Annotated in this window: 58 protein-coding genes (1 of these 58 running past the window's edge); 42 read left to right on the forward strand and 16 right to left on the reverse strand. The window is 47.1% G+C overall.

The features are described from left to right. Positions 1–80: 80 nt before the first annotated feature. The 4 genes from C7R73_RS08950 to C7R73_RS08965 all read right to left on the reverse strand — a co-directional run bounded on the left by C7R73_RS08950 (position 81) and on the right by C7R73_RS08965 (position 4,374). Positions 81–815, reverse strand: a complete 735-nt coding sequence (locus tag C7R73_RS08950; protein WP_106450183.1) for an amino acid ABC transporter ATP-binding protein — start codon at positions 813–815, stop codon at positions 81–83. Next, positions 808–2,961 (reverse strand): amino acid ABC transporter substrate-binding protein/permease, encoded by a 2,154-nt coding sequence (locus C7R73_RS08955; RefSeq protein ID WP_192875253.1) that lies wholly within the window; start codon positions 2,959–2,961, stop codon positions 808–810. The genes C7R73_RS08950 and C7R73_RS08955 overlap by 8 nt, the downstream gene beginning before the upstream one ends. Before the next feature lie 312 nt (positions 2,962–3,273). Then, on the reverse strand, positions 3,274–3,426 hold the full coding sequence (locus C7R73_RS08960) for a YvrJ family protein (RefSeq protein ID WP_084253768.1): 153 nt from the start codon (positions 3,424–3,426) through the stop codon (positions 3,274–3,276). A 78-nt stretch (positions 3,427–3,504) separates the two neighbouring features. Beyond that, a complete protein-coding gene (locus tag C7R73_RS08965) occupies positions 3,505–4,374 on the reverse strand; it encodes a Cof-type HAD-IIB family hydrolase (RefSeq protein WP_106450184.1) in 870 nt (289 codons plus the stop codon). Between the two features lie 196 nt (positions 4,375–4,570). Between C7R73_RS08965 and C7R73_RS08970 the strand changes: the two genes are divergently transcribed. From C7R73_RS08970 to nrdF, 5 genes are all read left to right on the forward strand, one after another. Then, on the forward strand, positions 4,571–5,245 hold the full coding sequence (locus C7R73_RS08970; RefSeq protein ID WP_106450185.1) for a uracil-DNA glycosylase: 675 nt from the start codon (positions 4,571–4,573) through the stop codon (positions 5,243–5,245). Between the two features lie 24 nt (positions 5,246–5,269). Further along, a complete protein-coding gene (locus tag C7R73_RS08975; RefSeq protein WP_161525912.1) occupies positions 5,270–5,980 on the forward strand; it encodes an alpha/beta fold hydrolase in 711 nt (236 codons plus the stop codon). A 243-nt stretch (positions 5,981–6,223) separates the two neighbouring features. Then, on the forward strand, positions 6,224–6,589 hold the full coding sequence (gene nrdI / locus C7R73_RS08980) for a class Ib ribonucleoside-diphosphate reductase assembly flavoprotein NrdI (protein WP_106450187.1): 366 nt from the start codon (positions 6,224–6,226) through the stop codon (positions 6,587–6,589). Continuing rightward, the gene (nrdE, locus tag C7R73_RS08985) at positions 6,582–8,759 is read left to right on the forward strand and encodes a class 1b ribonucleoside-diphosphate reductase subunit alpha (RefSeq protein WP_106450188.1); all 2,178 of its coding nucleotides are present in this window, start codon (positions 6,582–6,584) and stop codon (positions 8,757–8,759) included. The genes nrdI and nrdE overlap by 8 nt, the downstream gene beginning before the upstream one ends. Before the next feature lie 66 nt (positions 8,760–8,825). Next, positions 8,826–9,791, forward strand: coding sequence for a class 1b ribonucleoside-diphosphate reductase subunit beta (nrdF, locus tag C7R73_RS08990; protein ID WP_106450189.1), 966 nt, complete (start codon positions 8,826–8,828; stop codon positions 9,789–9,791). Positions 9,792–9,956: 165 nt separating this feature from the next. Here nrdF and C7R73_RS08995 read toward each other — a convergent pair whose 3' ends face one another. Beyond that, entirely contained in the window at positions 9,957–11,048 is a 1,092-nt protein-coding gene (locus C7R73_RS08995) for a chromate transporter (RefSeq protein ID WP_106450190.1), read from the reverse strand. Positions 11,049–11,251: 203 nt separating this feature from the next. On the opposite strand from C7R73_RS08995, the gene C7R73_RS09000 reads away from it, so the two are divergent. Next, positions 11,252–12,751, forward strand: coding sequence for a gluconokinase (locus C7R73_RS09000; RefSeq protein WP_106450191.1), 1,500 nt, complete (start codon positions 11,252–11,254; stop codon positions 12,749–12,751). Positions 12,752–12,809: 58 nt separating this feature from the next. Here C7R73_RS09000 and C7R73_RS09005 read toward each other — a convergent pair whose 3' ends face one another. Beyond that, a complete protein-coding gene (locus tag C7R73_RS09005; RefSeq protein WP_106450192.1) occupies positions 12,810–13,295 on the reverse strand; it encodes a glutathione peroxidase in 486 nt (161 codons plus the stop codon). A gap of 224 nt (positions 13,296–13,519) precedes the next feature. On the opposite strand from C7R73_RS09005, the gene pta reads away from it, so the two are divergent. The 6 genes from pta (at position 13,520) to C7R73_RS09035 (ending at position 18,757) form a co-directional block, all read left to right on the forward strand. Beyond that, a complete protein-coding gene (pta, locus tag C7R73_RS09010; RefSeq protein WP_106450193.1) occupies positions 13,520–14,494 on the forward strand; it encodes a phosphate acetyltransferase in 975 nt (324 codons plus the stop codon). 154 nt (positions 14,495–14,648) lie between these two features. Beyond that, positions 14,649–15,131, forward strand: a complete 483-nt coding sequence (gene tsaE / locus C7R73_RS09015; RefSeq protein WP_106450194.1) for a tRNA (adenosine(37)-N6)-threonylcarbamoyltransferase complex ATPase subunit type 1 TsaE — start codon at positions 14,649–14,651, stop codon at positions 15,129–15,131. A gap of 1 nt (position 15,132) precedes the next feature. Continuing rightward, the gene (locus C7R73_RS09020; protein ID WP_106450195.1) at positions 15,133–15,663 is read left to right on the forward strand and encodes a GNAT family N-acetyltransferase; all 531 of its coding nucleotides are present in this window, start codon (positions 15,133–15,135) and stop codon (positions 15,661–15,663) included. Between the two features lie 676 nt (positions 15,664–16,339). Then, positions 16,340–17,308: a metal ABC transporter substrate-binding protein gene (locus tag C7R73_RS09025; RefSeq protein ID WP_205076498.1), complete on the forward strand. Its 969-nt coding sequence runs from the start codon at positions 16,340–16,342 to the stop codon at positions 17,306–17,308. A 158-nt stretch (positions 17,309–17,466) separates the two neighbouring features. After that, positions 17,467–18,120, forward strand: coding sequence for a phosphoribosyltransferase (locus tag C7R73_RS09030; RefSeq protein ID WP_106450196.1), 654 nt, complete (start codon positions 17,467–17,469; stop codon positions 18,118–18,120). Then, the gene (locus C7R73_RS09035; protein WP_106450197.1) at positions 18,113–18,757 is read left to right on the forward strand and encodes a dienelactone hydrolase family protein; all 645 of its coding nucleotides are present in this window, start codon (positions 18,113–18,115) and stop codon (positions 18,755–18,757) included. Before C7R73_RS09030 ends, C7R73_RS09035 begins: the two co-directional genes overlap by 8 nt. A 98-nt stretch (positions 18,758–18,855) precedes the next feature. Here C7R73_RS09035 and C7R73_RS09040 read toward each other — a convergent pair whose 3' ends face one another. Genes C7R73_RS09040 through C7R73_RS09050 form a run of 3 tightly spaced genes read right to left on the reverse strand, consistent with a single transcriptional unit; the run spans position 18,856 to position 20,711 of the window. Continuing rightward, positions 18,856–19,641, reverse strand: coding sequence for an SDR family oxidoreductase (locus C7R73_RS09040; protein WP_106450198.1), 786 nt, complete (start codon positions 19,639–19,641; stop codon positions 18,856–18,858). A 43-nt stretch (positions 19,642–19,684) separates the two neighbouring features. Then, positions 19,685–20,446, reverse strand: coding sequence for an exodeoxyribonuclease III (locus C7R73_RS09045; protein ID WP_106450199.1), 762 nt, complete (start codon positions 20,444–20,446; stop codon positions 19,685–19,687). 16 nt (positions 20,447–20,462) lie between these two features. Then, on the reverse strand, positions 20,463–20,711 hold the full coding sequence (locus C7R73_RS09050) for a hypothetical protein (RefSeq protein ID WP_106450200.1): 249 nt from the start codon (positions 20,709–20,711) through the stop codon (positions 20,463–20,465). A 336-nt stretch (positions 20,712–21,047) separates the two neighbouring features. Here C7R73_RS09050 and murB point away from each other — a divergent pair, with 336 nt between their 5' ends. From murB to C7R73_RS09090, 8 genes are all read left to right on the forward strand, one after another. Beyond that, positions 21,048–21,962: a UDP-N-acetylmuramate dehydrogenase gene (gene murB / locus C7R73_RS09055; RefSeq protein WP_106450201.1), complete on the forward strand. Its 915-nt coding sequence runs from the start codon at positions 21,048–21,050 to the stop codon at positions 21,960–21,962. A gap of 88 nt (positions 21,963–22,050) precedes the next feature. Then, the gene (locus tag C7R73_RS09060; RefSeq protein ID WP_106450202.1) at positions 22,051–23,754 is read left to right on the forward strand and encodes an ABC transporter ATP-binding protein; all 1,704 of its coding nucleotides are present in this window, start codon (positions 22,051–22,053) and stop codon (positions 23,752–23,754) included. A gap of 196 nt (positions 23,755–23,950) precedes the next feature. Continuing rightward, positions 23,951–25,039, forward strand: coding sequence for an ABC transporter ATP-binding protein (locus C7R73_RS09065; protein WP_106450203.1), 1,089 nt, complete (start codon positions 23,951–23,953; stop codon positions 25,037–25,039). 11 nt (positions 25,040–25,050) lie between these two features. Next, entirely contained in the window at positions 25,051–25,866 is an 816-nt protein-coding gene (locus C7R73_RS09070; RefSeq protein WP_106450204.1) for an ABC transporter permease, read from the forward strand. Continuing rightward, the gene (locus C7R73_RS09075) at positions 25,863–26,714 is read left to right on the forward strand and encodes an ABC transporter permease (RefSeq protein WP_106450205.1); all 852 of its coding nucleotides are present in this window, start codon (positions 25,863–25,865) and stop codon (positions 26,712–26,714) included. The genes C7R73_RS09070 and C7R73_RS09075 overlap by 4 nt, the downstream gene beginning before the upstream one ends. Then, positions 26,711–27,781: an ABC transporter substrate-binding protein gene (locus tag C7R73_RS09080; RefSeq protein ID WP_106450206.1), complete on the forward strand. Its 1,071-nt coding sequence runs from the start codon at positions 26,711–26,713 to the stop codon at positions 27,779–27,781. The genes C7R73_RS09075 and C7R73_RS09080 overlap by 4 nt, the downstream gene beginning before the upstream one ends. Positions 27,782–27,983: 202 nt before the next feature. Then, complete coding sequence (locus tag C7R73_RS09085) at positions 27,984–28,487, forward strand: cyclophilin-like fold protein (protein ID WP_153060381.1); 504 nt, start codon at positions 27,984–27,986, stop codon at positions 28,485–28,487. A 135-nt stretch (positions 28,488–28,622) separates the two neighbouring features. Next, entirely contained in the window at positions 28,623–29,000 is a 378-nt protein-coding gene (locus C7R73_RS09090) for a RidA family protein (protein WP_106450208.1), read from the forward strand. Between the two features lie 110 nt (positions 29,001–29,110). Here C7R73_RS09090 and sdaAA read toward each other — a convergent pair whose 3' ends face one another. After that, positions 29,111–30,049 (reverse strand): L-serine ammonia-lyase, iron-sulfur-dependent, subunit alpha, encoded by a 939-nt coding sequence (gene sdaAA, locus C7R73_RS09095; protein WP_106450209.1) that lies wholly within the window; start codon positions 30,047–30,049, stop codon positions 29,111–29,113. Positions 30,050–30,067: 18 nt separating this feature from the next. Then, a complete protein-coding gene (locus tag C7R73_RS09100) occupies positions 30,068–30,748 on the reverse strand; it encodes a serine dehydratase beta chain (RefSeq protein ID WP_106450210.1) in 681 nt (226 codons plus the stop codon). Between the two features lie 198 nt (positions 30,749–30,946). Here C7R73_RS09100 and rpiA point away from each other — a divergent pair, with 198 nt between their 5' ends. Together rpiA and C7R73_RS09110 are read left to right on the forward strand one after the other, a co-directional pair. Continuing rightward, positions 30,947–31,624, forward strand: a complete 678-nt coding sequence (rpiA, locus tag C7R73_RS09105) for a ribose-5-phosphate isomerase RpiA (RefSeq protein WP_106450211.1) — start codon at positions 30,947–30,949, stop codon at positions 31,622–31,624. A 78-nt stretch (positions 31,625–31,702) separates the two neighbouring features. Then, positions 31,703–33,004 carry a pyrimidine-nucleoside phosphorylase gene (locus tag C7R73_RS09110; protein WP_106450212.1) on the forward strand — a complete coding sequence of 434 codons (1,302 nt, stop codon included), beginning with the start codon at positions 31,703–31,705 and terminating at the stop codon, positions 33,002–33,004. A 55-nt stretch (positions 33,005–33,059) separates the two neighbouring features. Here C7R73_RS09110 and C7R73_RS09115 read toward each other — a convergent pair whose 3' ends face one another. After that, positions 33,060–33,764 (reverse strand): MgtC/SapB family protein, encoded by a 705-nt coding sequence (locus tag C7R73_RS09115; RefSeq protein WP_106450213.1) that lies wholly within the window; start codon positions 33,762–33,764, stop codon positions 33,060–33,062. A 168-nt stretch (positions 33,765–33,932) separates the two neighbouring features. Between C7R73_RS09115 and C7R73_RS09120 the strand changes: the two genes are divergently transcribed. From C7R73_RS09120 to trpX, 3 genes are all read left to right on the forward strand, one after another. After that, entirely contained in the window at positions 33,933–34,637 is a 705-nt protein-coding gene (locus C7R73_RS09120; protein WP_106450214.1) for an AzlC family ABC transporter permease, read from the forward strand. Further along, complete coding sequence (locus C7R73_RS09125) at positions 34,630–34,953, forward strand: AzlD domain-containing protein (protein WP_106450215.1); 324 nt, start codon at positions 34,630–34,632, stop codon at positions 34,951–34,953. Before C7R73_RS09120 ends, C7R73_RS09125 begins: the two co-directional genes overlap by 8 nt. Positions 34,954–35,339: 386 nt before the next feature. Continuing rightward, on the forward strand, positions 35,340–36,365 hold the full coding sequence (gene trpX, locus C7R73_RS09130) for a tryptophan ABC transporter substrate-binding protein (protein WP_161525913.1): 1,026 nt from the start codon (positions 35,340–35,342) through the stop codon (positions 36,363–36,365). 372 nt (positions 36,366–36,737) lie between these two features. Here the strand turns inward: trpX and fni are convergent, their stop codons facing one another. The 4 genes from fni to mvk are packed head-to-tail and all read right to left on the reverse strand — an operon-like array spanning position 36,738 to position 40,894. After that, positions 36,738–37,805, reverse strand: coding sequence for a type 2 isopentenyl-diphosphate Delta-isomerase (gene fni, locus C7R73_RS09135; protein ID WP_106450217.1), 1,068 nt, complete (start codon positions 37,803–37,805; stop codon positions 36,738–36,740). Next, positions 37,802–38,917, reverse strand: a complete 1,116-nt coding sequence (locus C7R73_RS09140; RefSeq protein ID WP_106450218.1) for a phosphomevalonate kinase — start codon at positions 38,915–38,917, stop codon at positions 37,802–37,804. The genes fni and C7R73_RS09140 overlap by 4 nt, the downstream gene beginning before the upstream one ends. A 23-nt stretch (positions 38,918–38,940) precedes the next feature. Next, entirely contained in the window at positions 38,941–39,948 is a 1,008-nt protein-coding gene (gene mvaD / locus C7R73_RS09145) for a diphosphomevalonate decarboxylase (protein ID WP_106450219.1), read from the reverse strand. Beyond that, positions 39,941–40,894 carry a mevalonate kinase gene (gene mvk / locus C7R73_RS09150; RefSeq protein WP_106450220.1) on the reverse strand — a complete coding sequence of 318 codons (954 nt, stop codon included), beginning with the start codon at positions 40,892–40,894 and terminating at the stop codon, positions 39,941–39,943. Before mvk ends, mvaD begins: the two co-directional genes overlap by 8 nt. Positions 40,895–41,287: 393 nt before the next feature. Here mvk and coaA point away from each other — a divergent pair, with 393 nt between their 5' ends. The 17 genes from coaA to C7R73_RS09225 all read left to right on the forward strand — a co-directional run. Further along, the gene (gene coaA, locus C7R73_RS09155) at positions 41,288–42,211 is read left to right on the forward strand and encodes a type I pantothenate kinase (RefSeq protein ID WP_106450221.1); all 924 of its coding nucleotides are present in this window, start codon (positions 41,288–41,290) and stop codon (positions 42,209–42,211) included. 21 nt (positions 42,212–42,232) lie between these two features. Then, entirely contained in the window at positions 42,233–43,786 is a 1,554-nt protein-coding gene (guaA, locus tag C7R73_RS09160) for a glutamine-hydrolyzing GMP synthase (RefSeq protein ID WP_106450222.1), read from the forward strand. Between the two features lie 218 nt (positions 43,787–44,004). Further along, positions 44,005–44,931, forward strand: a complete 927-nt coding sequence (locus tag C7R73_RS09165) for a tyrosine-type recombinase/integrase (protein WP_106450223.1) — start codon at positions 44,005–44,007, stop codon at positions 44,929–44,931. Positions 44,932–45,640: 709 nt separating this feature from the next. Next, positions 45,641–45,811 (forward strand): hypothetical protein, encoded by a 171-nt coding sequence (locus tag C7R73_RS13735; RefSeq protein ID WP_161525914.1) that lies wholly within the window; start codon positions 45,641–45,643, stop codon positions 45,809–45,811. Positions 45,812–46,047: 236 nt separating this feature from the next. Continuing rightward, positions 46,048–46,509, forward strand: coding sequence for a hypothetical protein (locus tag C7R73_RS09170; protein WP_106450224.1), 462 nt, complete (start codon positions 46,048–46,050; stop codon positions 46,507–46,509). A 231-nt stretch (positions 46,510–46,740) separates the two neighbouring features. Continuing rightward, the gene (locus C7R73_RS09175) at positions 46,741–47,652 is read left to right on the forward strand and encodes a hypothetical protein (protein ID WP_106450225.1); all 912 of its coding nucleotides are present in this window, start codon (positions 46,741–46,743) and stop codon (positions 47,650–47,652) included. A gap of 21 nt (positions 47,653–47,673) precedes the next feature. Continuing rightward, the gene (locus C7R73_RS09180) at positions 47,674–47,976 is read left to right on the forward strand and encodes a hypothetical protein (RefSeq protein ID WP_106450226.1); all 303 of its coding nucleotides are present in this window, start codon (positions 47,674–47,676) and stop codon (positions 47,974–47,976) included. 144 nt (positions 47,977–48,120) lie between these two features. Further along, a complete protein-coding gene (locus tag C7R73_RS09185; RefSeq protein WP_106450227.1) occupies positions 48,121–48,669 on the forward strand; it encodes a hypothetical protein in 549 nt (182 codons plus the stop codon). A 158-nt stretch (positions 48,670–48,827) separates the two neighbouring features. Beyond that, on the forward strand, positions 48,828–49,130 hold the full coding sequence (locus C7R73_RS09190) for a hypothetical protein (RefSeq protein ID WP_106450228.1): 303 nt from the start codon (positions 48,828–48,830) through the stop codon (positions 49,128–49,130). A gap of 651 nt (positions 49,131–49,781) precedes the next feature. Further along, a complete protein-coding gene (locus C7R73_RS09195; RefSeq protein ID WP_106450229.1) occupies positions 49,782–50,360 on the forward strand; it encodes a recombinase family protein in 579 nt (192 codons plus the stop codon). A 1,262-nt stretch (positions 50,361–51,622) separates the two neighbouring features. Beyond that, a complete protein-coding gene (locus tag C7R73_RS09200; protein WP_106450230.1) occupies positions 51,623–52,543 on the forward strand; it encodes a hypothetical protein in 921 nt (306 codons plus the stop codon). A gap of 149 nt (positions 52,544–52,692) precedes the next feature. Next, on the forward strand, positions 52,693–52,836 hold the full coding sequence (locus C7R73_RS13740) for a hypothetical protein (RefSeq protein WP_161525915.1): 144 nt from the start codon (positions 52,693–52,695) through the stop codon (positions 52,834–52,836). Then, on the forward strand, positions 52,836–53,468 hold the full coding sequence (locus tag C7R73_RS09205; protein ID WP_106450231.1) for a hypothetical protein: 633 nt from the start codon (positions 52,836–52,838) through the stop codon (positions 53,466–53,468). Before C7R73_RS13740 ends, C7R73_RS09205 begins: the two co-directional genes overlap by 1 nt. Then, positions 53,468–54,529 carry a hypothetical protein gene (locus C7R73_RS09210; protein ID WP_106450232.1) on the forward strand — a complete coding sequence of 354 codons (1,062 nt, stop codon included), beginning with the start codon at positions 53,468–53,470 and terminating at the stop codon, positions 54,527–54,529. The genes C7R73_RS09205 and C7R73_RS09210 overlap by 1 nt, the downstream gene beginning before the upstream one ends. Before the next feature lie 111 nt (positions 54,530–54,640). Next, a complete protein-coding gene (locus C7R73_RS09215; protein ID WP_106450233.1) occupies positions 54,641–55,567 on the forward strand; it encodes a hypothetical protein in 927 nt (308 codons plus the stop codon). Positions 55,568–56,221: 654 nt separating this feature from the next. Further along, complete coding sequence (locus tag C7R73_RS09220) at positions 56,222–56,971, forward strand: metal ABC transporter ATP-binding protein (protein ID WP_106450234.1); 750 nt, start codon at positions 56,222–56,224, stop codon at positions 56,969–56,971. Then, a protein-coding gene (locus C7R73_RS09225) for a metal ABC transporter permease (protein WP_106450235.1) crosses the window boundary here: on the forward strand, positions 56,961–57,671 show its 5' portion. The gene runs 147 nt beyond the window's last position; 711 of the gene's 858 nt are visible here — the first part of the coding sequence; its start codon is at positions 56,961–56,963; the stop codon falls past the right edge of the window. Before C7R73_RS09220 ends, C7R73_RS09225 begins: the two co-directional genes overlap by 11 nt.

Below are 57,671 nucleotides of genomic sequence, written 5' to 3' on the forward strand. Positions count from 1 at the left end.
CCTATATAAGACTTGAAGTAATTCATTGTCCTATATAGAGGGAGCATATCACTTTGGGGCAACCTTTGTTTTCTGTGCTGTTACAATACTTTGTTCAGGAAATCTTGTGTACGTGGATTTTGTGGGTTGCCGAATACTTCAGCAGGCGTGCCTTCTTCGACGATGTAGCCGCCATCCATGAAGATGACGCGATGTCCGACTTCTCTTGCGAAGCCCATTTCATGCGTAACCACAACCATGGTCATCCCTTGTTTTGCCAGTTTCTTCATGACTTCAAGAACGTCGCCGACCATTTCGGGATCAAGTGCGGATGTCGGTTCATCGAAAAGCATGATTTCCGGATTCATTGCCAACGCACGCGCGATAGCGACACGCTGTTTTTGACCGCCGGATAGCGAGCTTGGAAAAGCGTCAGCTTTTTCGGACAGGCCGACTGTTTCCAACAATTCCACTGCTTTTACTCTTGCGGCTTCTTTATTTTCCCGTTTCAGTTCAACCGGAGCCAATGTGATATTGTCCATTACCGAAAGGTGCGGGAAAAGATTGAAATGTTGGAAAACCATACCGATTTCTTCACGTACTTTATTGATGTCTGTAGTTTTTTCGGTGATGTCTTTTCCGTCGATCAGCACATGGCCATCGGTGACTTCTTCCAGCTTGTTCAGACAGCGCAGAAGGGTACTTTTTCCTGAACCGGAAGGGCCGATGATGCAGACCACTTCGCCTTCAGCTACTTCGAGGTTGATCCCTTTCAAAACCTCGTTGCTTCCGAAGCTTTTCTTCAGATTCGTGACATTTATTTTTGCGTTAGCCATTCTTTAATCTCCCTTCAAGTTTTTTGGAAATCTTCGTAAGGATCGTGATGACGATGATGTACATCAATCCGATGATCAACCACATATTGCCGGAAGCATAGGTTCTGGCGATGATGATTTTACCGGTCTGTGTCAATTCGACAAGTCCGATGATGGACAAAATGGATGTGTCCTTCAGGGTAATGACGAATTGGTTGATGAATGAAGGAATCATGATGCGGATTGCTTGCGGCAAAATGATTTTGTTCATCGTTGTTTGATAAGTCAAACCTAAGCTGCGTCCTGCTTCCATCTGCCCGACATCAACAGCTTTGATACCGCCGCGGAAAATTTCGGCCAGATAAGCTGCCGCATTCAAACTCAGCGTGATGATCCCTGCAACCGTCGAATTCATCCGGAGACCCATCAATTGCGGAATCGAGAAGTATACGAAGAATGCCAAGACAATCAATGGCACACCACGCATGATATCAACGTAGATTGTTGCGATCCAGTTCAATGCCTTGTTAGGGGAAACGCTGAACAAGCCGATTACGATGCCCAACGCCAAAGCAATCACGATGGATGCAAAAGTGATCAGGATCGTTCTTCCCAAACCTTGTAATAATGTTTTCCAGTTTTCTTGGATCAGTCCGAAGAAGGAAGTGTTGCTTGCTTCCGTGTCGGAGCCTAAATAGTCATTGACGATTTCTTCATAAGTACCGTTGGACTGCAAGTTTGCCAATCCTGTGTTGATCATGTTCAACAGTTCCGCGTTCGTGTCTTTTGCAACTGCGATTCCGTAAGATCCGCCTGCTTCTTTTTCGGTAGCCAGTTTTAATGCGATGCCTTGACCTTCGATGGCATAGGCCATAACCGGGTAATCTTCAAATGCCGCAACGGAATTTCCGGCGATGACATCTTGATACATGTTGGCTGAATCATCGAAAGTCGATAAAGTGAAGCCATATTCATCCTTGATGGATTCGGCAAAGGTTGCGCCTTCCGTTCCGGTTTTGACGGCCACGGTCATGCCTTCCAAGTCTTCATAGCTGTCGATATCGCTATCGGCAGCAACAGCCATAACCACACCGCTTTCGAAATACGGTTCAGAAAAATCAAAAGTCTGTTTGCGCTCGTCGGTGATGCTCATGCCGGCGATAACGGCATCCACTTGTTTAGCTTCCAATGCTTGAAGGGCTGCGTTGAATCCTAGTGGACGGATCTCGATTCCGAAACCTTGATCTTTAGCGATTGCACGGATCAGATCCATGTCGATACCCACATAGTTGCCGTTAGCGTCCTGGAATTCGAATGGGGCGAAAGTTGTGTCGGTTGCGATGATAAACGTTTTTCCGTTCTGTGCCGGGACATCCAAGCTCGTATCCGCGGAAGCACCGAGGTATTTCTCTTGGATGGCTTGGTAAGTGCCATTCTCTTTCAGATTAGCCAAACCGGCATTGAACATTGCCAGCAATTCAGGATTTGTATCTTTTGCTACTGCAAAACCGTATGAACCGCCGGCTTCTTTGTCGGTAGCCAGTTTCAGTGCCAGACCTTGGTCCTCGATGGCGTAGGCCATTACCGGATAGTCTTCGAATGCCGCTACGGAATTTCCGGACAGGACATCCTGATACATATTGGCGGAATCTTCAAAAACCGAGGTAGTGAAGCCATATTCATCCTTGATCGATTCGGCAAAAGTTGCACCTTCCGTTCCGGTTTTGACGGCTACGTTCTGACCTTCCAAATCTTCGTAGCTTGAAATGTCGCTGTCATCGGCAACTGCCATGACCACGCCGCTTTCAAAATACGGTTCCGAAAAGTCAAAGGTCTGTTTCCGTTCGTCCGTGATGCTCATGCCGGCGATGACGCCGTCGACTTGTTTAGCTTCCAAGGCCTGCAGCGCGGCATTGAATCCCAAAGGACGAATCTCCACTTCAAATCCTTGATCATCCGCAATTGCTTGGATGAGGTCCATATCGATGCCGACAAATTCGCCGTTCGCATCCTGGAATTCAAATGGTGCAAAAGTGGTGTCTGTCGCGATGACAAACTTTTGTGTTTCTGTTGCCTCAACTACTTCGTGCTGGGCTGACCCAAAAATAAAAAAGCCTAAAGCCATGAAGAGCATCGGCAACTTTAGTCGCAGTTTCTTGCTTAACATATTTTTTCCTCCTTATAATCAGCATTCCTTCTGAATAACCATGAGATTACGATGAAGCCTCTGCTTGAATATTCATATAATACCACATCGAGATTATATTTTAAATTGAGAGAAACCACAATCATTTAGCGACGCGTATATGTTAGAAAAACTGACACAAAACCCAAACTTTATAAAAACGCTAACATTGAAGTGTCAGCCGATTCGGTTTTTTGGTGAACGTTCGGAAAAACGCAGCAAAAAGCCCTGGCATGATGGCATAAAAGCTGTCATGTCAAGGCTTTTTTTAGGTCTGGTGAGGCAATGGTGTGATCATTTAAAGGCCCGGCTCAGGTCTTCGATCGCGCCGACCAGTGCATCCAGCTTTTTTTCCATCCGGTGCAGCAGGTACATCGCAATCACGATCGGAAAGCCGGTATTGCTGATCAGTTCCATATACGCCAGCACATCCACGTTCGCATCCATTCATTTTCCCTCCTTTCCTACATCTATAAAGACGTAGGAAGGGAGGGATGTGTAACTGTCAGCTTTTCGGTTTCGGGATCACAAATTTTCGTTGATGCAGCGCATGATGGCCTCGGCAACGCCGTTTTCTGAGTTTTTGGAAGTCAGGTACTTCGCGAATTCCTTGACCCCATCCTCGGCATTGGCGACTGCGAAACTGGCGCCTGCTACTTTCAGCATGGAGACGTCATTGAAGTTATCCCCGATGGCCATGACATTCTCCAAAGGAATCCCTCTTTTTTTGGCGAACTTCGCCAAAGCGATCCCTTTTTGTGCTTCCACATGGTTGATTTCGATATTATTTTTGAAGGAGGAGGTCACGACGACACGGCTGTCTTCGGCCAGTTTGGCGCGGATCGGCTCCAGTTCGCTTTGTCCGACATCGCTGAACACCAGGATCTTCAGGACTTGCTGGGCGTTGTCTTCCAGAACTTCTTTGAAGTTTTCAACGTAGTTTACGTGCATCACTTCCAAACGGGCGACAGCCAGAACAAGCGCCATTTTGAAAGTTGTGTCAGGGTTTGTCTCATGAAGCAAAGAAGTCAATGACTCGATCCGGCGCACTTTGTCATCCGAAAATATGCCTTTGGATGTCATGAGTTCGCAATAGAGTCCGTATTTTTTCACATCCTCCAAAATATGGCGGGTTGTTGTTTTATCGATCCCCAGGTTTTCGACCAGTTTTCCGTCTTCGTCAAATACTTGCCCGCCGTTCAGCGTGATCATGGGGCAATCGATGCCGACTTCCTGCAAGGCCGGAACGGCTTCGGTATACCCTCTGCCGGTAGCGACCATAAATTTGATGCCTAATCTATTTGCTTCATTGATGGCGCTCACGTTCGATGCGGAGACTTCCATCTTATCGTTCAATAATGTGCCGTCCATATCTGAGACGATCAGTTCTATCATACATTCATCCTCCTGTTCGGTAATTGCAGTATATTCACACTTATATTCTACCATGATTTTTCACTTTCACTGAAAATTTGTTCGGGGCTGACTTAAATAATCGCCCGGAAGGCGGATGGACTGAAAAAGCTACGCACATTATGTTAAGATAGTCGCAACCGGAAATGAAAAATTTGACAGATAGTGGTGTGAAAAAATGAAAGCAATTATCCATAACGAGTGGCAAGAAAAGTTGGAAAAGGAATTTGAAGCGCCGTACTATCAGCAACTGCGCGCATTCCTGAAAGAGGAGTATCTGAACGAGACGGTCTATCCCGGAATGCAGCATATCTGGGAAGCCTTCGAACTGACGCCTTACAAAAAGGTGAAAGTGGTCATATTGGGGCAGGACCCTTATCACGGACCCAACCAAGCGCACGGCTTGAGCTTTTCCGTGCAGAAAGGGGTCAAGCTGCCGCCTTCCCTGGTCAACATCTACAAGGAACTGCAGGATGACCTAGGCATTCCGATTGCGAAACACGGCGACTTGACATCTTGGGCGAAGCAGGGCGTTTTCCTGCTGAATACGGTCCTGACTGTCCGTAGCGGGGAAGCCAATTCCCATCGCGGAAAAGGCTGGGAGTTGTTGACCGATTCCGTCATCCGAGCGTTGAACGAGCGGGAAGAACCGGTTGTCTTCATTCTGTGGGGAAATGCATCGATAGCCAAAAAAGTGTTCATCGACACAACGAAGCATGTTGTGATCACCTCGCCGCATCCAAGCCCGTTATCTTCCTATAGAGGGTTCTTCGGGTCGAAGCCATTTTCCAAAACGAATGAAGCGCTCAAATCGTTCGGTATGGAGCCGATCGACTGGCGATTGCCAGAATAAATATAGAAGAAAGGGGCGCTGCCTGTGAGAGCGAAATCATTGAAGACAAGAAAAGGAAAACTTTATTATCAGGTAGGTGGTACCGGTGATGCGTTGCTATTGTTGCACGGAAACGGAGAGAGTTCGGACATCTTCGCGAAGCAGTTCCCCTTTTTCACAAAACGCTTCACGGTCTATGCACTTGATACGCGAGGCCATGGCCGATCGGATCTGGGAGTGGAACGGTTGACCTTTAAGCAGATTGCAGAGGACATCCTTGCGTTGCTCGAAAAGGAGCGGATTCAACGGGTCCATGTGCTCGGGTTCAGCGATGGAGGCAATCTTGGTTTGTATTTAGCTGCCCACTATCCGGATCGAATCGCTTCTTTGATCGCGATGGGGGCGAATTTCGAAGCGGACGGCCTGACCGACGCCTGCAATGAGGAGACGCTGGAACGATACGAGGAGCTGCTTGCTTTGCCGGATACCGATCCGGAAAAAATCCAGCGCCTCTGCATCCACAATCTGATGCTGGAGGAATTGGACCTTTCGGCTGAAGCCTTGCGCAGCATCCAAGCGCCAACACTGCTGCTGGCGGGGGAATTCGATCTGATCCGCGACGATCAAACGGAGGCGATGCATCGCCTGATTCCCGGATCGCAAAAATATATCGTACCCGGGGGAAGCCATGGCTTTTTCGCGGATGATCCGAAAGTGCTGGAACGTCTTGCAAAAAAATTCTACACAAGCTTGTGATTTCCGGAGCGTATCAGGAGGTGCTTCCGGGAAATTATGTTAGAATGAAATTCTGAAATGTCGCCGGTGGCAGTCATTCGCTGCCGCGCAACTTCTGGACGGATAAAGTGAAAATGCAAACAAAGACACAATATGTTGCGTATTTTATAAAAACGCATACTACATATTGTGTCTTTCTTATTGTAATTATATCCGCGCAACCGTATAATGGGTGAATAACAGTTGGGAAAAGGGTGAGGTAAAATGAAGGTAGTGTTTATGTCGTTGACCGGCCAAACGAGGAAGTTCGTAAACAAACTGAACCTTGAGACTATCGAATTGACGGCCGATAACGCCTTCCAACCGATTGATGAGCCGTTCATCATCGTGGCCCCGACCTACGATAAAGAGGTGACGGATATTCTGGTCGACTTGATCGAGACCGATCGGAACCGCTCCTATTTCAAAGGTGTGGCAGGTGGAGGGAACCTGAATTTCGGCAAGCTTTTCGGGTTTACCGCAAAAGACTTGGCACACGATTATGGTGTGCCGCTGCTGCACTTGTTTGAGTTTCAAGGAAACGAGAAAGACATTCAGATTTTGAAAGAGAAGGTGACGGAACTTGGATAGTCCAAAATTAGTAACCAAAACAGAAGATGTAACCTATTATAAATTGAACAATGAAATCAATCGTCCGATTGATAATGCCATCCCTCTGCATAAGGACAAGGAAGCGGTACGGGCGTATTTCCTGGAGCATGTGAATCCAAACACGGTGTTCTTCTATACTTTGGATGAAAAATTGAATTATTTGATCGAACAGGATTACATCGAAAAAGAGTTCTTGGAAAAATACCCGCTTGATTTCATCAAAAAGTTGATGCAGGATACGTACAACAAGAAATTCCGTTTCAAATCGTTCATGGCTGCCTACAAGTTCTATACCCAGTACGCGCTGAAGACGAACGACGGCAAGCGTTATTTGGAGCGTTACGAAGACCGGATCGTCTTCAATGCACTCTTTTTGGCTGACGGGGACCAGCAATTGGCTGTCGACTTGGCGGAAGAGATGATCCATCAACGCTACCAACCGGCGACGCCTACCTTTTTGAACGCCGGCAGAAAACGCCGCGGAGAATTGGTGTCTTGCTTCCTGATCCAAACGACGGATGACATGAACAGCATCGGCCGCACAATCAACAGTGCGCTGCAGTTGTCCCGCATCGGTGGAGGTGTCGGCGTTAACCTGTCGAACGTCCGGGCAGCCGGGGATCCGATCAAAAAAATCGAGAATGCGTCGAGCGGCGTCGTACCGATCATGAAGCTTCTCGAAGACAGCTTCAGCTATTCCAATCAGTTGGGCCAACGCAACGGAGCCGGTGCGGTGTATTTGAACGTTTTCCATCCGGACATCGTCGCTTTCCTTTCCACGAAAAAAGAGAATGCCGATGAAAAAATCCGCGTGAAAACCTTGTCGCTGGGTCTGGTCATTCCGGACAAATTCTACGAATTGGCGGCGAAGGACGATCAGATGTACCTGTTCAGCCCTTATGATGTGGAACGGATCTACGGCAAACCGTTCTCCTATGTCGATATCACCGCGGAATACGAAAATCTGGTAAATAATCCGGAAATCTCCAAATCGAAGATCCGTGCCCGTGACCTTGAGAACGAAATCAGCAAACTGCAGCAGGAATCCGGCTATCCGTACATCATCAACATCGATACGGCCAACCGCATGAATCCAGTTGACGGAACGATCGTCATGAGCAACCTGTGCTCGGAAATTCTGCAAGTGCAGCAACCATCCTTGTTGAATGACAAGCAGGAATACGAAGTTCTGGGGACGGACATCAGCTGCAACTTGGGTTCCACGAACATTCCGAACCTGATGAAGTCGCCTGATTTTGGCAAATCGGTCGAAACGATGGTCCGCGCCTTGACTTATGTAACCGACCATTCGAGCATCGATGCGGTCCCTACAATCAAAAACGGGAACGATCAAGCGCACACGATCGGTTTGGGCGGCATGGGCCTGCACACGATGTTCGCGACCAATCAGATGCATTACGGTTCGCCGGAATCCATCGAATTCACGGACATCTACTTTATGCTTTTGAATTTTTACACGTTGGCGGCCAGCAACAAAATCGCCAAGGAACGCGGGGAAGCATTCGTCAATTTCGACAAATCCACATACTATACAGGCGAATATTTTGATGCGTATACCAATTCCGATGTCGTCTTCCAATCCGAAAAAGTGAAACAAATTTTTGATGGCATCAAAGTCCCTACGAAGGAAGACTGGGTGCAGTTGAAGCAAGCAATCCATGAATCTGGCTTGTATCACCAAAACCGTTTGGCGATCGCGCCGACAGGTTCAATCAGTTACGTGAATGAAACGAGTGCGAGCCTGCACCCGATCACGCGTCTGATCGAAGAGCGGCAAGAGAAGAAAACCGGCAAAACTTATTATCCGGCTCCGCAGCTTTCCAACGAAACGATGCCTTATTATCGCTCAGCCTATGATATCGATATGCGTCGTGTCATCGATATTTATGTCGCTGCCCAAAAACACATCGATCAAGGCATGAGCCTGACGTTGTTCATGCGCTCCGAATTGCCTGAAGGTATGTACGAATGGAAAGAAGGGCGCACCAACAAAATGACGACACGTGACCTGAACATTCTGCGCAATTACGCCTGGAGAAAAGGCGCAAAATCGATTTATTATGTGCGTACATTTACGGAAAACAACGACGAAATCGGAGCGAACGCTTGCGAATCATGCACCATCTGATGATGCAGCGCACGCGACTTTGATACCGTCATTCACTAATCGGAAAGTCTAACGGAGGAATGAAGGATGGCAAACAAGCCTTATATAGCAATCAACTGGAACAGCATCGAAGATATGCTGGACAAGTTGACATGGGAGAAACTGACAGAGCAATTTTGGTTGGATACGCGGATCCCGTTGTCCAATGATTTGGACGACTGGCGCACCCTCAGCAAACCCGAACAGGATATGTTGGGAAAAGTGTTCGGCGGCTTGACGCTTCTGGATACGCTGCAATCGCAGGACGGCATCGCCGCCATGAAGGAAGATATGCGCACACAACACGAGGAAGCGGTATTGAACAACATCCAGTTCATGGAATCTGTGCACGCGAAAAGCTACTCATCGATCTTCAGCACGTTGAACACAAAGACTGAGATCGATGATATCTTCAACTGGACCAACAGCAATGAATTCATCCAGCGCAAAGCCAGCCTGATCAACGATATCTACAAGAGCGGGAACCAGCTGGAAAAGAAAGCGGCCAGCGTGCTGCTGGAATCTTTCCTTTTCTATTCGGGATTCTACGCACCGCTTTGGTATCTCGGCAACAACAAATTACCGAACGTGGCGGAGATCATCAAACTGATCCTACGCGACGAATCGGTCCACGGCACGTATATCGGGTATAAATTCCAGATTGCTTACAACCAACTGTCCGAAACGGAACAGGAAGAAATGAAGAATTGGGTCTACATGCTGACGTATGAACTGTACAACAATGAAGTGAAATACACGCAATACATCTACGACGAGCTGGGCTGGACGGAGCGCGTCAAAGTGTTCATCCGCTACAACGCCAACAAAGCGTTGCAGAATTTGGGCTTCGACCCGTTGTTCCCGGACACGGCCGACGATGTGAATCCGATCGTCATGAACGGCATATCGACCGGAACCAGCAACCACGATTTCTTCTCGCAAGTCGGCAACGGCTACCTGTTGGGTGCCGTCGAGGCGATGGAAGACGAAGATTACGTCAAGTGGATTGACTAAAACTAAAAGCAAGAAGAGCAGCGGATCCGCTGCTCTTCTTGCTTTTTTGCATTTGTGCCTCGACAATTTTATTGCTGTTTACTGAGGCAGGGGCCAAACCATGAATAAATTTGTGTTATTCATGGTTTTGACTGATATTAGGGTCTTTTTGTGTGTATGCTACGTTTAAAACATCGTGACCAGCCACCCGGTGAAGCCGCCCATGATGATCAGAAAGGAGGAGTTCACCTTGAATTTGATGAGGCCGAAGAAACTGACGGCAAAAATGAGGCCGCTGAACCACGAAACGAAGGTCGCTGTCCCCAATTGCCAGGATACCGATGCCATCAATGCCAGCGAAGCGACCGTAACCCCGTCCAAAATACCGGCGAAGACTTTGGAAGAACGCAGTTTGTTGAACAGCGGATGCAACAAAAGAATCAGCAGGAAGGAAGGCAAGAAGATGCCGACAGTCGCCAATAAGGCACCCGGTACGCCTTGGATCAGATAGCCCACGAAAGTCGCCGTCGTGAAGACCGGGCCGGGGGTGAACTGGCCGATTGCGACGGCATCCAGCAACTGGGTGCTGGTCAGCGCAGCGTAACGGTCGATGAATTCCGCCTGCAGAAAGGCCAGCAGCACGTAGCCGCTCCCATAAAGGACCGAACCGATCTTCAAAAAGGTCAGGAACAACAGCGTCAGCGACATGGGCTCGACGGCGAGATGATGCGAGCGCCATTTGGCTGACTGCTGAATCAGCAGCATCGTCAATCCGGTCAGAATCAGGATCGTGATTTCGCCGACGCCCATCAGCGACAGCAGATAGGCCGCCAAGAACAAAAGCAGCGATTTGGTGTCCTTGATGGTCGTCTGCCCCAGACGGAAAAGGGCCTGGATGATGACTGCAAGGATGACCGGTTTGATGCCAGTGAAGATCGCTTCGATGAGCGGCACTTCGCCGTACTCTTTATAGAACATGGCCAGCAGCAACACAATCGCCATGGCAGGGAAAATGAAGCAGATGCCCGCCAAGAAAAGCCCAAGCTTTCCACCACGTTTGTAGCCCAAGGTAATCGCCAGCTCCGTTGAATTCGGACCGGGAATCAGATTCGTGAATCCGAGCAGATCCATAAAATCCGATTTGGTGAGCCATTTGCGTTTCGTCACCAATTCGTCCTCCATCATGGCGATATGCGCGGCCGGGCCTCCGAAGGCAAACAGCCCCAGCTTGGCAAAAAAAAAGCAGATTTCCTTGTAGATTTCTTTAGGATAGGTCATGATGTTCCTCCTTGTGCGAAGATGTCATCAGTATAGCAGACAGCGATGGATATCCAGAAAAGATTGCGTTAAGAAAATGTAAACGATCGAAGCCAGAATATTAAACATTATCAAAAAATTTGCACCAATGCTTGTGGAATTTTGCTATAATGGTTAAGGTCGTGGAAAAATAAGATAAATTTTTTGGATTGGTGGTTTTTTATTTGGCAGCACGATATGTCATGGGAGTGGATGTCGGTACCACAAGCACAAAAGCCGTACTGTACGAAACGGACGGCTCAGCTTATGAATCAGCGTACGCGCATTATCCATTAATTAAAGAGAATCCCGAAATGGCGGAACAAGACTTGGATGAGATCTTTTCAGCCGTATTAAAAACAATAAAAGCAGTCATACAGAAAGCGGAACTTGGGCCGACGGATATTGCCGGCATCGGCTTTTCGAGCGCTATGCACAGCTTGATCCTCATGGACGCGGAAGGTACGCCGTTGACGAGGAGCATAACCTGGGCCGATAATCGTTCGAAAAAATACGCAAGCATGCTTAAGCATTCCGAAATGGGCCAGCGTTTTTACGAAAAAACAGGTACACCGCTGCACCCGATGTCCCCATTGAGCAAGATTCTCTGGCTGAAGGCGGAAAAGCCCGAAGTGTTCCAAGCAGCGCGTTGGTTCATCGGCATCAAGGAATACATTTTTTGGCGCCTGTTCGGAGAATTCGTCGTGGACTATTCGGTTGCCTCGGCTACCGGTTTGTTCAACATCAGGGAATTCCGCTGGGATGAGGAAATTCTGGAATTCTGCGGTATCACGAGTCAAATGCTGCCGTTGCCGGTAAATCCTGGTCACCAGATGAGCGGGTTCTCTGAGGAAGTTTCTGAGTTGCTGGGGCTGGCTGCGGATACACCCTTTATAGTTGGAGGGAATGACGGCTGCTTAGCCAACCTGGGTATGGGAGCGATTCGCGCGGGTACGGCAACAATCACAATCGGTACGAGTGGTGCGGTCCGTATGACGAGCGACAAACCTTATGTAAGCCCGGAAGGACGTACATTCAGTTATATCCTGGATGAAAACCATTATGTGAACGGCGGCGCCGTCAACAATGGCGGAAACATCTTTGATTGGGCCATCAAACAATTTTTGCCGGCGAACATTGCTGATGAAGATCTCTATGACAAAGCGATGGAGATGATCGCAAACGTTGCACCGGGAGCGGATGGATTGGTTTTCCATCCTTATCTGAATGGCGAACGGGCGCCTTTATGGAATGCGGATGCCAGAGGGAATTTCAGCGGCATCAACATGCTGCATACGAAAGAACATTTTTTGCGTTCCGTTTTGGAGGGCATCTGCCTGAATCTGAAGGATGTGCTGGCGTCGGTCATCTCGATGAACGGCGAACCGACAAAAATTATGGCCAGTGGGGGCTTTTCGCGCTCGCAGGCTTGGCGCCAGATCTTGACGGATATCATCGGCATGCCGATCGAATTTCCAGAAACTTTCGAAAGTTCCTGCACGGGTGCCGCTTTGATCACACTGAAGAGCTTGGGTTTGGTGGAATCCGTGGATGATGCGGAGGAAATGATGGGTGCATCGATCGAACATCAACCGAATGAAGACAGCAAGTCTGTCTACGCAGCGATGTTCCCTCGTTACCAAGAGATGAGCAAGTTGTTACAGGAGTTCTATACGGAAAAATGAAATTGAACCAAAAGAAAAGACATACTCACTAAAATTTAGTGGCTATGTCTTTTTTAGTCTACGCGTTACTGATTGGTTGCTCCAAGGCGCTTTCGATCAGCTTCGTCATTTTCTTTGGTGTGGTGATCGGCGCAAAACGCTTGATGATTTCGCCATCGCGGCCAATCAGGAATTTCGTGAAATTCCACTTGATGGCGCCTCCTCCAGTCTGTTCGACCAAATATTTGTAGAGCGGATCCGCATTGTCTCCGTTCACTTCGATTTTGTCGAATATCGGGAAAGTGACACCGTAATTGAGTCGGCAGAATTCAGCAGCCTCGGCTCCATTTAACGGTTCTTGGTTATTGAACTGGTTCGATGGAAATCCTAGAACGAGGAAATCCTTGTCTTTGTACTTCTCGTAAAGTTCCTCCAGTTCATCCAATTGACCCACTAAACCGCACTTTGAAGCTGTATTGACGATGCAGATGACTTTTCCTTTGTACTGTTCCAATGGTACAGATGACTGATCTGTTTTTCTTACATGATATTCATATATGGACATATCGAAGGACTCCTTTGGTTATGCTACTTATAGGTGTTAAAACATAGTATAAACAACAATGTAAAGGATTGCAAAAGAAAAGCCCCGGTAAAAATTGAAGGAGATATGACAGTTTGATGAGAAATGATGAAATTGTAACAGTAATTTCCATAAATGACTGTTTTTTTATTCTCGTTTGCTGTATGATAGTTGAGTATTATAAATCGAATCTGGAGGGATTTTTTTTGGACATGTTTGAAGGCTTAAGCCAAAAAATCGTAGGAAAAAAAATAAAAATCGTTTTCCCGGAAGGCTTAGAACCAAGAATTTTAGGGGCAGTCGTTCGTCTTAAAGCGGAAGATTTAGTGGAACCAATCGTTATCGGAAATGTGGATGCAGTCAAAGAAGCTGCAAAAGGCCGCGGATTCAGACTAAGTGGTATCCAAATCATCGACCCAGCTGATTATGCTGAACTCGATGAAATGGTTGCATCTTTCGTCGCTCGCCGTAACGGTAAAGTCACTGAAGAACAAGCTAGAAAATTGTTGTTGGATGAGAATTATTTCGGAACAATGATGGTACACATGGGCTTAGCCGATGGTCTGGTGAGCGGTGCTATTCACTCTACAGGTGATACTGTCCGTCCTGCGCTTCAAATCATCAAAACAAAACCGGGCGTAAGCCGCACAAGTGGTGCTTTCATCATGCTCCGTGGTACTGAAAGATTCCTGTTCGCTGACTGCGCAATCAACATCAATCCAAATGCACAAGAACTTGCTGAAATCGCAGTGGAAAGTGCTAAAACGGCTGAAATGTTCGAAATCCAACCAAACGTTGCTTTGATGAGCTTCTCAACAAAAGGCTCAGCAGCATCACCGGAAGTCGACAAAGTCGTGGAAGCTACAAGAATCGCAAAAGAATTAGCACCTCAATACAACATCGACGGCGAATTGCAATTCGATGCAGCTTTTTCTGAAGTAGTCGCTAAACAAAAAGCTCCTGGCTCAACTGTAGCTGGTCAAGCTAAAGTATTCATTTTCCCTGAAATCCAATCAGGAAATATCGGCTACAAGATCGCACAACGTTTCGGCGGGTTCGAAGCGGTAGGCCCAATCTTGCAAGGCTTGAACAAACCGATTTCCGATTTGTCACGCGGTTGTAACGAAGAAGATGTCTACAAAACAGCCATCATCACAGCAAACCAAACATTACTTGATTAATGAAAAAATGGAAAGCCTGGATCAAATCCGGCTTTCCATTTTTTGTTGTGCTCCAAAATGGGCCATCCGCAAAAAAAAGGTGCATTCCGGAGTGAATGTTCCTATAATAAGGAATGGAATAAAATAAATTGGTGAAGATGGGAGCAGATTCAGAATGTTCACCTTACAAGCAAAAAATGAAGAAGAAACGATGTGGATAGCCGCGCAATTGGCAAATCTATTGAAACCGAAAGATGTCATCCTCCTGGAGGGGAATTTGGGGGCCGGCAAAACCACTTTTACAAAAGGTCTGGCAAAGGGGTTGGGCATTGACACGGTTATAAAAAGCCCCACGTATACTTTGATCAGAGAGTACACAAAGGGTAGGCTGCCGCTATACCATATGGATGTCTATCGTTTGGAGGATGTCGGCGGCGATGAACTGGGCTTCGAAGAATACCTCTATGGGAATGGCGTTTGCGTAATCGAATGGGCAAAGTTCATCGAAGAGGAATTGCCGGATGCATATTTGACGATCCGCTTGGTTCCTACTGGGGAATTTTATGAAAACCGGGAAATCACTTTTCTGCCGACCGGCGAACGTTATGATGCTTTGGTTGAAACACTACAGGGAATACTCACGAAAGAAGGACAATAGCATGCGCAAAAGAGAGAAAGTCGAAATCATGATCCGGGAAGCCATCCCGGCCGATGCAAAGGACATCATTGCTTTCAGCAGAAAAACCGGCGCCGAAACGCCTTATTTGGCATATGGGGCTGAAGGTTTGGAATTGTCCGAAGCCTTCGAAGAATTATATCTGGAAGATTTGATGGAGAAAGACAACAACGTGATGCTGATTGCGACGATAAACAACAAGCAATTGATTGGCTTGGCATCCGTCGGGGCAGTGGATAAACCGAAGCTTAGGCACATAGGAGAAGTCGGTATTACCGTCGAGAAGGATTATTGGGGATTCGGAATCGGATCGGTTCTGATGGAAGAAATCGAAACCTGGGCAATCGAGAGTGGTGTCATCCGCCGCTTGGAATTGACGGTCCATGGAGAAAACGAACGAGCCATCCATCTCTATGAAAAAATGGGTTACCAGCAAGAAGCGGTGATGCCGCGTGCCATGCTGATCGATGGAGAATTTATCGATGGCGTATTGATGAGTCTGATGATAGACTGATATGCAGGAACGGAATGACGTTTTAGGCGAAAATATTTTGAATATTTTGTTTAAAACGTCATTTTCCGCTTGACATGTTAACGCTTACATGTTATTATAACTATACAAAGAGAGACATACTAAGTAAAACAAAGAAACACAAAAGAGTATGCGACTCTTTCAGGAAAATCCTTCAAAAAGATTTTCCGGTTAACAGCTTTTCAGTTAAGCTGTTAATGCAAAATCTTAGATGGTTCGGAATTTGTGTTCTAGATGCATTTCTAAGACATGAAAACTTGACCCATCCTAAGATTAATAAACAGTAGATTTCATTTAAGCAGCTAGAAGCGAAAGCTTATATGACTTGCCTGAAAGACAAGCATAACTAGTATTGAAAAGTTCGTAGATCGTTAAGATTGAACAATCAATGAAGCAAAGATGAGGCTACTGATTTAGGAGGAAGTGTTCCGATTGTTGGAGCACTTCCTTTTTATTTTGGTGTTTGGCAGCCATCGTATTTTGTTGTGTGCGAAATTTGCATAGAAATTTGCATATATGAAGAAATAAATTATTGGACACAAAATGCTTGCATCCGCTCACTCTTTACGCTATCCTTTAAAACGTAATCGTTACGATTTGTAACGAGCAATCATTATCTGACTTGGGATAGGCCATAAAGAGAAAACGGGGGAAAAAAATGAATCAAAAAAAGAATATGAAGTGGGCGTTCTCGCTATTGGGGACAGCTGTGCTCTTGGCTAGTTGCGGAGCAGCCGAGAGCACAACAGAAAATACGGAGTCGGACAAGCTGCAGGTTGTCACGACCTTTTATCCGATGTACGATTTTACGAAACAGGTCGCGCAGGACGATGCCGACGTGAGCCTGCTTTTGGAAGCAGGAATGGAAGTCCATTCCTTTGGGCCTTCGAGCCAGATGATCGCGGAAATCCAGGATGCGGATGTGTTCATTTACAACAGCGCTGAGATGGAGACGTGGGTACCGGACGTGTTGGCTTCCATCGACACTTCGAATATGGTTGTCATTTGTGCAAGCGAAGCGATCACGCTATTGGAGTATGAAGGCGAAGCCCACGCGCATAATCACGAGTCCGAGGAAGAAGATGCGGAGACGGGACATAGCCATACTGTTGATCCTCACGTGTGGTTGGACCCTGTGCTGGCGCAGACTGAGGTAACGACGATTGCGGAAGGATTGGCCGAAGCAGATGTGGAACATGCCGAGAATTATCTGAAAAATGCCGAAACGTATAACGGAAAACTGAACGAATTGGATGAAGCCTACCGAGCCGCTTTTGATGGGGCGGAAAACCGTACTTTTGTGACGCAGCATGCTGCCTTCGCCTATTTGGCGGCCCGCTATGATCTCAATCAGATTTCCGTGACGGGTCTGAATGCCGAAAGCGAGCCGAGCGCGGCAGCTTTGGCGACACTTTCCGATTACGTGAAGGCCAACAATATTTCGCACATTTATTTTGAAAACAATGCTTCTTCACAGACGGCGGAGACGCTTTCGGAAGAGGTTGGAGTGGAATTGGCGGTATTGAGCCCTCTCGAAGGGATCACCGCAGAGGACCAGGAACAGGGTGCGGATTATATTTCGGTGATGCTGGAAAATCTTGAGGCATTGAAGAGAAGCATCAACTGATCCAGAAGTGTTATTGTTCCTCCTTGGGACGTTTGCGTGCTATGATTTGGTTGAGAAAAGACTGCAGAAAAAGCTTACAATGAAAATCGGAAAACAGTCGAACAACATGCACTTGTTTCAGTCAATGGGAAGATATTGTCGGACGAGGAGGGAAAGGTATGTTATTTACCGATCGGAAAGAAGCCGGCATCCTGCTGGCCGAAGCTTTGGAGAAGTACCGCGGAGAAGATATCGTCGTATATGCTTTGCCGCGAGGGGGAGTGCCTTTGGGCGTGGAGATCGCCAAGAAATTGGCGGCACCGCTGGATTTGCTCATCACGAAAAAAATCGGACACCCATTCAATCCTGAATATGCCATCGGGGCCATCACAGAGGATGCGGACCCGATTTTCAATCCGGGCGAGCACGGGGTGTTGGACCAAAATTGGCTGGAATGGGAGCTGAAGCGGCTCCGCCAGGAAATCAACCGGCGCAGGGAAACGTATGTCGGCGCTGCGAACATCCAGTCCTTGGAAGGCAAAACGGCCATCATCGTGGACGACGGCATCGCGACCGGCTTCACGATGTTCGCCTCAATAGCGGCACTAAAAAAACGGAACCCGAAACGCATCATTGTGGCAGTCCCGGTCACACCAGAGGATACCGCGAAAAAGATGGACCAAATGGTGGATGCAGTCGTTGCCTTGGAGCGGACGGATGACTATCTCGGAGCGGTGGGCGCCTATTATGTCCATTTCGATCAGCTCGACGATGCGGAGGTAGTCTCCTTGCTCCGAAGCATGAACGTTAAGGAGGAGAAGGCAGATGAGTGATCCGGAAAAAGCAGTGAAGATAACTGGAAATGGTGTCACGTTGAATGGTGATCTGGTACTGCACAAAGACGCGAAAGGTCTTGTCATTTTTGCCCATGGCAGCGGAAGCAGCCGACACAGTGTGCGCAACAAATACGTGGCCAGCGTACTGCGGGCGCATGGGTTATCCACTTTGTTGCTGGATCTTTTGACGGAAGCGGAAAGCGAGTGGACCGACAAGCGTTTTGACATCGATTTGTTGGCCCAGCGGTTGACGCTTGCGGAGAACTGGGTGAAGCAGCAGGATGAAACAAAACAGTTGCCGATAGGGTATTTCGGATCCAGCACTGGCGCGGCCGCCGCTTTGCAATCAGCCGCTGAGTTGGGCGATGGAATAAAGGCCGTCGTATCTCGAGGAGGACGGCCGGATTTGGCCAAGGCGCATCTGGCTATGGTCAAAGCCCCGACCCTGTTGTTGGTGGGCGGCTATGATGACGATGTGATCGAACTGAACGAGCAGGCTTACGCGTTGCTGAACTGCGAGAAGGAAATGACCATCATTCCGGGAGCCACCCATCTGTTCGAAGAAGCCGGTACGCTGGAGCAGGTCGCCGAGTTGGCTGCGCAATGGTTTGTGAAGCAGTTTCCGGGAAAATAAGGCTAGGTAACAAAAATAAGCAGGACCCCTTTCAATGAGCGGGGTCCTGCTTATTTTTTATGGGAACTTCAGCTTGCGCTTGCACTCAACAATGTCGATCACTTGGATTCAGGATTATAGTTCCAGCCGTGATCGTTGTGGTAAATCATCAACTTGGACATCCCGCCGTCGACAGTGAAATTCTGTCCGGTTATGAAGCCGGCTGCGTCACTGCAGAGGAAGCGGATCGTCTGCACGATGTCATCAGGCACGCCGACACGACCGACAGGGTGCTGCAGGAGATCTGCGGTCTCATAGTTCGGCTGATAGTCCTCATCTTTATGGAAGGAACCTGTGTCGATCCAACCAGGGCTGATGGAATTGACGCGGGCTTTTCCAGCCAATGAAATGCTGAGCGCATGCGTCAACGCAAGGATGCCGCCTTTAGCTGCCGAATAACTTTCGGTGTCCTCTTGCGACATGAAACCGCGGCTTGATGCGATGTTCACGACCGAAGCGTCAGCTGTGAAAACCGGCAAAAACAAACTCGTCAACAGGTATGGCGCCGTGATGCCCAAAGCCAGCACATAATTGAAGTCCTGATAGGAACATTCCGATAGAATCCCCTTTTTGCTGATGCAGGCGTTGTTCACCAGATAATCGACTTTGCCGAAGCGCTGCTTGACGGCATCCGCAAAAGCGTGAAGGGCAGCTTCCTCAGCGATGTCCCCGTGATGAAAATACACATCGTTCGTTGCGAAACGGGAAACGATCTTTTCGCCGGCTTCCTTATCTGTGTCAACGAATGCGACAACGGCACCTGCTGTCAAAAAAGATTCCACAGTGGCTCGGCCGATGCCGTTCGCTCCGCCGGTCACCACGACCACACGATTTTGAAAATCCATATTCCATTCCTCCCGACTGATTGATACTTCAAATATTTCGCGACTACAGCGAAAGCTTCAGCGATACGGGGCAATGGTCGCTGCCGAAGATATTCTCATGGATATCCGCGTCGACCAAGGCATCCTTCAAAGCGTCCGATACAAGGAAGTAGTCGATCCGCCAGCCGGCATTGTTTTTGCGGGCGTTGAAGCGGTAGCTCCACCAGGAATATCTCCCTTCCGCATCCGGATGAAAGTAGCGGAAGGTATCGATGAATCCGTTGGCGACCACTTCGCTGAACTTGGCGCGTTCCTCGTCCGAAAAGCCTGCGTTCTTGCGGTTCGTTTTCCAATTCTTCAGATCGATGTTTTCGTGGGCAACGTTAAGGTCTCCGCAGACGACAACTGGTTTTTCAGACTCCAGCCCTTTCAGATAAGCCAGAAAGGTAGTCTCCCAATCCATCCGGTAGTCCAACCGCTTCAGTTGCTCTTGGGAATTGGGCGTGTAGACAGTGACCAGGTAGAAGCCGGCATACTCTAAGGTGATGACTCGGCCTTCCGAATCATGTTCGGCAGCGCCTATGCCCAACCGGACAGAAAGCGGTGTATGCTTTGTGAATATTGCCGTACCGGAATAGCCTTTGCGCTCCGCGTAATTCCAGTAGGATTCATACCCGGGGAACGCAAGATCGATCTGTCCTTCCTGCAATTTCGTTTCCTGCAGACAGAAGAAATCGGCATCGAAGTCCGAAAAAATATCCGCAAAATTTTTATTTACGATGGCCCGTAAGCCGTTGACGTTCCAAGAGACAAATTTTAGATCCATTTTATGTTCACCAGCCTTAACGCAACGCAATCGTATAGTAAAGGAACAGGATGAAGAGGAAGAGATTGATGGTGGCCAATGTCCACTTCATTTTAGGCTCTGGAATGTTCAGCGCAAAAATCGTTCCGACAATCGGCAAAAACAGCGCCAATACCAACGAGGTAGTGGATACGGAGCCGGGATCTTTGGTAGTGAAGAGGTAAATAGGGTAAAGGATGGACAATAGTGTGAATGTTATTCCGTTTCTGGTTTGTTTCGGTTGCATAAAGCAGCCTCCTTTTTCTGTTATCTGTAATATTTTACCATACCTATGCGCTTGGATCGCAAGGAATAGGGCCGGAATTCGTGTCCAAAAAATGAAAAAGGACTCTTTCCGGCAGACAGATATCTAACAAAGCTATTTCAAATTGATTAAATTGTAAATTTTTTCATAAACTTGTGTTAAAATAGCATGAACAGGTGCGGAAATGCTTTTGATTAAAAAAAGATTAACATATGGTTAAAGAAATATAATTAATCGCTGCCGCTTACTTATTTGATACAAATCCGCATCAAGTGATGTTAGAATGGACTACATAAATAAAATTAGTGGGTGAAATGCATGTTGGGGACGGAAATAAAACAACAGTTTCCTGAAACTATCGTTAAAGAGAATGAAAACTTATCAAATTATACATACACAAAAACAGGTGGCCCTGCGGATGTACTGGTCTTTCCGAAATCCAAAGATGAAGTAGCGGCAATCGTTGCATGGGTGAATGAAAAGCAAGCGCCTTTGACCGTATTGGGCAATTCCAGCAATGTCATCATCAAGGATGGCGGCATCCGCGGCATCGTGATGATTCTGACGGAAATGGATCACATGGAAGTGAAGCGCCATCGGTTGATTGTCCAGAGCGGCGCACGTTTGATTGATGCTTCGCGGATGGCCTTGGCTGAGCGGTTGAGCGGTTTGGAATTCGCATGCGGCATTCCCGGCAGCGTCGGTGGAGCGGTCTACATGAATGCCGGAGCATATGACGGTGAAGTCGAAGAAGTCATTGAATCCGTAGTGGTGATCTCGCGTGAAGGCAAAATCAAAACCTACGAGAAGAATGATCTTGAGTTTTCCTATCGCCACAGCAAGCTGCAGGAAACGAACGAAATCGTTCTGGAAGTTGTCTTCCACCTGGAAAAAGGCAAGCAGGAAACAATCAAAGCCCGAATGGATGAATTGACGGCTTTGCGCGAATCGAAGCAACCATTGGAATATCCTTCATGCGGCAGCGTCTTCAAACGGCCGACCGGGTATTTCACAGGTAAATTGATCCAAGAAGCGGGTCTGCAAGGTTTGATTTGGGGCGGGGCACAGGTGTCGATGAAGCATGCAGGCTTTATCGTAAACATCAACAGTGCCACAGCGACCGATTACATTGAACTGATTGCACATATCAAAGAAGTCATAATGGAACATTATGATGTGCCATTGGAAACGGAAGTCCGGATCATTGGAGAAGATACAGTGGGAAGCGTATAGGTGAAAAGAAGGCTGGGTGCGAACATTCAGCTCTTTTTTGAATAGCACTTAATTATTTTTTTGAATATATAATGAAGGAGGATAGCCCATGCGAAGACCACTGATATCTTTTCAGAACTTTAGTTTCACCTATTCAGATCAAAAGGAACCGACGTTAGAAGAACTTAATGTCACCATCTACGAAGGAGAAAAAATACTTGTGCTCGGCCCTAGCGGCTCCGGGAAAACGACCTTTGCCCGCTGCCTCACTGGCGTATTGCCGAGTGAAGAGAACGGCGATGCGAGCGGAAACATCCTCTTTCACCATCAAATCGATCAAACGATTGCCCCCTTTGAAGATTTTCTTCCCAATGAAATGAAACTGGTCAAGAACAGTCTGATTCCCCACGCGGACCAGATGGGGAAATTTGGAGTGAAGCAACAGGTCCCATTCCGTACAGCAGATGATTTGAAAAAAATGGACAATTGGCATGATTTTTTGAAGAAACGCCCTTATCTGAAGCGCAGTTTCATGAAATTGTCGGAACAGCAGTTGGGTGATATCACGATGGCAGGTATCTCCTTGGATGGCAAGCCAGTGATTATATTCGATGAGCCATTGGCGAATCTGGACCCGAGTTCCGGGGATTTGGCCATGAAATTCATCGATGATCTGCATCGTGTCAGCGACACAACCGTCCTCATCATCGAACATAGGCTGGAAGATGTCTTGGCACAACCGATCGATCGCATCTTGCTGTTTTCCGGCGGGCGGATCATCGCGGATGCGACGCCGGAGGAGATACTCCGCAGCGAAATTCTGAGTGACATCGGCATCCGGGAGCCCCTTTACATCACAGCTATGCGCTATGCGGGAGTCGATCTGGACAATGTCCGGGAACTGGCGAACGCAAAGAAAGTGAACGGGCCGCAATTAAAGGAACAGATGGAAAGCTGGCTGAATTATCTGCCGCAATTCCGGTATCCCGATTATGATGAAGTGCTTCTGGAGCTTGACGGCTTATCGTTCAAATACCCTTGGAACGACAAGGACATCGTCGACGGTGCCTTTCTCCGCATCTACAAAGGGGAAATGATCAGCCTTGTCGGTGCGAACGGCGCCGGCAAATCGACACTTTCCCGTTTGATGACCGGTGAGGAAAAACCGCAGAGTGGCCACATCTATTGGAAAGGCCATGAAGTCAGCGACATCGATGCGGATGAAGCGGAAAACTATGTCGGCTACGTCCCGCAGAACCCGAAAGACAGCCTCTCGCAAGAAACCGTTTATGAAGAGATAGCTCTAAAAATGAAACAGCGCAACATGCCTGAGGAAGAGATTGTAAGGAAAGTCGATGAAGTTGCGAAAGTTTGCGGACTGCAATACATCAAAGACTTGCCGTTATCGATGCTGAGTTTCGGCCAACTGAAACGGGTGTCGATTGCATCCGTATTGGCGCTGGATCCGGAGCTGATCATCTTGGATGAGCCGGCAGCCGGGCAGGATTTCAGCCATTATAAAGACATCATGCATTTCCTCCAACGGATCCACCAGAACGGTGTGACCGTCGTGATCGTAACGCATGACATGCACCTGATGCTGGAATACACCCGCAGAGCGGTCGTCATGGCTAAAGGGAAAATTGTGGCCGATACGAGTTCCGCATTTGTCCTCATCAATCCGAGGCTGATCCAGATCGCCTCATTGAAAGAGACCACCTTGTTCACCTTCGCCAACCAGATCGGAATGACGGACCCTTATTCCTTTACGGAAAAATTCGTCTACTACGATCGGGCCGCGCGCTTGTTCTGATAAAATCCATATAAGTTCAAAACGCCAGAATGATTTTTTCTGGCGTTTTTTGTTCGTGTTTTTTGCTGCAAAGGATGCTACTTCTTATATGATAATAGTGTTTTGTGCTAACATAATGGTAACGAGTGAATGTCTGATCGCATCCGATCGGAGTGAACGTTCAGCGCCCATAATTAAACGACGGAGGCGGGAGAAAATGACTGAGAATCCGATCATTACTTTGGAGAATGTGAAAAAAGTCTACGATGATGAAACTGTGTTGCACGATATTAACTTTGAACTTGAAAAAGGCAAATTCTATACCCTCTTGGGACCATCCGGCTGCGGGAAGACGACGATTCTGCGTTTGATCGCCGGATTCGCGGACGCTACGGAAGGCGTCATCAAAATCAACGGCGAAACGGTGAATGACGTGCCGGCGAACCGACGCAAAGTCAATACCGTTTTCCAGGACTACGCTTTGTTTCCCCACATGAATGTTTTCGATAATATCGCATTCGGGCTGACGATCAAAAAAATGCCTAAGGAACAGATCAAGCTGAAAGTGGATGAAGCCTTGAAAATGGTTCAACTTGAGGGCTACGAAAACCGTGAAATCAGCGAAATGTCGGGTGGGCAGCAACAGCGCGTCGCAATCGCCCGGGCAATCGTCAATGAACCGGATGTGCTGCTGTTGGATGAACCGTTGTCGGCTTTGGACTTGAAACTGCGCACGGATATGCAGTACGAACTGCGGGAACTGCAGGAGCGGCTGGGCATCACCTTCATTTATGTCACGCACGATCAGGAAGAGGCGTTGGCAATGAGCGATTGGATCTTCGTCATGAACAAGGGTGCGATTGTCCAGAGCGGCACACCTGTGGATATTTATGACGAGCCGATCAATCGGTTCGTTGCGGATTTCATTGGCGAGAGCAATATCGTTCCCGGGACGATGGTGGAGGACTACAAAGTCAGCTTCGTCGGCAAGGAATTCGAATGTTCCGATGCGGGGATCACACCAGGCGAAAAGGTCGAAATCGTCATCCGCCCGGAAGATCTGGAGCTGACGACAGTCGAAAACGGCAAGTTAGTCGTGAATATCGATATGCAGCTTTTCCGAGGTGTCCACTATGAGATCATCGGTTACGACAAGGACGGAAACGAGTGGATGATCCATTCCACCAAGCGCGCGGAAATCGGCAAGGATGTCGGACTCCATTTCGGTCCGCAGGATATCCATGTCATGCGACTTGGAGAATCTGAAGAAGAGTTCGATGCCCGTCTGGAAAGCTATGAAGAATAGGGGGAAGAGCCATGACGAAAAATTCTAGAGCGTTCTATTCTGTTCCTTATATGTTGTGGTTAGGGTTGTTTGTCCTCTCACCGATGCTGCTGATCCTGTACCAGTCGTTTTTCGACATCACCGGGGCCTTCACTTTTGCCAACTACGCGACTTATTTCACCTCGGGAAATTATCTGCGGATGACGTTGAATTCGTTCCTTTATGCGTTCACCATCGCCCTCGTGACGTTCCTGATCAGTTACCCGACGGCGCTGTTCCTGAGCCGGACGAAGAATAAGCAGCTTTGGCTTTCCTTGATCATTCTGCCGACTTGGATCAATCTTTTGCTGAAGGCCTACGCCTTCATCGGTTTGTTCAGTCAGAGCGGTACGGTCAATCAATTCCTGAGCTTCATGGGCATCGGTCCCCAACAGATTCTGTTCACGGACTTCAGTTTCATTTTCGTGGCGGCCTACATCGAGCTGCCGTTCATGATTCTGCCGATTTTCAATTCGATCGAAGAGCTGAACCCGGCCTTGATCGTCGCCAGCGAGGACCTGGGTGCAACAAGGATGCAGACTTTGACTAGGGTCATCTTTCCTTTGACGCTTAGCGGCGTGCGCAGCGGTTTCCAGGCCGTCTTCATTCCGTCACTGTCGCTGTTTATGCTGACGCGTCTGATCGGCGGAAACCGGGTCATCACTTTGGGAACTGCTGTGGAACAGCATTTTCTCGTCACCCAGAACTGGGGTATGGGCTCAACGATCGGCGTCATCCTGATCATCAGCATGATCGCCATCATGTCCCTGACGAGTGACAAAAAGAAGAAAGGCAGGCGAGTCAAATGAAGGAAACAACCAACACGAAGTGGAACAATGCATTTCTTGTGCTCGTTTTCGCCATCCTGTACCTGCCAATCTTTTATCTCATTTTTTATTCGTTTAATGCCGGCGGAACCATGAACGCCTTCACCGGCTTCACTTGGGAGCATTACCAAGCCGTGTTTGAGGATACGCGCTTGATCGGCATCGTTTTGAACACATTTTTGGTGGCTTTGCTGTCGGCCCTCATCGCAACTGCGATCGGCACGATGGGCGCAATTTTCATTTATTACACCAAAAAACGCAGCATCAAGAATACGCTCTTGAGTCTGAACAACGTGCTGATGGTTTCTCCGGATGTCATCATCGGGGCAAGCCTGTTGATTCTGTTCACGATTCTCGGCTTTTCGTTGGGCTTCTCATCCGTGCTGTTGTCGCACATCGCTTTTTCGATTCCGATCGTCGTGCTGATGGTGCTGCCGAAGCTTTATGAGATGAACGATTCGATGATCAGTGCAGCCCAGGATCTGGGTGCCAGCTCCGGCCAAGTCTTCAGCAGAATTCTGATCCCGAGCATCACTCCGGGGATTCTTAGCGGTTTCTTCATGGCCTTCACCTATTCCTTGGATGATTTTGCGGTGACCTTTTTCGTGACGGGGAACGGCTTCACCACTTTGGCGGTGGAAATCTATTCACGGGCCCGCCGTGGTGTCAGCCTGGAGATCAATGCGCTCAGTGCGCTGATGTTCCTGTTCACGTTGCTGTTGGTCTTGAGCTACTATTTCATTCAACAGTATGAGCACAATAAACATGCACAGCAATTGAAGGCAATCGGGAAACGCGCCGGCTCGGGACGGACGGTGAAAAAAGGATGAAAAAATTAATGGGAATGGCGGCCGTTGTGCTGCTTGTTTGTGCAGTAATCGCTTTTGGGATAAATACTCTGAATAGAGCGCAAGGTTTTTCGGAAGGGAATACGCTGACCATCTACAACTGGGGCGACTATATCGAACCGGAGCTGATCGCGAAATTCGAAGAGGAGACTGGTTATAAAGTCTCCTACGAAACGTTTGATTCGAACGAGGCGATGTATACCAAAGTCAAACAGGGCGGAACGGCTTATGATCTGAGCATCCCCTCGGAGTACATGATCAATAAAATGGCTGAAGAAGGTTTGCTGATCGAACTGGACCATTCGAAGATCGAAGGCCTGGAGAACATCGATCCGCGTTTCCTCGATTTGCCGTTCGACGAAGGAAACAAATATTCCATCCCTTATTTCTGGGGTACATTGGGCATCATCTATAACGACAAAATGGTGAAGGAAGAGATCACCTCCTGGTCCGATCTCTGGGATCCGAGCTACATAAACAGCCTGCTTCTGATCGACGGGGCGCGCGAAGTGATCGGTCTAGGACTCCAAAGTGAAGGCTACTCGCTGAATGAGACGGATCCAATCGTTTTGACTGAGGTCGCGGATAAACTGAAAGACATCACGCCGAACATCAAAGCCATCGTTGCCGATGAAATCAAGATGTACATGATCCAGGAAGAAGCGGCCATTGCCGTCACTTTCTCCGGTGAAGCCAGCGAGATGCTATGGGAAAACGAAAATCTTCATTATGTGATCCCAGAAGAGGGCTCCAATCTGTGGTTCGACAACATCGTCATACCGAAGACCGCAAAAAATATTGAAGGCGCCTATGCCTTCATCAATTTCATGCTGGAACCTGAGAATGCGGCCATCAATGCGGAATACGTCGGCTACGCCACACCGAACCAAACCGCCATCGAACTGATGGATCCCGAAATCACCAGTGATGAACAGTTTTATCCGTCCGACGAAATCATGAACAAACTCGAAGTCTACGAAAACCTAGGAGCCAAAAACCTCGGGACTTATAATGACCTCTTCCTGGAAATCAAAATGTATCGAAAATAATAAAGAAATAAGGAGAACATACGGAAAATGGATAACCTCATAACCAAATGAACTGGCGATTTGATTATCGATTGTTTAATTATCTACCAAAGACGACTGAAAGGTCGTTTTTTTTGTGGAGAAAAACATTGACTTAATCTTAAGCTTAAGAGGTAAGATTGCATAGAAACATACTATTATTTCATTTAAGCGAGGCGGGATAATGAGAAAGAGAATCTTGCTAACTTTCATGCTCTTCGCTGTTTGTCTATTAGCCGCTTGCTATAGACAAACGTCTGAAAGAGGTGAAACAGATTTGAACTCAAGGTTACAAGATAGTCAATCATCAGAAAATGGTATTGAGACAGGAGAAAACAAAATGCAGATACAAATTCAAGATAACACGCATACTGTTGTATTTATGCTAAATAATAGTGTTGCAGCAGAATCACTCTATAATCAGCTTCCATTGAAAATAATGGTGGAGAATTATGGGAATAACGAAAAAATATTTTATCCGCCAACAAAACTGAATATCAGTAACACTCCAAGTGCAGAAGGCCCCGCTGGTACACTAGCCTATTTCGAACCATGGGGAAATGTCGTCATGTATTATGGCAGCTTTGGACGTTATCGGGGGTTGTATGATTTGGGAATAGCCGTTTCAGGGGGAGAACATATCAAAGAATTGACAGGGGAAATATCTGTTACCAAGGTTTCTGATTGAAATCAGTTGGATTGTATTGGTTTGGCAGCCGCACTCACAATATACTCAAAAAGTCTGTCGAAGAATTTCCGCTTCACAATCCGCGCAAGGTTGTGCTATCATTAAAATAAGATTAAAAAGAAAGAAGGGAATCTCTTGACTAAATTCATCAGTTCAGACAAAGCACCCGCAGCGATCGGTCCTTATTCGCAAGGAACAAGAAAGAACGGCTTCATCTTTTCATCCGGACAATTACCGATCGATATGGAAACGAAGGAACTTGTTTCTGACCCTGCTGCAGCGACAACAGCCAGCCTGAAAAATGTGTTGACGATCGTCAAAGCGGGCGGCGGCTCGTTGAAATCAATCCTGAAAGTCAACGTGTTCGTGAAGGACATCAATGATTTTGACGCCATCAACAGCGCGTACGCTGCATTCTTCGGCGAACATAAACCAGCCCGCTCTTTGGTGCAGGTTGCCGCATTACCGAAAGATGCCGTCATCGAAATCGAAGCCATCGCAGCAAAAGACTAAAAAAATAGCTGCCACCCGATCAGAATGTTCTGATCTGATGGCAGCTATTTTTGTTTTGTTTGAGGCACAGAACGCGAACAAGTCAGACACAAAGAAACAACCCGAAACCGCTATTCGAAAGGATTCGCTTTGACCGGGGGCTGGTCATCAACCCATTCCGGCTTGACTTCCAGCTGCTGGCCGAAGATCATCATTTTCAGGCGGACGCCTTCACGTGTGGCGGCCAAACCGCCCAAGCCGGTTTCGCGCAGGGAGGCGGGAAGGTTTTTTCCGACTTTGCGCATCGCTTCGATCACATCGTCGGCGGGGATTTTGTTCGTCAGCCCGGCCAAGGCCATATCGGCGCTGATCAGGGCATTGACCGCACCGATTGCATTGCGCTTGACGCAGGGAATCTCGACCAATCCGGCAACCGGGTCGCAGACGAGGCCGAGCAGATTGCTGATGGCCATCGCCATCGCTTCCGATGCCTGCTCAGGCGTACCGCCCGCGATTTCGACGGCCGCAGCGGCTGCCATCCCGGATGCACTCCCGACTTCGGCTTGGCATCCTCCGGCAGCACCGGCGATCATGGCATTGTTGGCGATCACCATGCCAAAGCCGCTGGCGCAGAACAGCATCTGGACCATCTGCTCCTCCGTCAGACCAAGTTTATCCTTGATGGCGAACATCACACCGGGCAAAGTCCCCGATGAACCAGCGGTCGGGGTGGCGCAGATGATCCCCAATGAAGCATTGACTTCATTCGTGGCGATGGCGCTCTCCACCGCGATCAGCAGGTCGTCGCCTGAAAGCGTGTTGCCGCGTTGGCGATAGTTCCGCAGTTTCACGGCTTCACCGCCTGTCAACCCAGTGGGGGAAAACACGCCATCGCCAGCCAATCCTTTTTCGACTGCGGCTTTCATGACGTGGTAATTGTTGCGCATCTGTTCCCAAATTTCCGTGCGCGTCCGGTGGCTCTTGGCCATTTCCTGCAGCAGCATCAATTCGGAAATCGGTTTGCCGCTTTCCTCCGCGGCGGTCACCAATTCTGCAATCTTATTGTACAAAGCGGTATTCCTTCTTTCCTAACTGATCAGTATCGCCTTTTCGATGAAAGGCAGCTCGTTGATTTCGTAGATCATTTCTTTCGTGGGGACCGTATCCAGATAGAGGACGACCCATTCGGTATCACTTTCCCTGAAAATGCGGATATCATTCAGGGGATAGCCTTTGAATGCGAAATAATTCTGCCATTCCGCTTCGCTGTAAAGATGGTATTGGAGCGTATTCTGATGGATAAAATAGATAGGCAAATGCGCATCCAACCGCATCGAGAAGTTGTCGATGTCGACTTGGTTCAGAACAATCGAACCGCCCCCAATGGAACTGCCCGTGACGGATATTTTTTTCTTGTCCCGTTCCAACACCATCGTGGCTGTGTTCGGGTGGCCGACGGGGGAGTCGCCGATTTCTTCGATGAATGTCACGGCTATCTTTTGGGATTCGGCCATTTTCAGGGATTGCGGAATCATCGGATCGTCCGCTGCAAAACCGAGTATTCCGCCAAGGATCGCAAAATCGGTGCCGTGCCCGAGATGGGTATCCGCGAACGATTCGTAGTAATGGATCGTGACCTTTTTCGGCTTCACCTCGAACAGCTGCGCCGCCGCTTTCCCCAATGCGAGAGCGCCTGCAGTATGCGAGCTGGAAGGGCCGACCATCACCGGGCCGATGATATCGAAAATGCTTCTGAATGTGTGACTCATGACGATCTCCTTTCCTTATTGGTTCATGAAAGCTTGCCTCTCATTATAGCGAAATGGCTGCCGGAATGACAGGTGGCATACTTGCTTTTTTAGCGGATTCTAATGGCTTTTTAACGGAGTATCCGCTGCCAAACATAGAAACGCTTCCTTTCCGTATGATATAATGACTTCATCATCCTGAAAGGAACGCGTGAGAATATGGAACTAAAAGAACTGGTTGGATTAAAAGCTGCAGAATACATCAAAGACGGTATGACAGTAGGTCTGGGAACAGGCTCGACTGCCTATTATTTTGTGAAGGAAATCGGTAGACGTGTGAACGAGGAAGGATTGAAGATCACTGGGGTGACGACTTCGATCCAAACGAAGGAATTGGCTGAGTCGTTAGGGATTCCGTTAAAGAGTGTGGATGAAGTGACTTGCATCGACATCACTGTGGACGGAGCCGATGAAATCAGCGAAGATTTCCAAGGGATCAAAGGCGGCGGCGGAGCCTTGTTGTTCGAGAAAATCGTTGCCGACAATTCCAAAAAAGTCATCTGGATCGTCGATGAAAGCAAAATGGTGAAACATCTGGGTGCATTCCCGCTGCCAGTGGAAGTCGTCTGCTACGGATCGATCCAACTGTTCAATAAATTCAATGAAAAAGGCTATAATCCGGAATTCCGCAAGACGGCAAACGGGGAATATTATTTGACTGATGAAAAGAACAACATCATCGATCTGCATCTGGGTGAAATTTTGGATCCGAAGGCACTTGCCGAGGACCTGATCCACCTGACCGGTGTAGTGGAACATGGTTTGTTCCTTGACTGTGTGGATACCGTTTTGGTCGGTACAAAAGACGGCGTGAAAGTGATCGAAGCGAAAAGATAAGCTTCAACTAAAATGCACAAAAACGTTTTGCGCTGTGCTTGATATTCGAAAAGTCAGATTCAAATGGAGGGAAAGCCTATGAGAATGGTAGATTTAATTATCAAGAAACAAGAAGGCAAAGCATTGACGAAAGAAGAGATCCGTTTCATAATTAACGGCTACACGGACGGGTCGATTCCTGATTATCAGATGAGCGCCTGGGCGATGGCCGTCTTTTTTCAGGACATGACCGATGAGGAACGGATGGAATTGACGATGGCCATGGCTGAATCCGGCGATCAAATCGATCTTTCCGCCATCGCGGGAATCAAGGTCGACAAACATTCAACCGGCGGCGTCGGCGACACGACGACTCTTGTGCTCGCGCCATTGGTTGCCAGCTGCGGCGTGCCGGTAGCGAAAATGAGCGGACGCGGACTGGGGCATACAGGCGGCACGCTGGATAAACTGGAATCGATCCCCGGCTTCCATGTGGAAATCGACGAAGAGACCTTCGCATCCATCGTGAACGAAAATAAAGTCGCCGTCATCGGACAATCCGGCAATCTCTGCCCGGCGGACAAGAAATTGTATGCCTTACGGGATGTGACCGGAACCGTGAACTCATTGCCGCTGATCGCAAGTTCGATCATGTGCAAAAAAATCGCAGCCGGTGCGGATGCTATCGTGCTCGATGTGAAAACCGGAGCCGGTGCGTTCATGAAGACGGAAGAAGATGCGCGAGCACTTGCCCATGCGATGGTCAAAATCGGCAATCTGGCCGGCCGCAAAACGATGGCGATCATTTCCGACATGAGCCAGCCTTTGGGTGTGGCGGTCGGGAACGCCTTGGAAGTTGAAGTGGCGATTGAAACGTTGAAGGGCAACGGGCCTAAAGACTTGGAGGCGCTCTGCATCGAATTGGGAAGCCAGATGGTCTATCTGGGCGGAAAAGCGGCTGATTTGGCCGAAGCCCGCGAACTGGTAACAGAGAACCTCCGCAACGGCAAAGCATTGGAGAAATTCAAGGTTTTCGTTGCTTCCCAAGGAGGAAATCCGGCAGTCGTGGATGATTATTCATTGATGCCGCAAGCCTCGCGCCAACAGGAAGTTTTGGCTGAAGCATCCGGGTATGTGACGGAAATCATTGCAGATGACATCGGCGTAGCTGCGATGTTGCTTGGTGCCGGGCGCGCCACGAAAGAAAGCACGATCGATCTGGCGGCCGGACTGAATATCCTGAAGAAAGTCGGCGACCCGGTCCAAAAGGGCGAAGCAATCGTCAGGATGTTCGCCAACAAAGCAGATTTTGCCCAGGCCGAAAGGCTGATCCAGGAAGCCTATTCCATCGGCGAAGAACAAAAAGAAATCACCCTGATCCACAGCATCATCACAGACTGAAAACAAAAGCATCCGAGCCGCACACATTTAATCGTGAGCGGCTCGGATGCTTTTCTCATTGGTCGAAAGTTACGTTCGTGATGTCCTTGCTCATGTTCATCAGATCGTTCACCAGATCTTTTTTCTTGTAGTAATGCGGTAAACCGATCCCGTAGATGACGATGTAGTTCGGGTGCTCGCTCTCCGGATTCTCGATCAGAAACTTCATGTCCGAAGTCTCGATGTTGTTTTCGGAAAGGAACAATTCGATCGCCTTTTTCAGATCCTGGTGTCTGTAATGGATCTCCACATGCAGCCCGCCTATGGAAGTCCTGAGTTTTTTGATGATATGCAGAACGACATAAAGAATCAGACAGCCGATGAAAGATAGGAAATAATAGCCCATCCCGACGGCAATCCCGAGACCGGCGACCGTCCAAATCGTTGCTGCCGATGTCAGGCCGGTGACCGTATCCCGTTTGGTGATGAGGATTGTGCCGGCGCCGAGGAACCCGATGCCGCTGACGATCTGGGCGATGATGCGGGTAAAGTCGACCGTGATGCTGGATGCGATATCCGGATTCGCAATAGCCAAGTTCAGACTGTAAAAAGCGATTTCGAGCTGAATCAAAGTGATGAGGCAAGCTGAAACGGAAACGATAATGTTCGTACGCAGACCCGCTGCTTGACGATTCTCTTCGCGTTCATAGCCGATGATGCCACCGACAAAAACCGCCGCAAGCAAGCGCATCGTTATTTCCAATGTGCTGATGGAATACACAGCAGTCCCCCCTTTCAAAATAGAGCATTTCTTCTATTTTAAAGCATCGGCTGTATTCTGTAAAAGGAAATGACGATTTTCTGAAAATATGCAGAATCACGCCGTTTCTTCCGCCAGCTTATGATAAAATGGAACATAACATTATTTTTTGATTAGAGGAGGGGCAATATGTCGAAAAAAGAGTGGCTGGCTGGAATGAAAGCCATCTATCCGGTTTGTTTCGGCTACATTCCGATGGGGTTGGCCTGTGGGGTCCTGTTGCAGCAAGCCGGTTATCATTGGCTGGCGGTCATGCTGATGAGCCTGATCATCTATGGGGGAGCTTCGCAGTTCATGATTGCGTCGATGACTGTGGCCGGGGCAGGTTTGCTGGAAATGGTGATCATGATTTTTTTCATCAATCTGAGGCATCTCTTGATGAGTTCCAGTCTGGCCCACAGAATCCGCGAGAAGAACACAGCTTTCAGCATATTCTTTGCGCAGACGATCACCGATGAATCGTTCGCCGTCAACACGCTGTATTTCAAAACCGATGGCATGTGGAATCCAACGAAAGCAATGGCTGCGAATGTCACGGCCTACACGACCTGGATTTTGAGCACGGGAATAGGCGCGATGGCCGGTAAGAGCATCGCTTTGTCGCCGGTTGTGATGAACTACATCCTCATTGCGATGTTCATTTTCCTGCTCATTTCCCAAATCGAGAACCGCATCGTGTTCTGGACGGCAGTATTTTCCGGTATCACGGCGGTCGTGCTGATGAGTCTGCTGCATCATAATATCGCCATCGTCCTGACTTCGATCTTGGCTTCCGGATTCGGGCTCTATCTGCAGAACAAGAAAGACGAAAAGGAGGGGATTTTGCGTGGATGATAAAGCATTATGGCTCATTTTGGGTGGGGGTTTGGTGACTTTTCTGCCCAGATGGCTCCCTATCGTTGCCTTGAAGAACGCGCGGATTCCGATCTGGTTCCAGAAATGGATGAGCTTCCTGCCGGTTTCCATCTTTTCGGCATTGATCGCTTCGGATATCTTTTTCTGGGAAGGCAATGTTTCCTTGAATATATTGGAAAACGCCAAACTGTTGCCGTCGCTTGTGACTGCAGTGGTGGCTTATTATTCGAAAAATATGATCCTTTCCGTCATCGTCGGCATCGTGGGCATCAGTCTGATGGTTTGGGCACTTTGATTACTCTCGCTTATTTTTAATGTTTTCGCCATCAAATTTTCATTATTCTGTTGACATGCTTTTGTTTGTTGATTATGATGAATGCATACCCAAGGGAAAAGGAGGCAGTCGAATGCAAACGATCACGCGTGTTACAGCAATGAACGGAAAAAGCTGGCAAAGCCGCATAGTGTAGGTTGATCGTGTGACAGGACTGTCCATAGATGCAACCTCAGATTCAGTCTGGATTAGCGTCTATGCGGATATTTCCTTCTTTTACTTATTCAGGAAACCATCACCGCAAAGACTATTAGGGTCTCTGCGGTGTTTTTGTATCCAAAAATGCGTTGCCGATCCAGATTGGGATGTTTACGAAGAATCAAATTTCAAAAAATGGAGGAGTTTTGATGATGAAAAATGGGATGAGAAACATGTTACGAATGAGTTCGATATTGGTTATCGGGTTACTGGCCGCTTGCGGAAATACAGCGTCGGAAAGTGATTCTTCGGCAGCTACAAATGAAAGCGAACAGGAAAAAGTCTATATCGGCATTCTGCAGCTGACGACGCATCCGGCTTTGGATCAGATCACGGAAGGCATCCTGGATGAGTTGGCGGCGGCCGGCTATGTCGACGGCGAGAATGCCACCATCGATTTCCAGAATGCGCAGGGGGACCAGGCGAACATGAAGTCGATCGCCGAAAGCTTCGTCAGCCATGACGCGGACATCATGATCGGGGTTGCGACGCCTGCCGCGCAAGCGCTGAAGAACGCCTCCGATGAGATTCCGGTGATCCTTGGTGCGGTCCAGGATCCAGTCGGTGCTGGCCTGGTTGAATCCTTGGAGGCTCCAGGCAGCAATGCGACGGGGCTGTCGAACCGGACACCATCCAACGAACAGATGGCATTGATCAAGCAATTCCTGCCGGATGCCACAACAATCGGCGTCATGTACACAACTGCCGAAGACAATGCGATCATCTCCGGCCAACGCGCCGAGCAGGCGGCAGCGGATCTCGGATTTGAAGTCGTTACGAGAACAATCACTACTTCGAACGACATCGCCCAAGCGGCGGAAAGTCTTGCAAAAGAGGTCGACGCGATCTATGTACCGAATGATAATGTCATCGCGAGCGGAATGGCAACCTTGGTGGATGCGGCCGATGCGTTCGGCATCCCGGTTTTCCCGGCGGCTGACACGATGGTGAAAGACGGCGGCGTTGCGACTTTCGCGCCAAGCCAATACGGCATGGGTACGCAGATCGGCCAAATCGCGGTCGACATCCTGAAGGGCGCGGATCCGGCGACTTATCCGGTCCAACTGGTCAAAGAGAATTCCGTTTACATCAACCAAGCCAAAGTGGACGAACTGGGCTTGACGATTCCGGAAGAAGTCAAGGCCGATGCGGTGTTTGTGGAATTGGCTGAATAATAGTCATTTATGGAAGAGGCTCATCCAACTGCGTATGGGCCTCTTTTTTTGGCGTGGCGTTAGTTAGGTGGTCGCTGAGGTTACCGGATGCGGAACAAGAACAATGAGGATATGTCGGTTGAACGGATTATGTGTTGGTGTGAACAGCCGAGACATACCGAATGTGTTGACTGAACGTATCAAGCGTTGTCGCGAACAGTCAAGACATATCAAATGCGTTGACTGAACGTATCAAGTGTTTCCCCGAACAGCCGACGAAGCGATGATTTGTCGGTTGTTCATCCGTAACCCCAAACCTGCCACACCCACCAAACAAAAAACGCGCCAGCGGCCGGTATCATTCTACCGTTCGCTGACGCGTTTGTATTATATTCAACTTTGTGTTGAACGATTGGCGTACTGACGGAAATCGATCCCGCGCATGTCGCACCAGTCGAGGATATCCCGTTGGAAAATAAGATCCGTTCGAACCAGATCGGCAACCGAAGTTTTTCCGAGCATTGCCATGACCGTCGTGATCTGTTCCTTCCAGGCTTCGACCGTCTCGGCCGTCTTTTCCGGTCCATCGCTCAGGACCATATGCAGAAACTGGCCGGAAAGACCGGCAGCCTTTGCGCCCAAACTCAAAGCCTTGACGATGTCCAACGGTGTTTTGATGCCGCCGGATGCCAGGAACTCCGCTTTGCCGCGATGAACATCGGCTTCAAGCAAAGAGATCAACGTCGATTGGCCCCAGTTCTCCAAATCATCGTAGGCTATTACGGTCCGTCTTGCGTTTTCGATTGCCGCAAAGTTCGTGCCACCTTTTCCGGAGACATCGATCGTCCCGACGCCGACAGCGATCAATTGCTGGATCGTTTCCCGGCTCATGCCGAAGCCGACTTCCTTCACGATGACGGGGACGCCGACATGCGCGGTGATCTCTTCGATCTGGCGCAGCCACATCGTGAAATCGCGGTCGCCTTCCGGCATGATCATTTCCTGCGGCGCGTTGATGTGTATCTGCAAAGCATCAGCTTCCAGAATCGCAACAGCGCGTTTGGCATTCTCAAGGGAATGGTGGGCGCCGATATTCGCCATTACCAAGCCGTTCGGGTTCACTTTGCGGATGATCGAAAAGCTGTCGCTCACACTGGGATCCTTCAACGCCGCGCTGACGGAACCGGAGGCCATCGCCAAGCCGGTCATTTTTGCGACCATCGCAAGATCGGCATTGATCTGTTTGGTCCGCTCGCTGCCGCCGGTCATGCCGTTGATGTAGAAGGGGGCATCCAGACTCATTCCGGCGATATCCGTCTGAAGCGAAATATCCGCAACTTTCAGATTGGGCAAAGAGTGATGCACAAAGCGCATCTTCCCGAAATCGGAAAGATCGGCTGGCTCATACTGTTTTTCGGCCAAATCGACGTGCTGGTCTTTTCTGTTTGAATCAAGCGTCATTCGGATGCTCCTTTCCATTCGATGGCTGCTGCACTTCTAACGTAGCTGAAGACGTGCAGCGGCAAGTTCATGATCCCGACTTTTTCCCACTCCGAAATCAAGGGGATGATGCCAGATTGCCTGTCGATGATGACGATGCCGCAGTCTCCGCCGCCGGCACCGGATGATTTTGCCGCACCCAGATTATTTTCGGCCAAATCGCATAATTGCGTCAATGGGGGTGTCTCAATGACGACACCGGTGTGCGCCGTCAATTGTTTCAGCAGCAAGCGGTTCTCACGGATGCCTGCCTGAATCGCTTGCAGATTGCCCTGTTCAAAAGCTGCTATCATAGCGTTCACGCACTTTTTGCTGGCTTCCAGGAATGTTTTGTAAAAATCGTCGATGCCTCCACGGACATCGTTGACGCGGTCGACAAGATGGGTGGTCGAAGCCGGCGAGCCGGTCCAGCCGATCACCAAACGCAGATTGGCTGGTGGTGTCAAAGGCCGGATCATCAATTGCGGCCAGGCTGATTCCAACAACTCGGTGAGCGTCAGCTCGGCTGCTTGTTTCATTACCCATTCCCTGTCGAAACAGGCATAAGCTATCCAGCCGCCGTAGGTGCTCGCGGCAATGTCGCCGAAGGAACCGTTGCTTTTGACGGACAGATGCGCCAAAGCAGCCAGCTTGTAGACCAATTCGAATTCCGGATCGATCGCATAAAATTTCAGCAGAGCTTTGATCGTCGCGACCGTCACCGCACCGCTCGATCCCAGTCCGTATTTTTTCCCGCTGGCGTTGTCCAACTCGCTCTTCACGGACAGATGGAAATAGGATAACGGTATCCCGGATTCTTTGATGTAGCGTTCCGTCACCTTGACCGCCTCGGTAATGTAGAGGAAAGGATTTTCGCGCTGGTCGATGACCAACTGATCCTCTTCGCGGGTCCAAGGAATCGGCAAACCGCCATACTGCGCCGACCGGATCGTCCCGGTCGTATCGGCTTCTTCCAAAGATGCTGTAATGAACTGATCCAGGGCGACCAAAATCGACGGGTGGCCAGGCGTCACTACCGCATATTCTCCAGCGATGAACAATTTACCAGGAGCACTTGCTTCTGTTACAGTCATGAATTCAACCCTCTCTGTTCCTGTTAGTCGTTCCAATTGTAGACAGCGCGTTCGGCTGCAGTCAACTCCCGGATTCCCTTGCCGGGCTTGGTGATGATCAATTTATCCTCTGTGAAATGTTCCAACAACGCTTCCTTTATCGTTTCGGCTTGCGAAAGGCGGCACAGCACCTTCACATTCGGACCGGCATCCATCGTGACATAACAAGGGATGCCTTGTTTGCGCAAAGCCTGGGCGGTCTTGATGGCGACGATGCTGTCCGGTTCCCAATAGGAAAAAGGCGGTTCCGCACCCAACATGGTTCCGTGCATTTTCATGCCGTTCGCTTCGGTGATTTCGCCCAAGCGGATGAAATCTTTTGCAGCGATGGCTGCTTTGATGTCCAGTATATCTTTTTTCGCCGATTCCACCCAAGCCGGATAGAAGGGCGAAGTCTCGACCGTGCGTTTCATGCCGATGCGGCTGGAGACTTCTTTCGCTTTCTGGTTGACGGCCACGATGACCATACCGATATCCCAGTTGGCATCGTCGACGGGTATCGCGAAGGAATCTTCGGAACAAGTCCCCATATCCCATTCCACAAAACCGCCGTAGATGCTGCGCGTCGCACTGCCGCTGCCGCGTCTTGCGAAAGTCGACAATCGCTGCGGATCCAAATCAAGACCCAAAGCCAAGTTGGCAGCTCCCGCCAAAGCAGCGAAGGCGGAGGCTGAGGATGCCAGACCGGCTGCGGTAGGGACATGGTTGATGCTTTCCACGCGTGCGTGCATGGCTGTCTTTTTTTCTGCGCGGAACAGATCGAGAAATTTGGAGATTTTTTGTGTCTCTTTTTCGCCTTGTTTCTCGCCATTCAGATAGAAAGAATCCTGCGGGAGGGCTTCATCGAAGACGACCATCGTATCCGTGTAGAGTTTATCCAAGGTCATGGAAAGGCTGCTGTTCATAGGCAAAAAGTAGGTTTCGTCCCGCTTCCCCCAATATTTGATCAGCGCGATGTTGGTATGCGCTCGGACATGAGCTTTCTTAGGCATCTTCAGTTCCTCCCATTTGATAGATCCAAGTCCGGATTGCCCCGGCTTGGCGTATAGATTCTTCCACTTCTTCCGCTTCGGAGCGGGTACCGGCCAATGCGATCATGCAACCGCCGCGTCCGCCACCTGTCAATTTGGCGCCCAGCGCTCCTGCAGACCGGGCCGCTGATACGAGCCTGTCCAGATCAGGGCTGGATACTTCCAGAAAAGACAACACTTCATGGGCTTGGTTCATCAATTGCCCCAATTGCTGCGGGTCATTTGCCTCGATGGCTGCCTTCGCCGTTTGAGCAAAACTGCCCAAACGGGTGATGGCGTCGCGGTATGGTTGCGGATTTTCTCCGTTCAGTTTTGTGGCGATACTGGCTACTGCTTCCTTCGTTTGCCCGGTCACGCCGGTATCACCGACAATCATGTAAGCCTTCAGGTTCAAAGGAAAAGCTTCGAAAGGCTGGCCTTTAATGTAAAAGAGCGGTTCGTCACCGCTTGCCGTAGCGGCATCCAGACCGCTAGGGTTTCCGTGTGCGACCATCTCGGATATGTTGACGAGCCGGAGCAAGGTCGCTTGGTCCAACGGCTTATCGAAGTAGGCGAAAAGGGCGCGGGTCAAGGCCACCGAAACGGCCGCACTGGAACCCATGCCTCTTTCGGCCGGGATGGTGCTCGCGAGCGAAATCGCCAAGTTATCGCCCGAAACCTGCAGTTCGGCCAATGCGGATTGGATGGCTGTCCGCATGCTTTCCAGGATTTCAGGCATTTCTGCAGCGATGCCGTTATAATATGAGCAGTCAATGGTCAAGGGACCTTCCGCTTCGCATACGGTAGCGGTCATTTCGACTGCCGGGAAGGGCAGTGCAATGGATGGCTCCCCGTGAACGACAGCATGTTCACCCATCAGGATGATTTTGCCGTGCGACTTGCCGGTTGAGCAACGTGTTTTTATCATATAGGATCGTCCTTTACTGGTTATGAACCAAGCGGAAAAGTAGTACTGTCGCTGATTCTTACGCGTCTTCTATTATGCTTGCTGTACATGGATTTTGCAAATCGGCATGATTTCGCGGGATCATTCGCTTTTAAAATTCTTTTTTAAATAAAATTTGGCAAATTCAGCACATATTTTTCGCTATTTTCTTTCATCATTTTCATTGTATCGGAGCAAAAATGCAAAGTAAATCAAATCTTTGGGATTTTACGGAAACTTAAAAAGCTATCCCACCGCAGAATGCAAAGATTAGGTTTCAATTAAAATTTAATGTTCGTATTTCATGGGGGTTAAATTTTCAGAAAAGTGTGATACAATTACCAAAAGTTTGATTATTTCCAGAAGGGAAAAGCTATGATAGAAGATAGAAACTACTACGAAATCCATCGTGAAGAATGGCAAACTTTTCATCAAGATTCCATTCCGACAATCACGGAAGAGGAACTGAGGGAATTGACATCATTGAATGATAGGCTTTCATTGGAAGATGTTAAGGATGTCTATGTGCCGTTGGTGCATATGTTCGATATTTACTTGCAGCAGTACCGGAATCTTCAGCGGGATAAAAGCAGATTTCTTGGCAGATCCTATGAACCGTCTCCGCTCATCATTGGCGTAACGGGTAGTGTCGCAGTAGGTAAAAGTACGACAGCACGTGTACTGCAGAATCTTTTGAAGCGGGCTTATCCGACAAAAGCCGTCGAATTGATGACGACGGATGGTTTCCTGTATCCGAACCGGATATTGAGGGAACGCAACATCATGGATCGTAAAGGATTCCCGGAAAGTTACGATATGGAAAATTTGGTGCAATTCCTGTTGGATGTGAAGACAGGCAAGCCGAATGTCCGGTTTCCGGTATATTCCCACCGCATCTATGATATTGTCCCTGGCGATTATGAGGAAGTGAATCATCCGGATATTCTGATCGTGGAAGGGATCAATGTGTTGCAGTTGCCGAGCAATCAACAGATTTACGTCAGCGACTTCTTTGACTTTTCCATCTATGTGGATGCCGAGGAAGAGATGATCGAAAAATGGTACATCGAACGTTTCGAAATGCTGATGGACTTGGCAATCGATCAACCGGACAATTATTATTACAACTATGCAATCGGCAAACGCGAGGATGCCATCGAGATGGCCAGAGGCGTCTGGAAAAGGGTCAACCTCAAAAACCTTCGGGAGTATATCTATCCCACGATCACACGGGCAAATTTAGTGATTCACAAAACAACTAATCACTTTATTGATGAATTGTACATAAAAAAATATTAAGGAAATTGGAGAGATTATTAGATGATAGAGCAATTTACCGAGTTGGAAAAAATCGTCGTACTGGATTTCGGCAGTCAATATAACCAATTGATTACACGACGCATCCGTGAATTCGGCGTATTCTCAGAGTTGGTTTCACACCGCACAACTGCTGAAGATATCAAAGCGATGGGGAACGTCAAAGGTGTCATTTTCTCCGGCGGCCCGAACAGCGTCTATGAAGACGATGCTTTCAAAGTCGATCCGGCCATTTTCGCTTTGGGCATCCCTGTATTGGGCATTTGCTACGGCATGCAATTGATGACCGACCATTTCGGCGGAAAAGTCATTCCAGCTGATGAAAGGGAATACGGACGTTCCGACATCGAAATCCTTGATTTGGATACGCCAATGTTCAAAGGCCTTTCCGACATCGAGACTGTCTGGATGAGCCATGGCGACAAAATCACTGAAATCCCTGCTGGCTTCAAAGTGACTGCGACAAACGACAACTGTCCCGTTGCAGCCTTCGCCAATACAGCAGAAAAATTCTACGGCGTCCAATTCCATCCGGAAGTACAGCACTCTGTACACGGCAACGAAATGCTGAAGAACTTCGCCTTCGAAGTCTGCGGCTGCTCAGGCAACTGGTCTATCGCTAACTTCATCGAAATCGAAACCAAAAAAATCAGAGAAACTGTTGGCGACAAAAAAGTCTTGTTGGGACTGTCCGGCGGGGTTGATTCAAGCGTAGTCGGCGTGTTGCTTCACAAAGCGATCGGCTCTCAATTGACTTGTATATTTGTTGACCACGGCCTTTTGCGCAAAGGCGAAGGCGATCAAGTTATGGAAAGCCTTGTAGGCAAATTCGGCTTGAACATCATCCGCGTTGATGCGAAAAAACGTTTCATGGACAAACTGGCAGGCGTCAGCGATCCGGAACAAAAACGTAAAATCATCGGTAACGAATTCGTTTACGTCTTCGACGATGAAGCTACGAAATTGCAAGGCATCGACTTCTTGGCGCAAGGAACGCTTTACACCGACGTGATCGAAAGTGGAACAGAGACTGCCCAAACAATCAAGTCCCACCACAACGTAGGTGGACTGCCTGAAGATATGCAATTCAAATTGATCGAACCATTGAACACATTGTTCAAAGATGAAGTCCGCGAATTGGGAACACAACTTGGTATGCCTGACAGCATCGTTTGGCGCCAACCATTCCCAGGCCCTGGTTTGGGTATCCGTGTCATCGGCGAAATCACCGAAGAAAAATTGGAGATCGTCCGCGAATCAGACTACATCCTGCGCGAAGAAATCGCGAATGCTGGTTTGGACCGCGATGTATGGCAATACTTTACAGTCCTGCCAGGCTTCCGCAGCGTAGGCGTAATGGGCGACGGCCGTACGTATGACTACACAATCGGTATCCGCGCCGTGACATCCATCGATGGCATGACGTCCGACTGGGCTCGCATCCCTTACGAAGTGTTGGACAAAATTTCCCGACGCATCGTAAATGAAGTGAAGCACGTCAACCGCATAGTGTACGACATTACGAGCAAGCCACCATCGACCATCGAGTGGGAATAGGCCGGAGCATTTTCCGGTAGTTATTACCGTTAGAAACGTTGATATATCAGGCTATTGTAGGTATTAATACAGCTATTTAGCCGTTTTTACCTTATACTATTTACCTGATTTTAGGCGTACCGTTATTACCGTTATATCAAATTTAATAAGCTAGTGCTTTTAAGCACCCTTTTAACTTGAATTTCCTTAAATGGAACAGGTTAGGAGGGTGCTTTTTTATGCTTATCCGGGATGCTATAGAGGATTTTACGCTAAATCAGGAGATATTAAGCCGGGCTGAAAGATATATAGGACTTTGCACGTATACCCTAGAGGAGTTTGAAACGTTCTTATTTAAGCAGTACGAGATAAAAACGATAGAGGCCATTAAATCAGCGCATATTAAACAGTTAATTAGATACTGGCAACAGTCCGGACGCCTTAAAAACATTACAATAAACGGCAATATTTCTCGGGTTAAGTCTTTATACACGTTCCTAGTGGAGGAGGAGTATATAAGCCGTGATGATAACCCTACACGGTTTATAAAGAATCTGAAAGAGGAAAAGACTGTAATAAGAACGTTTAACGACAGGGAAGTAAGGGCCATGCTTAAGGACTGTGAGGGCCGGACGTATAGCAATATCCGGGATATGTTAATGCTGATGCTACTTTTCGACTGTGGTTTGAGGGTATCGGAATTGATCGGGATAAAGCCCGGAGACATTAACCGCAACGGGCTACTTGTCAGAGGCAAGGGGAGCAAGCAGAGGCTTATGTATATCAGCCCCAGAGTTAAACGTCAGATGAACAAATACAAGTTTGCTAAGGAGAAACGCTTTTCTAATTGGGATCCGGAGGAGCTAGAGGATTATTACTTTTTAACGCAGTCAGGCAAGAAAGTTACACGTACCCGCATTAACCAAATGTTAAAAGAGCACGGTAAGAACGTGGGAGTAAGGGCAGGCGTAAGGTGTTGCCCGCATGATTGCAGACATTACTTTGCACAAAAGCAACTAAGAAACGGGATTGATATTTACAGTCTTTCACGGCTATTGGGGCACTATGATACGTCAATAACGGCCACCTACCTAAAGGGCCTGGATGACGAGATTATCGTTAAGCACGGGGTTAAAACTAGCCCCCTACAAAGTCTTAAACAGTAAGTTACAACAGAATATAGGGGCACAAAAAGAGCCCTATAACCGTTATTACCAGGTGGTGGAACACCTTAGTAACGGCCTGATAAACACAGTATCAGACAGAACGGCTACAGAGCTATATCAGTAATTTTAGCAGTGTAGCGGTTATTTTTCAAGGCAGAATACCCCTAAAAGAGGGTTCAGCGCTTGTACTGTTATCTGAGTGTATCTATCAGGAGCAGTATAGGCGCTTTTATTCTGTCCTAACGTCTATCCCGGAGAAATGTTAGTTACCGGGCGAGGACGGTATAAACCAGGCACGGCTCAGCCATTGTACTAACCCTAGTAAAAGAGCCGGGTTACTTTGCGTACAGAACACCAAAAGCAAGGGGGCGAGCACGGCCCTGGGAACTATTCCCTAAACAGTGAGGCAGGCTTGTCTGTTTTTGGCGGGCCCGTTAACCATTAAGCCGGATACAAAGCCCGTTACACAAAACACGGGAGCGGTACTCTTAAAGTCTCAACCGCAGAACGAAATGCAGAGATACGCCGGTAAAGGGTTGTCTGAGGAGCAGATAAAGACGTAAAAACGGGCTTACATTCTATACCATACCGGAAAGAGTGACGTTCTTTTCTAGGGCGTATTCTGCCCATAGCCCGGCAAGCCGGACCGTAACCCACAGCATAAATAATTAACACAGGCACAGTTTAAGTATAAGGAGGAGCATTTAGAATGGCACAAAATAAGATTATGATAATTGTAAACAAGGAATATTTGATAAGTACCTTACTGTTCCTGGGGGACAAGGTGGATGATTGTTATCAGGGGGAAACAGATAGAGTTATAGATAGTTTGATCCAGCAGATAGAGACCGGGCTTGTAGCTCCTGAGACAGTTGCATAGGGGATTGAGTATTAAATAAGTCCTTAATAAACAGAGATACACCGTGGTACAAATTTTTATCTCATTAACATTTTCAACCGGAATCTATAAAGGTAGACTACCCACTTTGTAGAGGATCCTTATCTGGGTCCTTAGTTTTTACAAAATTTTATACTAAATCTGTCACAGTAGGGGGAACACATTCTTAATAAATAAGTGTAAGGATAAAATAATATAAAATAAAGGGGACATTTAAAATGATTAACAGTGATGAGATTTATGACTATGACACAATTATTATTAAGTACAATGACGGCATTCAAGATGGAGACTACTTTATTGAGCTAGACGATTTAAAACTGTTAAGGGAAGAGATGGAAGGCTATTGCGGGCTAATAGCTGTTGGACAAGGAAATAATGGCTATATTTATGCTGATATTACAGAGGATATTTATAGCTACCTACGTGCTAATCTTTGCTATTATGAGATACGAGAGAACGCTGTATGGGAAACTATTTTGGACAGTGAGGGGACCATAGTAATAGATGTGTGGGCTTTACCTGGTATCATTTCATGTAAGGTGAGTCTTGAGAATTTTATCCATAAGTATAAACCGGAATATAACCTACTTTTTAGAGAACTATTGGCTATAGGGATTAGTGAAGGCCATACAGTTGAGGAGCAAAAGGCTACTCTAGAGGAGTACGGGCTTTTATAAATTGTAATAACTAAATAACGTATATATCGGAGGTCTTGGGTTAATTCCTAGGGCTTCTTTTTTCTTTGGTGACAGGGATTAGATTTATTTAGGAAAAAGTAAATGTAACTACATAATATTATTATATATATACCACAAAATTTATTTAGATGTATAATAAGGTATAGAAATAATGTGTATTCTTTACTGGAGTCCAATAGGCACTAATAACAGTTAGGGAGATGGGGAAAAATGGAGGGTGTTAACTTTGTAGCTTTAAATATTCAAACAGCTAACCACAGTAGTACAAGTATTTGCGCTATAGGTCTAGCAAAGTTTATTAACGGCAAAATTGTAGACAGATACACAACCTTAGTTAATCCGGAGGAAGAATTTGACGGCTTTTATCAGAGTATGCATAAGATAACTAGTGATTTGGTAAAAGAAAAGCCTTTGTATTCGAATATTACGAAAGATGTTATTACATTTATAGATGGATTACCAGTTGTTTCCCATTATGCCCCTTTTTCCTTTGGAGCTATTCAGAATTGCAACAAGAAATATGATATTAGTGATTTTTACATTGAGTATTTTTGTTCATGCGCTCTCACTAAAGCATTGCACAGTAGTATAGATTATGGCTTAAGAAGTCTATGTAAAGAATTTAACATAGATTTAACTGAGTATAATGCCCTCTCACATGCTGAAGCGTCGGGTAAAATAATTATGGAACTGATTTACAAAAATTCGGCGACAGATTTATCTGACTTATATAAAAAGGCTAATTACAAAAAACTAGGTATGGTCAGGGGCTTTGAACGTATACCTTTCGAGAAATCACAATATTTTAGCAGCAAAGAGCATGTGAATTTAGTAGATAGTTTGGACCCTAGTTATTTTAATGAGGAGCACCCTTTCTATCGTAAGCACGCAGTAATAACGGGTAAGTTAAATATTGGTTCCCGAAATCATGCGTTTGAGTTATTTGAAAAAGCTGGAGGAATCAGAGAGGAACAAATTACTAAACTAACTAACTTTCTAATTATGGGAGAGCAGAAAAAAAATAAAAAAGGGAGTAACAAGATAACAGATGTTCAAAAAAGATTGGCAGATGGTCAAGAAATTGAAATATTAATTGAAGAAGATTTCTTGAGAATGCTGTAAGTTAAATATGGGAGGCGGTACATGTTGGACTTAAAGAAAATTACATCCACTAACGGGTTTACGTTTATCCTTGATGATATGAGTTCAGACAGGGATAAACGGCAAAGCATATACAGAGGAGATAACGTACTGTTAAGTAGGCGGAAAATTTTAGATCCCGTTATCCCGCTATTTGCTAGGGACGCTCAAACAGTCAGATATGAAAATGTATCGGAAATTACAGCGCCTAACGATATTGAAAGGGATATTTTCCTAACACTGAGAGCGGGACAGGAGCTTACAGAAGATCAAAAGGAATACATAAAGAGTAATTACGTAAGATAACCTGGTGTAATCAGAGGTATCTGTAAAACTACAGTAAATTAATAGTGTAGTTTGTTCCGAATAAACTAGCTTTTATATGCGCCTTGTTCGTAGCACATTACCCCAAAAAAATAAGATAATAAGATAATGAAGGATGTTTTAGATATGAAAAAGTTACTATTCGTCATTCCATTGTTATTTTTAACCGCTTGTACCAGCAACACAGAAGCAGAAACGGTTAGTCCTGTTAAAGAGGTAGCAATATCTATCAATAAAGACAGCGTGGAAGAAACGATTACTTACCTTCAAGACACGTTTGAGACGGATGGCAATGTAGTGGAAGAAACCGAGAAGGAGTACGGCAACTATCGTAAGGTATACAAAGTGAATGATGAAATTTTCATTTATCCTGATGATGAAGATGTTGGAATTGATGAAATATATTTTAGAGGCATCCCAGTAGAAGAAGCTGAATTAATCTTAGAAGAAATCAACTTTCCGGAATCTGCTGATTTTGAAAGGATATTAGCAGACCCTGAAGGGTATTACAATAGCTATGACAGAAGACATTATTTCATCACTTATCACGGTATGGGGGTTCACCTAGTCCAGGCCGAGGAAGAAGTGGCTCGAGCGATGGGCTTCCGAGGGACGGTTAGTCTGTTTTTAGTATACAACCAAGATTTATTTGAAGAATTTGAAGCGTACCAATAAAAAAAGCATTTACAGTATGAATGGCTTATCTGACCCCCCAAAAGGCAGGTGAGCCTTATTATTTTTAAAAGTGTAAAAACATAATGAAAACAAGAGAGGTGCTCGTTCCTTGATTTGAAAATCTCAAAAGCGGAAAACTGAAGGAGGTCTATTTAACGATGGAAAATGAGAGAATAAAGATTACTTGTCCTAATTGTAATAAACAGATTTATTTAACTTTTAACACTAAGGAATGCCCTAAATGCGGATTTATGTATGATGATGAAGGCGTTAAAAATATTTTTTACAAACTTGAATCCCAAAGGGCGAACAGTAAACTATATCAAGCCGGTAAAAAAATGGAAAAATCAGGAGCACAAATGGAAAAGGCAGGGGATGCCATGAACAGTTTAGGGAACAGTATGATGGGATGTGGTTGTCTTTTAGTAGTATTGTTCATCATAGTGTTGATAATTTTATAAATTTAGGAATTGTAAATTTTTTTAAAGGTTCTCATTCCGCCTGTTTTCCATTTTTCGGCGCCAAAAAATTACTATCAGTTTTGCTGTAATTGCTTTTAGTTACGACCTGATAGGGGGAATTGTTAGGAGGCTGTAGGGATCTGTAAGGGTAAGGGGTAACGCTGTAAGGTAACGGTTTATAGACTGCCTAAAACCATGCCTCCGGTTCCCGCAGATCCGCACAGCTAAGCTACACCGCACAGCTACCCCTTACCCCGTGCCATAGGGTCCCGCCTCAGCCTGTCACAGAAAAATTAAATACAAGGGGCTCACAGAGTTTTTTTATTTACAACGGTATCACATTAACTAAACGTTAACTAGCTGTATATGGCTGTTTTTTTCGTTTAAGGGCTATCCTGGCCTGTCTGTATCAGTTAGCTAACGTACCTACAGCATAGCAATAACTACACATAACCAGGGGGCCAGGTACGACTGCCACAGCCAGGTAGCAAGACCCTAACCCCAGGGAGTAGCCGGGGCCAAGCTGTATAATTGTATCTGTGTATCATTGAGGTATACTCTCTTGACACAATAGCGGAATGGCTTTATACTGGGGTTATGAATGTATCGGGTGAGTGTATCAAGAATAAACGGGGAAAAGGGGTAAATATTATGTTATACGGATATGCGAGGGTATCGACAGTAGGCCAGGACCTTACCATACAAAAGAAAGCCCTAAAGGGAGCCGGAGCTGAAAAGATTATCTCAGAGAAAGCAAGCGGTAAGAATACGGACCGGGCCGGGCTAAATAAGCTACTTAATCAGCTACAGCCCGGAGATACGTTAATAATTACTAAAATGGACCGTATAGCCCGTAACGTTACCCAGGGCATACAGCTTATAGACAGCCTAAACGATAAGGGAATAACCCTAAACGTGCTTAATATGGGCGTATTCGACAACAGCCCTACCTCTAAACTTATAAGAAATATCCTGTTATCTGTAGGGGAATGGGAGCGGGAAATGATACTAGAGAGGCAGAGAGAGGGCATAGCAGAGGCCAAAGCAAGGGGCGTATACAAGGGGATGCCTAAAAAGTACACTAAGGATAATAAGAGCTTACAGCTTGCCTTAGATTTAATGGCTAACCGTGATACTAATAAAATGAGCGTTAACGATATTGCAGAGGCTACACAGATAAGCCGGGCTACTATTTACAGAGAGTACCGGGCATTACAGGGACAGAGCTAACAGCTTGCCTAACAGAATAACGTACACCAGGGGGCTTATTACAGCCCTCTTTTTTAATGCAGTTTTACAGCCTTAACCGGATCCATACAGTAACACCTTAACCCCTGGAACAGCCCCTAAATAAACCTTACAGCCCGCCTAACAACAGCTTAAGGTATTTACATGTTAACAGAGTAAAAGCCGTTACAGTCCGTTACAGCACCTTACAGGAATGGCTCAGGAGTACAGCCCGGACAGGCTAGAAACCCTTATAGGCCAGGAAGTATAGCGTTTTATTGCCTGGAAGTTACGCAATATCAGGGCACAGGAGGGGACAGCCACAGGCGAGGCTTCCTGAGTGTAAACGGGTATTTTACAGCCCTTAACAGCTAGCCCTGGAAAGATTTACGGGTATCTTAGCTGTATTTACAAGGTCCCTAACAGCATTACAGCCCCTAAACAGCCCCTACCGGATCCCTAACTGTTTACCCTGTATAAATATCTGCTACAAAGTGTTAGAGAAACTGGGGTTAATCACTACAGCGACTAACTGTATAACTGTTTAAAGAGCTATATAGGTCCCTAGCGGTCCCGGCCTAACGGCCCCTATCCTAAAATAATAACGAGAGTTTAACCTTTTCTATAACGTTACCTGTACCAGGGGCTAACCCCTTAAAACAGTAACCAGGGCCCAGGACGTTCTAAATAAAAGGGAATCTATACAGTTTATTTTGTAAGGAGGTGGGGGCGGTAGCCCCAGGGAGAGCCGTAGGCGATCCCTATATCTTTTAACGGGGTAGAGCAGTTACAGCAGTAAATAACAGTAAAGCCGTAGGATCCTGAAGAATAAGAAGGGTTCTCACGGGTAAAAGTAGCCTCATCCTCACAGCCTCAAGGGTTACAGCGTTTTTAGACTATGACGGTTTATGTCCTGTGTTTGGGCCTATTTATGACGGTTTATGTCCTATGTTTTATTGCCTACAACTTTAAGATGCCTCAATAAGAGGGGGAACGGGTAAAAATGCCCCGGCCCCTTTAGTCCGTTTAGCCTCAGAATATCCCCAGAAAGCCCCGCAGAATATGCCTCTTTATGTCACAGCTAGCAACTTTTTTCTAAATACAGAATAGCTGTAAAACAGAAAGGCCTTTTAGCTGCCCTCACAAAATAATATTTAAACTTTTTCCACTTTTTTTTAAAAGGTACTTTCATTACAGGCCCCTTAGTTACACATAACAGTAAGAACGGTAAGAGCCGTTACTTATTTTTTAGGAGGACAGCCTTAATGAATATTAAAAATGATATGAACAGCGGAAAAACCCGCTCTAACTTGGCAGTAATTAATACCGAAACCGGGGAAATAATCAACGAGGTAGCAAGCTATAGAACGGTGACACAGCAAGAGGCCTACCAACAGTTTAAGCAGAAAGAGGACCGGGTAGCCTCAGCCAAAGAGGAGAAAGAGCCTTTTATCTTTGCAGATATGAACAATCTAAAGGAGAGAATAGGAATGACAGAGTTAACGTTTAAACAGCTAGGCTATTATGCCGTGCTCACGACTTATGCCGGGTACGATAACGTACTGAAATTATCAGAACAGGCCAACGTACCAATGGACAAGGAGGACCTTAAGACAGTCCTAAAGATTAACCGGGAACACACTATAAACGAGCTTATAAAAGCCCTGAAAACCGCCGGGGTCCTTACAGAGATTACTATAGATAAGTACGGCAAGAAACGTAAGTCTTACATGTTAGACAGTACCCTACTTTTTAGAGGAGCAGGCGCAGGTAACGGGGTAACAGATAAGGCTAAAATTTGGCAATCGAACGTACAACAGGCATTTAAAGAGGGAACGGTAACGGCCTCAGATTTAGGGCTAGTATTCGCTGTTATTCCTTACGTTAACATTGCTACCAACGTACTAGCTTATAATATCCAGGAATCAGACGGTAACAAGGTGCTAGGGATAGCCCTAGGGGACCTGGCAGAGCTGTTAGGTATCGACTTGAAAACATTACAACGTCACGTTAACGGTGCTAAATTTAACGGTATGCACATCTTTAGCAAGTCCCAGGCCGGATCTGAAAAGTTTATTAAGGTTAACCCGCTGATTGTATATCGAAAGGCCGGAAAACCTGACGTAGCAAGCTATGTAGAATTTACGGCTAAAGTAGGAAAACCACCTAAAAAAGGAGCTAAATAATCAAGAGTATCGACAAGTTATCACAGGCATACAGTAAGATTGATTACCGTAAGCCGGCAAAGCAGACCATCATCACAGCTAAAGAGCTAGGAATCAGTATTAAAGGACCGGGAACTGAGAAAAGCACCGGCCCTACAGCAGTGCAAAAAATGGCAGAGGGCTACAGATTACATAAAGAGCAGATTGAGGCCAAAGCTAAGGAGCAAGGGGAAAAGAACGTTAAGGACCATGAAAAGGCGCTAAAGACGTTAAAAAATAACACTAAGACTAACACTAAAGGAGCGGGTAAATAATGGCTGAATTAATCACAGAAACAGGTAAACGTAAGGAATTACTAGAGGTATTTGAGGCAGAGGTAGCGGTACTTAAGGAGCTAGAAAAAGCGGTGACGAAAAGAGCAGATAAAGTTAACAACGGTGATAAGGCCCGTATTACAGCACGGTTGACAGCGATCGCTAAGGCCCTGGCAGAGGTGGCAACGGTTGAGGCGGGCAAGGCGTTAATGGCTGAAAAGCGAGAACTAACTGAGGAGTTAACCCTGGCCGAGCGTATTGAGCAGAATATGCAAGACGGTTTTAAGGCTGATTTAGAACAGTTAGCTATTCCCTTTTATCGACAAGAGGCTAAAGCTATGGAGGCTTTAAGAGCCCTGTACGCAGAAACCTATAACACTACTACCCCGCTAACGGTCCGGGCAGACCTTACCGCTATTAAAGAGCTTAATCAGCCTGTAAATGGGGCCATAGTACAAGTATTCCATGCTTTAGCGGTGCATGAGGTCCTAGGGAAATCTTGGAATGGTAATGTTCAGACGAAACAAGTAACAGCTAAGAACGGTGAGCGGGTAACTTTAGGCCGTGGCAGTGTGGTTAATACCGAGGCACTGGAGGCCATTAAGCAAGTTGTAGAAAGGGGCGGTATTTAATGGCCATGACTGAGAAAGAACGTAAGCAACAGGTTATAGCAGACGTACTGGAGGAGCGGGCCCCGGCAACGCCTCTAGCTCACGCCTTGACTTTTGCGCTACTGTCAGCCCAGGAGGGAGCGGTACAGAAAGAGTATGCTGAGGCAGTCGGAATATCAGACAGGACCTTAAGAAAGTATATCGGAGATAACCGTAAGGAGTACGAGGCAGAGCACAGCAGAGCAGAGGCAGAGTTAAGCCAGGCCTTAGGACGTACTAAACAAAAAGAAATGACCGGCTCACAGTTAGACGCCTTTATTGATATTCTGATCGAAAAGGCAACGTCTGACACAGGGACCACCCAGGACCGCAAGTTATTAATTGAGTTCACGGGCCTCAGTGGTACCGACCTTATCCAACGTAACGCAGTGAAAAAAACTAAGCTCCATTGGTGGGTACTGAACAACTTAAGCACCTTATCAGGCTATATGAATACCAGGGAGCTAGGGCTTAACCTCAGTGAATCGGATACTCTTTACCGTGAGGACCGTGCAAGCGAGCAGAACTTACAGCGATTTGTGGACAGGAGTATCTTTAAGGATAAGGCGTTTTATATGGAGTGTGCCTATTTTGGCCTAGTCTTTATGTCAATGTATAACGAAACCGAACACCCGGACCTGTTACTCATGTCTGACGCTGTTAGGCTTGAACGCTTACTGAATAACCCTGACTTAAATACAGAGGACCCACTAAGACAGCTAAGCGGGGCCCCAGGAGCCAGTAGATATGCTGAGGGTAAAGACTACCACAGGCCTACACCAGGACAGGGCCCGGACCTGGACAGCATGTTAAGAGATTTGTTTGACGTAAGCCCCACAGCACCTAAATCAGAGCTTGAACGGGTAATGAATGAGTTTAACGAAAAGCACCCTAAACCCCCACAGGCTGAGGCTTTACCACCCTTTAAGCGGGAGGATATTGTTAAAAGGGTTACCGATAAGGCTGACCTGTTAACAACGTATCTATCTGTAGACGAGTGGATACACGCCCTGAATAACCCAGGTAAGAAAAAACAGTATTAACAGCACAGCATTACAGCGTAGCAGTACAGAGTGGACAGACAACAGCATAGACAGATACCGGGGCCGTTAATAGCGGTCCCTATATCTTACTTTACTTTAGGAGGCGTACAGATGGACCTGAATAAAATTTACCGTGCCCTTTACCTTTACACCGTGGACGGGGTTACAGATATAAAAGAAATAGCAGAGCAGACGGGCTTAAGTATCGGAGTAACCCGTGAGGCCGTAGACAGCAAGCGGTTTTTCCCAAAGGTTAAGGAAGATTTTAAAGCAGACCAGGAGGCCGGAGATTACAGCCGTACTTACGAGGTAAAGTATAAACGGCTACAGGCAGACAGCCTAGCTGAGGCCATAGACAGATACGTTAATTTGATCCTGATGGACGGTAAAACTTTAGACTTTATAAAAGGCCTGATGTTGTCAGATAACGTAAGGGACGGGCAGATAAATAGCGTACTGGCCGAGGTATCGAGAATAGTAGCCGAGCATAAAGCAGAAAGGCTACAGGATATTGTAGAGGAGCTGTTAGAGATTGAGCAGTTACCGCCTAAATTCACGATAAATAAGGCTATGGAGGTTACAGAGGTTTTTCCTAGCCCTATGGTAGACCGTACCGGGCACGTAATAGCCGTGAAATACACAGCAGAAAGGGTAGACTGGCGTAAGGACCTACCTACAGAGCTTGCTATAGCCTTGTATCAAGTAGAGCACCCTCTATGGTTAGACGGTCACAAAGTAAGCCCTAACCCTGAAACCTGGGGCCCTAAAGATTACTATGTTATTTCGGGGGCCGGAAAGGGTAGGCACTTCTTTTACAAGGAGCTTGCAGAGTACTTAGAAATGGAACACAGTGAGCTAGCCCCGTTTATACAGAAAGCCAGGTCCTACGTTGCCTATGCCGAAAAGGAAAAGCCCCAGGCAGAGCCTACAGATTCCAGGCGTATAGAGCAGATGGTAGCCCAACTTAAAGCGGAATATGTAGCTAAGGGCGGGGTACTTACGAGGCGTAGAAACAGCAGAGCAGTAACAGCAGAATAAGTAGTAGTTTGAGACCCCGCACAGCCTGGGGCCTTTTTTGCGTCCATACCCTTTGCTTAAACGGAATCTGAGGATAGTTAGCGTATAGATACCCGTAGCTTAATCTGAAACAGCCTTAAATACCGCTTGAATATTCCGGGGGAGCCCTTTAAACTAACTGTATGCCACAGTATACTGCTATTATATAGTAGAGAAACGGTTATTTTACCTTGCTATTGTCGCATTAATCTGTTACTATTTCCTTAAAGAAATTCACGTTACCAAGGGCTGAAAACCTTGATACAACAGTACATAAACCGTAAGCCACCATCGACCATCGAGTGGGAGTAAACTTTTCACATATAGAACCTTGCAAATATTAATTTAACGGGCTGTATAGTGTAATAAAACATAAATCATCTTTTTAAGTTGTTGTATGAATGAACTTCATTCATACATATGACATAAAAAGGTGATTTTTTGCATTTATAGAAAGCAGCTACAGAAAAGGCATGCGGGAAATGTAAAACACTTGCTTACTTGGATTAAATAAGTTAAACTTAAACAAAAAGTTAGGTATGCCTAATAATATGTTTAATTAAACCTTATGAGTTGTGGGTCGCTCAGCACAAATTCAGAGACCAGAGAATATAAATGAGAAAGGAACAACACATAATGGAAAATTTAATAATCCAGAATATGAACATAGCCTATCAAGGGCAATCTGCAATCAAGAATGCAACGCTTGCGTTTGAGCCGAACAAATTAACAGGGATCGTAGGACCAAATGGAGCAGGGAAATCAACCTTATTGAAAGGGATCATGGGCTTGACGCCGTTAAATACTGGAGCAGTGAGTCTTTACGGCAAACCACTTAAGGAAATGATAAACAAGGTAGCCTATGTCGAACAGAGACAAGAAATCGATCTGTCTTTTCCGATCAATGTTTTCGAAACCGTACTTTTTGGCACCTACGCCAAATTAGGTTTTTTCCAGAGACCAAAGCAGAAGGAAAAGGATTTGGCATTGAGGGCTTTAGAGAAAGTCGGAATGGCAGCTTTTAAAGATCGGCATATCAGTGAATTATCCGGTGGACAGCTGCAGCGCGTTTTCATTGCGCGGGCGTTGGCACAGGAAGCAGAATGGCTGCTGCTTGACGAACCCTTTGCCGGGATCGATGCTACCAGCGAGAAAATCATCATTGAGCTGTTGAAACAACTCCGCGATGAAGGCAAATCAATCGTGATCGTGCATCATGATTTGCATAAAGTACAGTCTTATTTCGACAATATTGTCCTGATCAATAAAGAAGTGGTTGCCTTTGGAACAGTATCTGAGGTATTTACTGCCAATAATATGGGAAGGGCTTATGGGGAAGCAATTTCCGAAATGATCAGTCTGGGGGGTGGAACAAATGTTAAATGATTTCATTCAAGGGCTCTTGGATTTCCAATTCCTGCAGAACGCTTTGATCACTTCCGTCATGGTCGGGATATCTGCCGGAATCATCGGTTCCTTCATCATCCTGCGAGGGATGTCCTTAATGGGGGATGCCATCTCGCACGCAGTATTGCCGGGAGTGGCGCTATCTTACATGTTGGGGAGCAGCTACATCATCGGCGCCACGGTTTTTGGAATGGCGTCGGCCGCTCTCATTGGTTTTGTCACGAAACACAGTCGTTTAAAAAACGATACGGCAATCGGAATCGTCTTCAGTGCATTTTTTGCTCTTGGGATTATCTTGATTTCCTTCGCCAGAAGCTCCACGGACTTATATCACATCCTCTTCGGGAATGTACTCGCTGTCCGGGATTCAGACATGTTCTTGACAGCCGCTGTGCTTATTATCGTCTTGATCGCAGTGCCGCTTTTCTATAAACAACTTAAACTGACTTCTTTTGCACCGACGATTGCAAAATCATACGGTTGGAACATCAGTGCAATCAACTATGGGTTAATGTTTTTGCTGACACTAGTTGCTGTGACTTCGCTGCAGACAGTCGGGACGATTTTAGTGATCGCAATGCTGATCACACCGGCTGCGACAGCCTACCAACTGACCGATAAATTGATTGTTATGATTGTCCTGTCGACAGTATTTGGAACCCTCAGTTCTATCGTTGGG

The organism is Trichococcus alkaliphilus (genome assembly GCF_003008695.1).
GTDB lineage: Bacteria > Bacillota > Bacilli > Lactobacillales > Aerococcaceae > Trichococcus > Trichococcus alkaliphilus.

What these genes read in the sequence shown, in the direction of transcription:
- C7R73_RS08950 (WP_106450183.1), bottom strand. Translation starts at nt 815, where the DNA reads ATGGCTAACGCAAAAATAAATGTCACGAATCTGAAGAAAAGCTTCGGA.
- C7R73_RS08955 (WP_192875253.1), bottom strand. Translation starts at nt 2,961, where the DNA reads ATGTTAAGCAAGAAACTGCGACTAAAGTTGCCGATGCTCTTCATGGCT.
- C7R73_RS08960 (WP_084253768.1), bottom strand. Translation starts at nt 3,426, where the DNA reads ATGGATGCGAACGTGGATGTGCTGGCGTATATGGAACTGATCAGCAAT.
- C7R73_RS08965 (WP_106450184.1), bottom strand. Translation starts at nt 4,374, where the DNA reads ATGATAGAACTGATCGTCTCAGATATGGACGGCACATTATTGAACGAT.
- C7R73_RS08970 (WP_106450185.1), top strand. Translation starts at nt 4,571, where the DNA reads ATGAAAGCAATTATCCATAACGAGTGGCAAGAAAAGTTGGAAAAGGAA.
- nrdI (WP_106450187.1), top strand. Translation starts at nt 6,224, where the DNA reads ATGAAGGTAGTGTTTATGTCGTTGACCGGCCAAACGAGGAAGTTCGTA.
- nrdF (WP_106450189.1), top strand. Translation starts at nt 8,826, where the DNA reads ATGGCAAACAAGCCTTATATAGCAATCAACTGGAACAGCATCGAAGAT.
- C7R73_RS08995 (WP_106450190.1), bottom strand. Translation starts at nt 11,048, where the DNA reads ATGACCTATCCTAAAGAAATCTACAAGGAAATCTGCTTTTTTTTTGCC.
- C7R73_RS09005 (WP_106450192.1), bottom strand. Translation starts at nt 13,295, where the DNA reads ATGTCCATATATGAATATCATGTAAGAAAAACAGATCAGTCATCTGTA.
- tsaE (WP_106450194.1), top strand. Translation starts at nt 14,649, where the DNA reads ATGTTCACCTTACAAGCAAAAAATGAAGAAGAAACGATGTGGATAGCC.
- C7R73_RS09020 (WP_106450195.1), top strand. Translation starts at nt 15,133, where the DNA reads ATGCGCAAAAGAGAGAAAGTCGAAATCATGATCCGGGAAGCCATCCCG.
- C7R73_RS09025 (WP_205076498.1), top strand. Translation starts at nt 16,340, where the DNA reads ATGAATCAAAAAAAGAATATGAAGTGGGCGTTCTCGCTATTGGGGACA.
- C7R73_RS09030 (WP_106450196.1), top strand. Translation starts at nt 17,467, where the DNA reads ATGTTATTTACCGATCGGAAAGAAGCCGGCATCCTGCTGGCCGAAGCT.
- C7R73_RS09035 (WP_106450197.1), top strand. Translation starts at nt 18,113, where the DNA reads ATGAGTGATCCGGAAAAAGCAGTGAAGATAACTGGAAATGGTGTCACG.
- C7R73_RS09040 (WP_106450198.1), bottom strand. Translation starts at nt 19,641, where the DNA reads ATGGATTTTCAAAATCGTGTGGTCGTGGTGACCGGCGGAGCGAACGGC.
- C7R73_RS09045 (WP_106450199.1), bottom strand. Translation starts at nt 20,446, where the DNA reads ATGGATCTAAAATTTGTCTCTTGGAACGTCAACGGCTTACGGGCCATC.
- C7R73_RS09050 (WP_106450200.1), bottom strand. Translation starts at nt 20,711, where the DNA reads ATGCAACCGAAACAAACCAGAAACGGAATAACATTCACACTATTGTCC.
- murB (WP_106450201.1), top strand. Translation starts at nt 21,048, where the DNA reads ATGTTGGGGACGGAAATAAAACAACAGTTTCCTGAAACTATCGTTAAA.
- C7R73_RS09060 (WP_106450202.1), top strand. Translation starts at nt 22,051, where the DNA reads ATGCGAAGACCACTGATATCTTTTCAGAACTTTAGTTTCACCTATTCA.
- C7R73_RS09065 (WP_106450203.1), top strand. Translation starts at nt 23,951, where the DNA reads ATGACTGAGAATCCGATCATTACTTTGGAGAATGTGAAAAAAGTCTAC.
- C7R73_RS09070 (WP_106450204.1), top strand. Translation starts at nt 25,051, where the DNA reads ATGACGAAAAATTCTAGAGCGTTCTATTCTGTTCCTTATATGTTGTGG.
- C7R73_RS09075 (WP_106450205.1), top strand. Translation starts at nt 25,863, where the DNA reads ATGAAGGAAACAACCAACACGAAGTGGAACAATGCATTTCTTGTGCTC.
- C7R73_RS09080 (WP_106450206.1), top strand. Translation starts at nt 26,711, where the DNA reads ATGAAAAAATTAATGGGAATGGCGGCCGTTGTGCTGCTTGTTTGTGCA.
- C7R73_RS09085 (WP_153060381.1), top strand. Translation starts at nt 27,984, where the DNA reads ATGAGAAAGAGAATCTTGCTAACTTTCATGCTCTTCGCTGTTTGTCTA.
- C7R73_RS09100 (WP_106450210.1), bottom strand. Translation starts at nt 30,748, where the DNA reads ATGAGTCACACATTCAGAAGCATTTTCGATATCATCGGCCCGGTGATG.
- rpiA (WP_106450211.1), top strand. Translation starts at nt 30,947, where the DNA reads ATGGAACTAAAAGAACTGGTTGGATTAAAAGCTGCAGAATACATCAAA.
- C7R73_RS09110 (WP_106450212.1), top strand. Translation starts at nt 31,703, where the DNA reads ATGAGAATGGTAGATTTAATTATCAAGAAACAAGAAGGCAAAGCATTG.
- C7R73_RS09120 (WP_106450214.1), top strand. Translation starts at nt 33,933, where the DNA reads ATGTCGAAAAAAGAGTGGCTGGCTGGAATGAAAGCCATCTATCCGGTT.
- trpX (WP_161525913.1), top strand. Translation starts at nt 35,340, where the DNA reads ATGATGAAAAATGGGATGAGAAACATGTTACGAATGAGTTCGATATTG.
- fni (WP_106450217.1), bottom strand. Translation starts at nt 37,805, where the DNA reads ATGACGCTTGATTCAAACAGAAAAGACCAGCACGTCGATTTGGCCGAA.
- C7R73_RS09140 (WP_106450218.1), bottom strand. Translation starts at nt 38,917, where the DNA reads ATGACTGTAACAGAAGCAAGTGCTCCTGGTAAATTGTTCATCGCTGGA.
- mvaD (WP_106450219.1), bottom strand. Translation starts at nt 39,948, where the DNA reads ATGCCTAAGAAAGCTCATGTCCGAGCGCATACCAACATCGCGCTGATC.
- mvk (WP_106450220.1), bottom strand. Translation starts at nt 40,894, where the DNA reads ATGATAAAAACACGTTGCTCAACCGGCAAGTCGCACGGCAAAATCATC.
- coaA (WP_106450221.1), top strand. Translation starts at nt 41,288, where the DNA reads ATGATAGAAGATAGAAACTACTACGAAATCCATCGTGAAGAATGGCAA.
- guaA (WP_106450222.1), top strand. Translation starts at nt 42,233, where the DNA reads ATGATAGAGCAATTTACCGAGTTGGAAAAAATCGTCGTACTGGATTTC.
- C7R73_RS09165 (WP_106450223.1), top strand. Translation starts at nt 44,005, where the DNA reads ATGCTTATCCGGGATGCTATAGAGGATTTTACGCTAAATCAGGAGATA.
- C7R73_RS13735 (WP_161525914.1), top strand. Translation starts at nt 45,641, where the DNA reads ATGGCACAAAATAAGATTATGATAATTGTAAACAAGGAATATTTGATA.
- C7R73_RS09170 (WP_106450224.1), top strand. Translation starts at nt 46,048, where the DNA reads ATGATTAACAGTGATGAGATTTATGACTATGACACAATTATTATTAAG.
- C7R73_RS09175 (WP_106450225.1), top strand. Translation starts at nt 46,741, where the DNA reads ATGGAGGGTGTTAACTTTGTAGCTTTAAATATTCAAACAGCTAACCAC.
- C7R73_RS09180 (WP_106450226.1), top strand. Translation starts at nt 47,674, where the DNA reads ATGTTGGACTTAAAGAAAATTACATCCACTAACGGGTTTACGTTTATC.
- C7R73_RS09185 (WP_106450227.1), top strand. Translation starts at nt 48,121, where the DNA reads ATGAAAAAGTTACTATTCGTCATTCCATTGTTATTTTTAACCGCTTGT.
- C7R73_RS09190 (WP_106450228.1), top strand. Translation starts at nt 48,828, where the DNA reads ATGGAAAATGAGAGAATAAAGATTACTTGTCCTAATTGTAATAAACAG.
- C7R73_RS09195 (WP_106450229.1), top strand. Translation starts at nt 49,782, where the DNA reads ATGTTATACGGATATGCGAGGGTATCGACAGTAGGCCAGGACCTTACC.
- C7R73_RS09200 (WP_106450230.1), top strand. Translation starts at nt 51,623, where the DNA reads ATGAATATTAAAAATGATATGAACAGCGGAAAAACCCGCTCTAACTTG.
- C7R73_RS13740 (WP_161525915.1), top strand. Translation starts at nt 52,693, where the DNA reads ATGGCAGAGGGCTACAGATTACATAAAGAGCAGATTGAGGCCAAAGCT.
- C7R73_RS09205 (WP_106450231.1), top strand. Translation starts at nt 52,836, where the DNA reads ATGGCTGAATTAATCACAGAAACAGGTAAACGTAAGGAATTACTAGAG.
- C7R73_RS09210 (WP_106450232.1), top strand. Translation starts at nt 53,468, where the DNA reads ATGGCCATGACTGAGAAAGAACGTAAGCAACAGGTTATAGCAGACGTA.
- C7R73_RS09215 (WP_106450233.1), top strand. Translation starts at nt 54,641, where the DNA reads ATGGACCTGAATAAAATTTACCGTGCCCTTTACCTTTACACCGTGGAC.
- C7R73_RS09220 (WP_106450234.1), top strand. Translation starts at nt 56,222, where the DNA reads ATGGAAAATTTAATAATCCAGAATATGAACATAGCCTATCAAGGGCAA.